The organism is Bradyrhizobium sp. Ses1 (genome assembly GCF_059512365.1).
On the sequence record NZ_JCAMOQ010000065.1, the window covers coordinates 1 to 41,788 of the forward strand.

Annotated in this window: 33 protein-coding genes; 15 read left to right on the plus strand and 18 right to left on the minus strand. The window is 61.6% G+C overall.

The window, feature by feature from the left end; genetic code table 11:
* Positions 1 to 378, plus strand: a 378-nt coding sequence (locus AC5ZG5_RS40730) for a transposase (protein WP_496165517.1), incomplete at its 5' end; no start/stop codon positions are given.
* A gap of 447 nt (positions 379 to 825) precedes the next feature.
* Here AC5ZG5_RS40730 and AC5ZG5_RS40735 read toward each other — a convergent pair.
* Complete coding sequence (locus tag AC5ZG5_RS40735; protein WP_456646301.1) at positions 826 to 3,162, minus strand: T6SS phospholipase effector Tle1-like catalytic domain-containing protein; 2,337 nt, start codon at positions 3,160 to 3,162, stop codon at positions 826 to 828.
* A gap of 563 nt (positions 3,163 to 3,725) precedes the next feature.
* On the opposite strand from AC5ZG5_RS40735, the gene AC5ZG5_RS40740 reads away from it, so the two are divergent.
* Both AC5ZG5_RS40740 and AC5ZG5_RS40745 read left to right on the plus strand, forming a co-directional pair.
* Entirely contained in the window at positions 3,726 to 5,768 is a 2,043-nt protein-coding gene (locus tag AC5ZG5_RS40740; RefSeq protein WP_456671278.1) for a PQQ-dependent sugar dehydrogenase, read from the plus strand.
* 43 nt (positions 5,769 to 5,811) lie between these two features.
* On the plus strand, positions 5,812 to 6,687 hold the full coding sequence (locus AC5ZG5_RS40745) for an SMP-30/gluconolactonase/LRE family protein (protein ID WP_456646303.1): 876 nt from the start codon (positions 5,812 to 5,814) through the stop codon (positions 6,685 to 6,687).
* 325 nt (positions 6,688 to 7,012) lie between these two features.
* Here AC5ZG5_RS40745 and AC5ZG5_RS40750 read toward each other — a convergent pair whose 3' ends face one another.
* The gene (locus AC5ZG5_RS40750; RefSeq protein ID WP_456646304.1) at positions 7,013 to 8,134 is read right to left on the minus strand and encodes a site-specific integrase; all 1,122 of its coding nucleotides are present in this window, start codon (positions 8,132 to 8,134) and stop codon (positions 7,013 to 7,015) included.
* Positions 8,135 to 8,305: 171 nt separating this feature from the next.
* On the opposite strand from AC5ZG5_RS40750, the gene dusA reads away from it, so the two are divergent.
* Positions 8,306 to 9,265, plus strand: coding sequence for a tRNA dihydrouridine(20/20a) synthase DusA (gene dusA, locus AC5ZG5_RS40755; protein ID WP_456646319.1), 960 nt, complete (start codon positions 8,306 to 8,308; stop codon positions 9,263 to 9,265).
* Here the strand turns inward: dusA and AC5ZG5_RS40760 are convergent.
* The 4 genes from AC5ZG5_RS40760 to AC5ZG5_RS40775 form a co-directional block, all read right to left on the minus strand.
* Positions 9,227 to 9,781 (minus strand): TIGR02281 family clan AA aspartic protease, encoded by a 555-nt coding sequence (locus tag AC5ZG5_RS40760; protein ID WP_028167056.1) that lies wholly within the window; start codon positions 9,779 to 9,781, stop codon positions 9,227 to 9,229. The two genes, dusA and AC5ZG5_RS40760, sit on opposite strands and share 39 nt — an antisense overlap.
* 151 nt (positions 9,782 to 9,932) lie before the next feature.
* Entirely contained in the window at positions 9,933 to 10,136 is a 204-nt protein-coding gene (locus tag AC5ZG5_RS40765; protein WP_130230239.1) for a DUF1289 domain-containing protein, read from the minus strand.
* 65 nt (positions 10,137 to 10,201) lie between these two features.
* On the minus strand, positions 10,202 to 11,803 hold the full coding sequence (locus AC5ZG5_RS40770; RefSeq protein ID WP_130230237.1) for a sensor histidine kinase: 1,602 nt from the start codon (positions 11,801 to 11,803) through the stop codon (positions 10,202 to 10,204).
* A 292-nt stretch (positions 11,804 to 12,095) separates the two neighbouring features.
* Positions 12,096 to 12,965, minus strand: coding sequence for an NAD(P)-dependent oxidoreductase (locus AC5ZG5_RS40775; protein WP_456646305.1), 870 nt, complete (start codon positions 12,963 to 12,965; stop codon positions 12,096 to 12,098).
* A gap of 292 nt (positions 12,966 to 13,257) precedes the next feature.
* On the opposite strand from AC5ZG5_RS40775, the gene AC5ZG5_RS40780 reads away from it, so the two are divergent.
* The 3 genes from AC5ZG5_RS40780 to AC5ZG5_RS40790 all read left to right on the plus strand — a co-directional run bounded on the left by AC5ZG5_RS40780 (position 13,258) and on the right by AC5ZG5_RS40790 (position 16,247).
* A complete protein-coding gene (locus tag AC5ZG5_RS40780) occupies positions 13,258 to 13,710 on the plus strand; it encodes a VOC family protein (protein ID WP_456646306.1) in 453 nt (150 codons plus the stop codon).
* A gap of 118 nt (positions 13,711 to 13,828) precedes the next feature.
* On the plus strand, positions 13,829 to 14,962 hold the full coding sequence (locus tag AC5ZG5_RS40785) for an Mrp/NBP35 family ATP-binding protein (RefSeq protein WP_456646307.1): 1,134 nt from the start codon (positions 13,829 to 13,831) through the stop codon (positions 14,960 to 14,962).
* Between the two features lie 196 nt (positions 14,963 to 15,158).
* Positions 15,159 to 16,247: a TRAP transporter substrate-binding protein gene (locus AC5ZG5_RS40790; RefSeq protein ID WP_028167047.1), complete on the plus strand. Its 1,089-nt coding sequence runs from the start codon at positions 15,159 to 15,161 to the stop codon at positions 16,245 to 16,247.
* An 82-nt stretch (positions 16,248 to 16,329) separates the two neighbouring features.
* On the opposite strand, the gene AC5ZG5_RS40795 is transcribed toward AC5ZG5_RS40790, so the two are convergent.
* A complete protein-coding gene (locus AC5ZG5_RS40795) occupies positions 16,330 to 17,568 on the minus strand; it encodes a glycosyltransferase (protein WP_456646308.1) in 1,239 nt (412 codons plus the stop codon).
* A gap of 273 nt (positions 17,569 to 17,841) precedes the next feature.
* Here AC5ZG5_RS40795 and AC5ZG5_RS40800 point away from each other — a divergent pair, with 273 nt between their 5' ends.
* Positions 17,842 to 18,930: a TRAP transporter substrate-binding protein gene (locus AC5ZG5_RS40800; protein ID WP_456646309.1), complete on the plus strand. Its 1,089-nt coding sequence runs from the start codon at positions 17,842 to 17,844 to the stop codon at positions 18,928 to 18,930.
* Positions 18,931 to 19,026: 96 nt separating this feature from the next.
* On the opposite strand, the gene AC5ZG5_RS40805 is transcribed toward AC5ZG5_RS40800, so the two are convergent.
* Complete coding sequence (locus AC5ZG5_RS40805; protein ID WP_456646320.1) at positions 19,027 to 20,280, minus strand: MFS transporter; 1,254 nt, start codon at positions 20,278 to 20,280, stop codon at positions 19,027 to 19,029.
* A gap of 256 nt (positions 20,281 to 20,536) precedes the next feature.
* Positions 20,537 to 21,499, minus strand: a complete 963-nt coding sequence (locus AC5ZG5_RS40810; protein WP_456646310.1) for a phosphotransferase family protein — start codon at positions 21,497 to 21,499, stop codon at positions 20,537 to 20,539.
* Between the two features lie 553 nt (positions 21,500 to 22,052).
* On the opposite strand from AC5ZG5_RS40810, the gene AC5ZG5_RS40815 reads away from it, so the two are divergent.
* On the plus strand, positions 22,053 to 23,234 hold the full coding sequence (locus tag AC5ZG5_RS40815; protein WP_456646311.1) for a radical SAM protein: 1,182 nt from the start codon (positions 22,053 to 22,055) through the stop codon (positions 23,232 to 23,234).
* Between the two features lie 105 nt (positions 23,235 to 23,339).
* Here AC5ZG5_RS40815 and AC5ZG5_RS40820 read toward each other — a convergent pair whose 3' ends face one another.
* Positions 23,340 to 24,515, minus strand: coding sequence for a YXWGXW repeat-containing protein (locus tag AC5ZG5_RS40820; protein WP_456646312.1), 1,176 nt, complete (start codon positions 24,513 to 24,515; stop codon positions 23,340 to 23,342).
* 603 nt (positions 24,516 to 25,118) lie between these two features.
* Between AC5ZG5_RS40820 and AC5ZG5_RS40825 the strand changes: the two genes are divergently transcribed.
* Positions 25,119 to 25,979 carry a L,D-transpeptidase gene (locus tag AC5ZG5_RS40825; protein ID WP_165435393.1) on the plus strand — a complete coding sequence of 287 codons (861 nt, stop codon included), beginning with the start codon at positions 25,119 to 25,121 and terminating at the stop codon, positions 25,977 to 25,979.
* 356 nt (positions 25,980 to 26,335) lie between these two features.
* Here the strand turns inward: AC5ZG5_RS40825 and nhaD are convergent, their stop codons facing one another.
* The 6 genes from nhaD to gph form a co-directional block, all read right to left on the minus strand.
* Complete coding sequence (nhaD, locus tag AC5ZG5_RS40830) at positions 26,336 to 27,616, minus strand: sodium:proton antiporter NhaD (protein ID WP_456646313.1); 1,281 nt, start codon at positions 27,614 to 27,616, stop codon at positions 26,336 to 26,338.
* Between the two features lie 120 nt (positions 27,617 to 27,736).
* A complete protein-coding gene (locus AC5ZG5_RS40835) occupies positions 27,737 to 29,338 on the minus strand; it encodes a TRAP transporter large permease (protein ID WP_130228072.1) in 1,602 nt (533 codons plus the stop codon).
* A complete protein-coding gene (locus AC5ZG5_RS40840) occupies positions 29,335 to 29,874 on the minus strand; it encodes a TRAP transporter small permease subunit (protein ID WP_028166533.1) in 540 nt (179 codons plus the stop codon). Before AC5ZG5_RS40840 ends, AC5ZG5_RS40835 begins: the two co-directional genes overlap by 4 nt.
* Positions 29,875 to 30,212: 338 nt before the next feature.
* A complete protein-coding gene (gene moaA / locus AC5ZG5_RS40845) occupies positions 30,213 to 31,247 on the minus strand; it encodes a GTP 3',8-cyclase MoaA (RefSeq protein WP_028166532.1) in 1,035 nt (344 codons plus the stop codon).
* Positions 31,248 to 31,517: 270 nt separating this feature from the next.
* Positions 31,518 to 31,991 (minus strand): hypothetical protein, encoded by a 474-nt coding sequence (locus tag AC5ZG5_RS40850; protein WP_456646314.1) that lies wholly within the window; start codon positions 31,989 to 31,991, stop codon positions 31,518 to 31,520.
* 151 nt (positions 31,992 to 32,142) lie between these two features.
* On the minus strand, positions 32,143 to 32,829 hold the full coding sequence (gph, locus tag AC5ZG5_RS40855) for a phosphoglycolate phosphatase (protein ID WP_130228070.1): 687 nt from the start codon (positions 32,827 to 32,829) through the stop codon (positions 32,143 to 32,145).
* A gap of 201 nt (positions 32,830 to 33,030) precedes the next feature.
* On the opposite strand from gph, the gene AC5ZG5_RS40860 reads away from it, so the two are divergent.
* The 5 genes from AC5ZG5_RS40860 to AC5ZG5_RS40880 all read left to right on the plus strand — a co-directional run bounded on the left by AC5ZG5_RS40860 (position 33,031) and on the right by AC5ZG5_RS40880 (position 37,533).
* Entirely contained in the window at positions 33,031 to 33,858 is an 828-nt protein-coding gene (locus AC5ZG5_RS40860; RefSeq protein ID WP_130228069.1) for an SDR family NAD(P)-dependent oxidoreductase, read from the plus strand.
* 245 nt (positions 33,859 to 34,103) lie between these two features.
* Positions 34,104 to 34,796 carry a ribose-5-phosphate isomerase RpiA gene (gene rpiA, locus AC5ZG5_RS40865; protein ID WP_456646321.1) on the plus strand — a complete coding sequence of 231 codons (693 nt, stop codon included), beginning with the start codon at positions 34,104 to 34,106 and terminating at the stop codon, positions 34,794 to 34,796.
* A 25-nt stretch (positions 34,797 to 34,821) separates the two neighbouring features.
* Complete coding sequence (locus AC5ZG5_RS40870) at positions 34,822 to 35,364, plus strand: DUF2059 domain-containing protein (protein ID WP_130228068.1); 543 nt, start codon at positions 34,822 to 34,824, stop codon at positions 35,362 to 35,364.
* Between the two features lie 26 nt (positions 35,365 to 35,390).
* A complete protein-coding gene (gene gor, locus AC5ZG5_RS40875; protein WP_456646315.1) occupies positions 35,391 to 36,776 on the plus strand; it encodes a glutathione-disulfide reductase in 1,386 nt (461 codons plus the stop codon).
* 352 nt (positions 36,777 to 37,128) lie between these two features.
* Entirely contained in the window at positions 37,129 to 37,533 is a 405-nt protein-coding gene (locus tag AC5ZG5_RS40880) for a four-helix bundle copper-binding protein (RefSeq protein ID WP_456646316.1), read from the plus strand.
* A gap of 437 nt (positions 37,534 to 37,970) precedes the next feature.
* Here the strand turns inward: AC5ZG5_RS40880 and AC5ZG5_RS40885 are convergent, their stop codons facing one another.
* On the minus strand, positions 37,971 to 39,929 hold the full coding sequence (locus AC5ZG5_RS40885) for a hybrid sensor histidine kinase/response regulator (protein ID WP_456646317.1): 1,959 nt from the start codon (positions 39,927 to 39,929) through the stop codon (positions 37,971 to 37,973).
* 766 nt (positions 39,930 to 40,695) lie between these two features.
* A complete protein-coding gene (locus AC5ZG5_RS40890) occupies positions 40,696 to 41,454 on the minus strand; it encodes a Crp/Fnr family transcriptional regulator (protein WP_456646318.1) in 759 nt (252 codons plus the stop codon).
* Positions 41,455 to 41,788 lie beyond the last annotated feature (334 nt).

Genomic DNA, 41,788 nt, shown 5'->3' on the forward strand with positions numbered 1-41,788 from the left:
GAATCCGAGCCAACGAAATACTGGTTCTCGACGCTGCCGGAAAACATCTCTTTCCGCGCCCTGGTCGATTTGACCAAGCTCAGATGGCGCATCGAACGCGACTACCAAGAGCTCAAGCAGGAGGTCGGCCTCGGGCATTATGAAGGGCGCGGTTGGCGCGGCTTCCATCACCACGCCACGTTGTGCATCGCCGCCTACGGGTTCCTGATCTCCGAAAGGGAGACGATTCCCCCCTCACGACCTCGTCGGCCCGCGTTCGTCAAAGAATTTGCGCTTCCCAAAAATCAAAAGCCCCGCGGCGCTCCCGCTCAGAACCGAGCGTCACATGCCGAATTCGATCGCTACCATGCGGCGGCGCCTTGCGAGTGGATTGGTTAGGCGGCTACGTAGATGTCCGTGTTGCGCAATCCAACTCGAGGTCTATCCGCCGTCATGATTTGTGACGCAGTAAGATTAGCGCTGCCGCGCAGGTATCAGTGGCTTTACAATGACAATGCTGGCTGCATCTTTTTTTCATCAAGCAAGCGAAGTGACTTATCGAAGAGTTCATCCACACGCTCACACGAAATGATCTTGCGACGGGCGGGTGCGACAACAAGTCTAGAGATCCCGGCCAGCGAGTTGCGATCTTATGGCGCGCTCGGAGGCGGTTGCATTTGTTGTGATTTCAATCGGTTACCGGGACAATTCAAAGCATAGGTGCGTTTCGCGCCTATCGGGCTGAGCATCGACCAAGGTTGGCAGAAGAGGTCCCTACTCGGCTGCACTTCAGCGGTTCCAACCTGTCCGGTGCCGCCGATGGATCAGAGCTTGCGTCAACCGCCTCTAGCCTAGGACCGCATCATTGACGTAGAAAAACAGCTCGCCGGTTACCTTGGGAGTTACGTACTCCGATATTTTCCTGACGCGCCGGTCTGGATCAGGTTCGAGAAAATCAACCTCACTGCCAAGTGAACCGTAGCGGGCGATTGGCTGAAACCACGGCTGAAAGTAATAGCGCCGCAGAGGCAAGGCGAGGATGTGAACGATGGTTTCACTCCAGGAAAGCTGGGCGTCGTCGGCATTGTTGAATGTCGAATAGCCGCGCGGGTCCGTGGTGACGCTACCGTTCCTCAACGCCGAAGACGGGTCGGGCTGGCAGGCGGCGCGCGTGGTCGAGTATCCCTGGTACTGTCTGGCAAGGGCCGCCGGGTCTGGATTGGTCCAGACGTAGTACCGCTCGAGCCTACCGACCTTGTAGCCTGTTGCGAAGCAAAGGTTGGACGGCTCAAACGAAATCAATGCGCCCGCATCCGGGACGTAGTCGAGCTTCTGCGTTGGCTTGCAAACCATGCCTGCTTGGTCCACGGCGGTGAACAGCAGCCGGTTACCGACGGTGATGGCCAGATATGAGATAACGACGGCAGAGAGCGCTGGGCCAACGTAATAGCGCCATCCTGACCTCAGTACCATCAACACAAGTTCGCGCCCGCCCGGAGTGGTACTGGGGGGCGTTGCCGGAACGGCAAGCTTGCCCGCAAACGAATCCCGCCATAGCGCCGTCATGCGATCGTCGATGGCGGCTGCGACGCGTCTTCCGCTGAAGATCAGAGCGAGAATAAGAGTGCCCAGGATCAGGAACGTCACGGGATATTGCGCATAGGACACCAGCCACTGCGACGCCCAGGAAGGCAGCAAACCGCCAAGCGCGCGGACGATGTCGGAAACCCATTTGAGCGCATTCACTCGCTCGCCGAGCGGGTCGCTGCGGCCGGTGAACGGAAAGACAAGAAAAACGGCAGTGGCGGCCAATGTGAGGAAGTAGAGCGCCGCTCGCGTATGGACGAGGGGCCAGATGCTCTGCCGCTCCGCGACAACTCGCCCCTCGGCTTGGCCCGACGTTTCAGGTGCATTGGATGTAGCTGCTGGGGGTGTGGCGGGTAGATTATCGATTTTGAAACGGACGCTGCCGTCTGGTGCGATTTCCGGTGAAACCACTTCGTAGTTGTGCGGAATGCCTATGGGCGCATAGACGTGTGCATTGTTTCTTATGCGCCGGAGCACCGTTTCATGGATTTTCGGCCTTTCGACGTAAACCTCATCGGCGGTCGTCCACGAGAAGACCTGACGGCTTAGCCGCGATATCCGTCGTGGCCCGTAACGATAGTAGCTGGTGAAGCCCGCCCGCGAGTTATACAGTCGCCCATCCTTGTCTTGAGCTTGCTTGGTTTCGGCTACGGCGGCCGGATCGGCCGTCTTGAAGGAGAGGCCGCAGGCGCGAGCCTCCTCCATGATCCAGTAGAGCGGAATATGTGCCAGCGAGTCGTCGGGATATCCGCCTCCGACGTTGGCGTGTACGCCCGCGAACCAGACCTGGGTGATCCTTTCGTTGAACGTGTAACGGGAAGTGCCGGGCGGCGGTGGCGGCTGGAGCCGCTCGTTCCAGAGCACAGGATGAAAAGTTGTGCGCTCATCGTCAATGGAGAGTGCGTGGCAAGCCCGCTTTACATCCGGATGAAGTGTGTGGCTTGGCAGCTCAAGGGGCCAGATCCACTGGCTGACGCCCTGGGTCATCTCGTCGATCGGAAGCCCGTATGCCGCGACTGTGTCCCACAGGCCCAGAAAACGAATGATGGGTTTGGACCTTCCCGTCGGTATCTCCGCCGGGGTAAGCGTGGGCGGCTTCCTGCCGAACATCTTCATCACGGCCTGGACCATCAGGTACCAGTTCGTGTGGAAATGCCTTCTGTGATAGGCGCGGTAGGCCTGCCTTGCCAAGCGGTCAAGTTCGCTGTCGGAAATGTTCTTGGCCGGAATCAGCCCTTGGTCGAGGATCAGGCCGATTGTGACGCGCATGGTGAACGCGCCACGACTGAACCCAAACCCGAAGATTTCGTCACCGTCGGCGCGGTAATTACGGCAAGCGAACTTGTAGAGATTGATGACATTGCGCCGCAGGCCGATGCCGAACGCGCCTCCGAGCATGGCAAGCGGCTTGAACGATGACGTCCCGACACCGTCATCGTAGCTGGCAACCTGCTCATCCTTGGTAAGGTCCAGCGCGCTGAACATACGCCAGACGTTGGTCCGCCATACCTTTGCTGATGAATTGCCGGTGCCGTCGGAAAGAAGCACAATGCGTCTGGGCATAGCCTTGTCGTTCGAAACGATCGCCGCGGTCAAAGCTGGGCTCTTCCTGGCGTCACCTGCCAACAAGGTCACCCACAACAAGTAGTTGCAATGCTAGCCAGTTGATCGCGGAGTGCATGCACTGTCAAGGCCGATTCAGATCTGCCAACAGCAATCCTCGGCCGTCGGCGGACGCCCAAGACCGCGACCGGAAGGTGCGGTGGTCATCAGATCATGCTGCCGATATCGTCAGCGCAGGACCACTTCCACGATGGGCTCGAGTTGGAAGGGTCGAGGTCAAATAGGCCAGCAGTCTCTAGACTCCCAGATCGCCATCGAAGGTCTTCGACCATTTCCGCGATAACTCCCGTTCTCGGAAGGCTGAGGTGGAAGAGTCGATCGGCCACTGCGTGTCGGAGGACGGTGGTCGATTTTCCCGCACTGATAAGGTTTTCGCAGAAGACTTATCAGTCTGAAGCGGGCGACGTTCTTGGGGCGGTACATTGATCGCAAGAAGCAGAAAGACATTTGGTTGCACTTCTTGAGAATGACTATCAGGGGTAATGCTATGGTAGGTTGCGTGGCGACTCGCGTCAGCGACAGATTCGGAGATTGCCATGGCTCATGCTGGATTTGCCCGTTCTCTTCGACGGGGGATTCAATCGATCGTTGCCCTTGCCACCGCCGCTCTCTGCGGTTCGTCGGCCTGGCCGGCTCAACCCGAAAAGAAAAGCGGCTACGCGATTGGCTCGGAGCAATGTGGCGGCCGGGAAATGTCCTTTCCCAAGATCAAGATCGACATGAAGAAGGGATTCTGCGCTGGGTTGGTTCTGAGCGAGGAGGACGGGCTGAGGTTTCCACGCTCCATCGTGCAAATCCCCGGTCACGAACAGTTCGTCATCTCCGATATGGGTGCGTGGAATCGTGCGGATGGCCGGCTGTTGCTACTTGATCCGCACGCGACCGAAGGCAGGCGGATCAAAGAAATCGTCACGAATCTCGAATATCCATTCGGCCTCGCGATTGGGCCAGACAGGAAGGTCTATGCGTCAACCGCGGAGACGATCTTCCGCTTTGATCCCCTCGCGGCAAATCCCAAGAGCACGATCGAGACGATCGTTCACGGCCTCCCGGGCCGCCGGATCACGCTTCCGGACGGCACTAAGATTGGGGAGAGCAGTCATTCACTCAAGCATTTCATATTCGACAGGACGGGGCGCATTTTTGTCAATGTCGGCTCACACAGCGACGATTGCATCACGAAGCCGCCGATTACCAAGCCGTGCTCGGCGGGTGAGGGTGCGTCGCCCCTTGCCGCGATCTGGATGTTTACACCGCCGTCCGGCGGCGTCTTCCCGGCTCTCAGGCCGGGCGATCCCAATCCGCCACGCGAGATTTACGCGCGCGGGCTGCGTAACTCGATGGCGCTCGCAATGCATCCCCGCTTTCCCGACGCCGGGTATGCCTTTCTTCAAGGCGAGAATGCGCGGGATCTGCCGGATATCTTCAAGCCGAATGAGGAGATCAACGCGATCCAAAAGGGAAAGCATTACGGCTGGCCGTATTGCTTCGACCTGTCGTCGCCAAGCCCCGAATTCAAGGTCGTGCTTCAGTCGGGGCCGTACAAGAACTTTTGCAACAATACGGCTGCTTACAAGCCACCTTACTCGCTGCTGCCACCGCACGGCGCGCCGTTGGGCATGCTGTATTATCATGGCAGCAAGTTTCCAGAGCTCGACGGCAAACTCCTCGTGGGCCTTCACGGCTACCGCCCAACGGGAAGCCGGCTCCTCATCTACGATGTAGACAGCTACGGCTTCCCGAAGGTGAGCCAGCCGCCCGTCCGTTACCAGGTGAGCTGCGGCGCGGAGCCAAGCCGCGCCTTCCAGACCGACGCCGGCAACGCTCCGGCCGCGGCCTATGAGGAGCTAATATCCGGCTGGTATCGCGTGAACGGCGCGCGGCCGCAGGGCGCGCCGGTCGGGATGACCGTAGCAGCCGATGGCGCGATTTGGATCGCCGAGGACAAGAACAAGTCCGTCATCCGTATCGACCGCGTCTCCGGCAATCCGCCCGATCCGCTGCCGTGCGGCGTGCGGACGCCTGAGCAAATCGATGATCTCGCTCGCTTCGTTGCAAACGATCCTAAGAACAAGGGACGCCTGACGGCCGTCCGGACCAATCTCGTCGAAAAGCATTGTCTCGGCTGTCACTCCGATTTTGGTCTTCAGAAGGGACAGCCCGAGGCAGAGAAGGACCAGACTGTCCTGCGTTTCATGCTCGCGCAGGATGGGTGGATTTATCCGGGCGATCCCGATTCCGGAAAACTACGGATTAGACTCCGCGGCTTCGGTGTGGAGAAGCTGATGCCACCCGGCGGCGAAAAGCTGCCGCGGACGGAGCCGGGCTACGCGCAGGTTCTGAATCTTGCCGATTATCTCGCCGGTACGATGGTCCCCGGAACCAGGATGAGGATCAAGCCTGGCACCGTCCAAAGACCGTTCTTTAGCAAGTCCGGCAAAGAATGCGGCAAAATCCCGACATCGAAGGTCGTCGTAGTGACACAAAGAAACGCCGTAGGTAAACCCGGCTTCAGTCGGTTTTATCGACCGGCCGATATCTTCCTCAACGGCGAGTGCACCGATGCAGAGGGCTATTAAATCCGGCAAGACCTTCTGGTGCCTTTGTAGCGCGGCTCTGATCATGGCCGCAGCATCTGCGCACGCCGAACAGAGACTGTTCGAAAGCGTCCAGCTCACGCCCGCGGGCGAATACACGTTCGGCATCGAAGGGCCTGCCGTCGACCTCGACGGCAATCTCTTCGTCGTCAATTCCGGCAGGCAGGGTACGATCGGCAAGCTCGCACCGGGAAGTGCGGCGTCCGAAAAGTTTATCGACCTTCCCGAAGGCAGTGTCGGCAATTCGATCCGCTTCGCACGCGACGGGACAATGTTTATCGCGAACTACAAGAAGCACAGCATCTTTGTGGTGAGGAAGGGGAATACGACGCCTGAGGTGTGGTTTCATTCCGACCAGATGAACCAACCCAACGACATGACCATCGCGCGCGACGGAACGATCTATGCGAGCGATCCGAACTGGAAGGGCCGCAGCGGCCAGATTTGGCGGATCGCGGACGGGTCGGTGCAGGGGCAAGTCATGGCTGCGCCCCGCGCCATGGGAACAACAAACGGCATCGATCTCAGCCCGGATGGGAAGACTCTCTATGTCGGCGAGTCTGGGAGCGGCCAAATTTGGGCTTATGACGTTTCCGGCAACGAACTGACCAATGCAAGGCTCGTTAAGACGTTCGATCGCGACACAATCGATGGGGTACGTACCGATGTCGAGGGCAAACTGCTCATCACCCGTATCCTGAAGGGTTCAATTGCAATCCTGACCCCAGAAGGCAAAGTCCAAAAAGAGATTGTGCTCAAAGGCAAAGAGCCATCAAACCTCGCCTTCGGCGGGAAGGACGGCAGGACGATTTTTGTCACGCAGCGACAGGGTGGCTTCATCGAATCCTTCCGCACAGACAGGGAAGGGCGCGAGCACTGCCTGCAAAGAATCGATTGCTAGAACTAGCCGACAAGGTTTCGCGCAAATGGTTATCAGTTGGCGTTGCTTCACGAAGCGAGTTGGCCGAGGCGAATAACTTCACGCGCTCAGATCGCATTTTCAATCTTGCAAATCAGCAACGTGGCGAGTGACTTTCGCGTCCCCTAGGAAGCGCTGTCGCTAGGCGAAAGCTGAGACTCTTTGGGCTTACTCTTCCGAGCTGCCTTAGGTTTGGCGGCCGTGGCGATCTCTCCGAGGGTTGGCGACTCGATGCTCATCAGCAACTGCCACGCATACGTGCGAGCCGCTTGCCAGTTTTCTTTGGCTCGGGCGATATCTAGACGGGCTATTGCCGCACAGTTCTCATCGTGAGTTCGTTGCTGGTGAGCGTCTGGATAAACTCTTCGAGAGAGGGCTGTGGTGTTGTTTGGAGCTTATGGAGTTCTTCAGGCTTCAATTTGGTGTAGCGCCTCAACGTTCGCCAATCCTTATGGCCAGTAACTAAAGCGACCTTTTCGATAGACAGCCCAGCTTCAAAGAGGCGACTCGTACCCTCGTGTCGCAAGTCGTGAAAGTGCAGATCCTCGATCTTCAACGTGTCGCAGGCTCGCGTAAATGCCGCGCTCACTGAACGGTGGTTGAACGGGAATATCCGACCCTGACCTCGGGTGATGATCCGCTGCTGAAGCACGATCTCCCACGCATCGTAACCAGTCAGGTTGAGAAGCGGGACCTTCTGGTCGTTGCCTTCTTTCTCCCGCGGATCCTTGCGGTCGCGGATCACCAGGATCCGCTTCTTCATGTCGACGTCCGGCCAGTCGGGCCGGCAAATCTCCTCCTGCCGCATAGTTGTCGCAACGGCGTAGCGAACGATGCGGCCCATCGGAATGATTTGTCGACGACTGCTTTCGAAGTATTCAATGAGCTCATCAAGCTCATCTTGGGTTGGCCGGCGATCTCGTTCCTGGCCTTTGCCGACGAGACCTAAATGCTTCAATGCAAAACGCGCTAAGCGAACTTCCTCAGCCGAAACTTCAATACCGTGAACTGCGGCGGCATGGGTTGCGATGGTTCTGATGAACGACATGTCGATTGCCAGGGTGGCCGGCCCAGCGCCTTCCTTCGCTCGCTTTCTCCCAAATTCGATCAACCGCTCGCGATTAAGTTGGGGAATTTTCACAGTCCCCAAGGAGAGCTTAAGCGCTTCCATGACCGCTGCCTTGGATCGGCGAGGAGGGCGACCGACTTCATGCATGTCTTCAACGTGCAGATCGATCAGATCGCCGAACGTGCGGACCTTTTGCGTTGCTCGCGGCTTGGGCGATCCGCTGCGATCGATGTTGCACTCGATATCGAGCGCCCATTCCTCGCCGTCCTTGCGGCGGCGGAAGGTCTCTGCCACGTAGCGGTTCTTCCGGCGGACCTGGACGCGCCAGTTCCCTGAGGGCAACTGAGTGAAGCTGGCCATGGCCGTGTGCACTCCCCAATTCGTGTGCGCTACGTGTGCACTGAGAGGTCAAAACGGGTACAAACGTGTGCAATTTCGGCTAGTTTGGAGTGCACATGTTCGTGTTTCATCCTATTGAGAGCATAGGGTAAATCATTGAAATCGCAAGACTATCGCTTTTCTGTGGCTCCGATGATGGACTGGACCGACCGGCAGTGTCGCGTCTTCCATCGCCAGCTTTCGCGGCGGGCGCGGCTTTATACGGAGATGCTGACCACCGGCGCCGTCATTCATGGCGATCGCGCGCGGCTGCTCGGGTTCGATACGAGCGAGCATCCGGTGGCGTTGCAGCTTGGCGGATCCGATCCGCGTGAGCTCGCCGCTGCAGCCAAGATCGGCGAGGATTTCGGCTATGACGAGATCAACCTCAATGTCGGCTGCCCGTCCGATCGGGTCAAGGATGGCCGGTTCGGCGCCTGCCTGATGGCGGAGCCGGTGCTCGTTGCCGAGGGTGTCACGGCGATGAAGCGCGCGGTGAAGGTTCCGGTGACGGTGAAGTGCCGTATCGGGATCGACGACCAGGATCCGGAACTGGCGCTCGATACGCTCGCGCGCGGCGTGATCGAAGCGGGCGCGGATGCGCTGATCGTGCACGCGCGAAAAGCCTGGCTGAACGGCCTCTCGCCGAAGGAGAACCGCGACATCCCGCCGCTCGACTATGATCGCGTCTATCGGCTGAAAGCCGCCATGCCCCATGTTCCCATCATCATCAATGGCGGCATCGCGAGTCTCGACGAGGCGAAGCGGCACCTGGCGCATGTCGATGGCGTGATGCTGGGCCGCGCCGCCTATCAGGAGCCGTGGCGGTTGTTGTCGGTCGACCCCGACCTGTTCGGCGAGGCGGCGCCGCACGCCACGATGCAGGACGCGTTCGAGGCGATGATCCCCTATATCGAAGGCGAACTCGCGCGCGGCGCGCGGCTGCATGCGATCACGCGGCATTTCGTCGGCGCGTTCTTCGGCGTGCCGGGAGCGCGCGCCTTCCGCCGCCATCTCGCCGAGCATGGCACGCGGCCGGGTGCGGGGGTGAATGTACTACGCGAGGCGATCGCGCTAGTTGGAAGCCGTGCGGCCGCGTCGATGGCGGCCTAGCACGTCGGGATAGCCGGTCAGCATCAGCTTGTCGGCGCGCACGCCCCAGCTTTCCAGCCGATCCAGGAAGCTCATGCCGAGCAGATTGGTCTTCATCTGCCCGCGCGGCACCACCAGCGCCGGGATAGACTTTTCGACCAGGTGACCGACGGCGAGGCGATCGAGCGTCAGCCGTGCTGCCTTGGTGTGGCCGCCGGCGGTTTCGAGATCGACATTGTATTCGAGCATTTCGATCGGTAGCCCGATTGCCTTTGCGGTCTCCCAGGTCAACACCACCGAGGTCGCGCCGGTGTCGATCACCATCGGCGCGCTGACGCCGTTGATCTTGGCGCGCAGCGCGAACTCGCCGCCCTGTCCGCGCGGGATCTGCACGGCGGGGCCGGGGGTCACAACGTTCCCGCGCAGCATGTGCGAAACCTGATGGCCGGCGCGCGCGATTTGTTCGGGATCGCCATAGGCGACGACCGCGCCCGCGGTCGCAACCAGCAATAGGAGCACGAGGAGGATGCGGCTCATGACACCGCCTCCCGCGTCCAATGCACCAGAGCATGATCCGGAAAAGTGGGCACCGGTTTTCCCTCGCGACAAACGCGAAGCGTTTGCGCGGAGATCATGCTCAAACAAAGAGCTAGAGCGGGATGACGATTCGAAGAAAAGTCATCACGCTCTAGGCGCGCTTCGGGCGCGGCTCTATCCGCTCGAGGCCCGCTTCCGCCATGCGCGCGGGCAATAGCGTCATTACGGCGAGGCGCTCGGCGCTGTCCATCTTGTGCCAGCGCGCGATCTCCGGCAGCGTCCGCCCACAGCCGAAGCAGAGCTTGGTCCTGGGGTCGATCATACAGACTGCGATACACGGCGTTTCTGTGCTCATCCATCGATAGTGAAACGATTTCGATCGCGGGTGCAAGCGCGTAGCGGGATGACACTTCGTAGTGTCTATAGCCCGGTGCCTGCACTCATGATCGGCTTGTGGCGCCCCCTTTGCTTGTCGTCGGTCATAGGAATCGAGGGTTGCGGCTGTAACGGCGGCGCTTCCTCGGCCATCGGCGCCAACGCCGACATCACGCGCTCCGGCGGGAAGGTCACGATCACCTCGGTGCCGATGCGCAGCTTCGACTTCAGCGTGAAGGTGCCGCCATGCAGGTCGATCAGGCTCTTGGCGATCGGCAAGCCAAGGCCCGCGCCCTGTTCCGCGGATTTAATCGAGTTGGAGCCCTGGCCGAACGATGCCAGCACGATCGGGATCTCGTCCTCGGCAATGCCGGAGCCGGTGTCCTTCACGCTGAGATACTGGCCGCCGGAGGCGGTCCAGCCGACCTTCAGCCAGATCTCGCCGCCTTGCGGGGTGAACTTGATCGAGTTGGACAACAGATTGAGCACGATCTGCCGGGTGGCGCGCTCGTCGACCCAGATCCGCGGCATGCCCTGCTCAAATACTTCGTGGATGGTGATGCCGCGGCTGGTCGCGCGCAGTTTCAAGAGATGGTGGCAGTCGGCGACGACATGCAGCAGCGAGACCGCTTCCTCGTTGAGCTCGTAGCGGCCGGCCTCGATCCGCGACAGATCGAGGATCTCGTTGATGAGATTGAGCAGGTGGACGCCGGAATTGTGGATGTCGGCAGAATATTCCTTGTACACCGGCACCGCATGCGCGCCGAAGATCTCGCTCTTCATCACCTCGGAGAAGCCGAGGATGGCGTTCAGCGGCGTGCGCAGTTCGTGGCTCATCTGCGCCAGGAAGCGCGATTTGGCGACGTTGGCGGCTTCGGCGCGATGCCGAGCTTCGTCGGAGATCGCCTTGGACTGTTCGAGCTCGGCGATCAGCACGTCTTTCTCGGCGCGCGCCTGCAGCGTGGCGAGCGTCGTCGAATGCAGCCGGTGGGCAAGCAGCGCGAAATAGCCCTCGGCGCCGAGCGCGAGCAGCGCGAACACGTAATTATCGAAGGAACCGCTCAGCACGAAACTGACGGCGATCGCGATCGTCACCGGCGCGGTGGCCGCCAGTGCCGCCATCGGAAGGCTCGCCGCGAGCATGCTGGAGACCGCGATCACCAGCAGCATCAGGAACATCATCATTGCATTGGAGGCGGCATCCGTGCCCGCGGGATGGGCCAGGATCACCGTCCAGAACAAGCCGTAGAGCAGGTCGAGCAGCACGAAGCGCGCCCGCCATTTGCGCGTCGCGGCAGGCGAGGGGGATTCCTTCAGGAACTTGGTGCAGCTCTTCACGGTCGCGGCATGGATGCCGAGCACGCCGATGGTCCAGGCCGCCGCCACGAGCGGCTCTCGCCACAGGCCGAACAGCACGCCGGTGGCGATCACCAGCAGCATCACGACGTAGGATGCCGATATCCTGGTCTGGGCATATTGGCGGAGCAGTTCGGTGTCGAATGCGGGGCGCGTCCCGCTGGTTGACGTTAACCGATCCCGCGCCTCCCGCACCCGCTGCGCTGCGGCGCGGCGACTGTTGACCGGCGCGGCAGCCTGGGGCTCGGCCGGCAGCTGGACAACTTCAGGCTTTTCCGCGGGATCACTCATTAACAACACAAAATCCTGCCCGCAAACCGCACGGGCTTTTGCATTGTCTATCTCTCGCGCCAAATCATTAAGCGATGACTTAGAAAGCTAAAGATTCTCGTTAACGAGAAGTTAAATTAACCGTTGGCGTTTGGGCGGGAGCGCCTCAACCTCCCCATGAAAAGGGGAGGTCGCGTTGCCCGGAACGCGCAACGCGGGTGGGGATCATCTCTCTCCACGAACGCCGGTGCCCGTGGCTGACCCCGATCCCAGCCTTCCCCTTTCAGGGGGAAGGAGCGCAGCATGCGCGCCGTTAGCGTTCCAGCCGCGCGAGCAGGCTCGAGGTGTCCCAGCGCTTGCCGCCCATCTTCTCGACTTCGGCGTAGAACTGATCGACCAGCGCGCTCACCGGCAGGTTGGCGCCGTTGCGTCGCGCTTCCGCGATGCAGATCGAGAGATCCTTGCGCATCCATTCGACCGCGAAGCCGAAATCGTACTTGCCATCGTTCATGGTCTTGTAGCGGTTCTCCATCTGCCAGGATTGCGCCGCGCCCTTCGAGATCACCTCGATCACGCTGGCCACATCAAGCCCCGACTTCTTGGCGAAATGGATGCCTTCGGAAAGGCCCTGTACCAGGCCTGCGATGCAGATCTGGTTGACCATCTTGGTGAGCTGGCCGGAACCTGCCGGTCCGAGCAGCTTGCACATCCGCGCATAGGCCGCGATGACCGGCTCGGCGCCGGCATAGGCGTCTTCCTTGCCGCCGCACATCACCGTCAGCACGCCGCTCTCGGCGCCGGCCTGTCCGCCGGAGACCGGAGCATCGACGAATTTGAATCCTGCCTTCTCGGCGGCGGCATTGAGCTCGCGCGCGACTTCGGCGGAAGCGGTGGTGTGGTCGACGAAGGTCGCGCCCTTCTTCATGCCGGCGAATGCGCCGTCCGGGCCGATCGTGACTGCGCGCAGGTCGTTGTCATTGCCGACGCAGCACATCACGAAATCCTGGCCTTCGGCCGCGGCTTTCGGCGTCGGCGCCGCGCGGCCGCCGAATTTCTCGACCCAGGCCTGCGCCTTCGCCGGCGTCCGATTGTACACCGTCACCTCGTGGCCCCCCTTTTTCACGAGATGTCCTGCCATGGGGAAACCCATCACGCCGAGACCGAGAAAAGCGACTTTAGCCATGTCTGCTACCTTGTTTCTTCTAGTGACCTTGGGATTTGCCGGCGACATTGCACGGGCCGGACGGTGTTTTTCGGGCGGGAGGGCCGCACCATAAACGCTGCGCCGCAGAGGGCAACGGCTCGTTTGGCCGGCATTAGAGCATGATCCGGAAAAGTGGAAACCGGTTTTCCGAAAAGATCATGCTCCAACAAAGAGATGAGATCATGATCCGATTCTGTCCAATCGGATCATGATCTAGCGGTTTTATGTTATCATAACCCACCAACGAACCTCACAAAAATGGGAGTGAGACATGAATGGAAGAGAGGCGGGCGCAAGCGTAGGCGTGCTCGATCATTTCAACATCCGCACCCGGAAACTCGCCGAGACCGTCAAGTTCTATGAAGAGGTTTTGGGCCTGGAGAAGGGCGCCCGGCCGAATTTCGCCTTTCCCGGCGCCTGGATGTACAGCGAGGGCAAACCGGTGGTTCACCTCGTGGACATTTCCCCGACCGACGAGCCGCAAAAGCCCGACTCTGGCGTGGTCCATCATGTCGCCTTCGTCAGCCGCGGTTTCACGGCGATGCAGCAGCGCCTGCAGTCCAAGGGCATGAAATTCGATTCCCGGCAGGTTCCGGGCGGCGACCTCTGGCAGATCTTTGTGCACGATCCTAACGGCGTGATGATCGAGCTGAATTACGAGGTCGCCAAGGAACAGGGCGCCGCAGCGCCGGCCGAGCGCGCTGACGACGTCGGCGGCAGGTAGGAACCGTTCGGACGCGCGGTGTGAACCGCGGAATCTATTGTGCTGGCGCAACTACCCTTTCTTGCCGATCCGTCATATCTGTGACTTCACCATGTGGATATTCGGCAGGAGAGCGGCTGTGAGCGTGACGCAGCAACAGGTTCTGGAGAAATTGGCCGGGGTGACATCGCCGCGCGGCGTCGCCCTGACCAATGCCAACGTGCTGTCGCCGATCACGGTCAGCGACGGCAAGGTGTTCTTTTCGATCAATGTCGATGCCGCGGAGGCGCGCGCCTGGGAAAGCGTGCGCGCGCAGGCCGAGAGCGCCGTGCGCGCCATCCCCGGGGTCACCGCGGCCATGATCGCGCTGACCGCCGAGCGCAAGCCTGGCTCGGCGGCTCCGCCGCAGCCGCACCGCCATGGCGGCGGCGGCATCGCGCCGGCCTCGACGCATCGGCCGCCGCAAGGCGCGCCGTCGCCGATGTCGCGGCAGGCCGAAATCCCCGGGATCGCCGCCGTTATCGCAGTGGCCTCAGGCAAGGGCGGTGTCGGCAAGTCGACCACCGCGCTCAACCTCGCGCTCGGCCTGCGCGATCTCGGTTTGCGCGTCGGCCTGCTCGATGCCGATATCTATGGCCCCTCGGTGCCGCGGCTGACCGGGATCCGCGAGAAGCCCGCGCTCAACGACGACAAGAAGATGATCCCGATCTCCCGCTTCGGGCTCTCGATCATGTCGATCGGATTCCTGGTCGAGGAAGACACCGCGATGATCTGGCGCGGGCCGATGGTGATGTCGGCGATCACGCAGATGCTGCGCGATGTCGCCTGGGGCACGCTGGATGTGCTGGTGGTCGATATGCCGCCCGGCACCGGTGACGCGCAGCTCACGCTGGCGCAGAATGTGCCCCTCAAAGGCGCCATCATCATCTCGACCCCGCAGGACCTGTCCCTGATCGATGCGCGGCGCGGGCTCGCCATGTTCAAAAAGGTTAACGTGCCCGTGCTCGGCATTGTCGAGAACATGAGCTATTTCCAGTGCCCGCATTGCGGCACGCGGTCGGACATTTTCGGCCATGGCGGCGCCCGGCATGAGGCCGAGCGGCTGGGGGTGCCGTTCCTGGGCGAAATTCCCCTCCATATGGCGATCCGCACCACCTCGGATTCCGGCAATCCGGTGGTGGATAGCGAGCCGGACGGGCCGCACGCGGCGATTTACCGCGCAATCGGGACCAAGGTCCGCGACCAGCTCCGGGGCGTGATCGCCGCGGCTTGACAGTCCTTTCCGCCCGATATTTCGCCTCGCGTCTTGCGACTTTCGTCCAGTCCCGTCATGCCAATGTCGCGTTTCCGCGGGCGGCCATCCGTGTTAAACGGCCCCGCCAGAGCGCCCCCGGAGCCTGAGGATTCGCCCGCCCGGAGGAGATGTTTTGGGGACAAAAGGGAAACGCCCCGCAAGGAGATGACTTAAGATGAAGCGTCGTGACTTTTTGAAAGTTTCTGCGGCCGGTGCGGCCGCGACTGCGGTTGCCGCGCCGGCGATTGCGCAGTCTTCTCCCGAAATCAAGTGGCGCTTGACCTCGAGCTTCCCGAAGTCGCTGGACACGATCTATGGCGGCGCTGAGCAGTTGTCGAAATACGTCGCCGAGATGACCGACAACAAATTCCAGATCCAGGTGTTCGCGGCGGGCGAGATCGCGCCGGGCCTGCAGGCGCTGGACTCGACGTCAACAGGTACCGTCGAGATGTCGCATACGGTGGCCTATTATTATGTCGGCAAGGACCCGACCTTCGCGATCTACGCCTCGGTCCCGTTCGGCCTCAATGCGCGGCAGCAGAACTCCTGGTGGTACCAGGGCGGCGGCGAGCAGCTCGGCAATGAGTTCTTCAAGAAGTTCAACGTCATCGGTTTGCCCTGCGGCAACACCGGCACTCAGATGGGCGGCTGGTTCCGCAAGGAGATCAAGACGGTCGCCGACCTCTCCGGCCTCAAATTCCGCATCGGCGGCATCGCCGGCCAGGTCCTGCAGAAGGTCGGTGTGGTGCCGCAGCAGCTCGCCGGCGGCGACATCTATCCGGCGTTGGAGAAGGGCACCATCGACGCCGCCGAATGGGTCGGCCCCTATGACGACGAGAAGCTCGGCTTCCAGAAGGTCGCAAAGTACTACTACTATCCGGGCTTCTGGGAAGGCGGCCCGACCGTCCACGCATTCGTCAACCTCGAGAAGTGGAATGCGCTGCCGAAGAACTATCAGGCAATCCTCACCAACGGGGCCGCGAATGCCAATAGCTGGATGGCCGCGCGGTATGACCTGCAAAACCCGACGGCGCTGAAGCGGCTGGTTGCCGGCGGCACGCAGCTCCGTCCGTTCACCAACGAGGTGCTGGAAGCCTGCCTGAAGGCGACCAACGAGCTGTGGAGCGAAATCTCCGCCAAGAACCCCGACTTCAAGAAGTCGATCGACGCAATGCAGGCCTACCGCTCCGACGAATATCTGTGGTGGCAGGTCGCCGAATACACCTACGACAGCTTCATGATCCGCTCGCGCACCCGCGGTTGATCGGGCTTTAAATAGTAGATGCACGGCCCGGTCCCCTCGTGGGGCCGGGCTTTTTTGCGGTGTGTATGCGGATGTCCCGGATTCAGGCGTTCGCTGCAGCTCGAACGATTTCTTCCAGTTCTCCAACAAGCGGAGCTGCGCTGACTTCGGCAGCAATGATGTCCTTGAACCGTCGGGCAGCGATCAGGAATTGCGGCTCCCGGATCAGGCGCGTCATGGCGGCGGCAATTTCTGCTTCCGTAGCGGTCGGCGGCAAGACCAACCCCACGCCGCAGGCTTCCACACGCGCGGCAATGTCGCCCTGATCGCGGCCGAACGGCATGACCAGCAGCGGCAGGCCATGCGCGAGTGCACGGCTCGTCGTGCCGTGGCCACCGTGGCTCACGACCAGCGAGGCTTCCTTCATGGCCGCATCATGCGGGGCGCTCGGCAGCAGCGTGACATTGTCCGGCGCCTGCAGGGTGACGTCTTCCAGGGCAGGTCCGAGCGTTGCAACCGCATCCACATCGACGCGTCCTGCCGCGTTGATCGTGCGTTGCAGCGCTTCGGTCTGATCCTGATTGGTCGTGCTGAAAGAGATCAGCACGCGCGGACGATCCCCGCGGGACCAGGGAGAGATCCATGGCTTCGACCAATTCGAGGAATCCAGGAGCGGCCCGATATACCTGACATTGCTGGGGAGGAAGTCGGGGGCAAAGTCAAACGCCGCGCTTACCGCTATCAGGAGCCGCGCCGGTCGGTCGAACAACTCCATCACATCAGCCCAAGGAGCAAGCTGCAGGCTCGCCCGCGCCTCGTTCAGCATCGGCAGCCATTCGTTCATGAGAGCAGCGAACCGGTTGCTTGCTGCCTCGACGGCGACGCGCTCTTCCGGCGTGCGAGGCGCCGACAGACCGCTGCCGATCGGCGGCTGCCCTGGGAGAGGTCGTAGGCTGATGGTGGGCGAGAGCAGGGCACAGGGAATATGTTCGGCCTCCGCGGCGAGCACGGCGCCGAACAGAGGCATATCGGTCAACACAGCGTCAGTGGTGGCGCGCCGGATTTCGTCGCGGACATCCGCACCTTGCGCGGCGGCTGGCCCAAACAGCAGGTGATCGCAGGCGTACTGAAGGGGGTCGGTGGCCTGCCCAATAGGCGAAACGTGGGGCGTCCGTTGCCAGGTCGCGAAGCCGAATCCCGCCATCTCGACTGACGCGCGCGCGTCCGCACGCGCGATGAAACGAACGACATGACCCCTTGCACGCAATTGCTGCGCCGCTGTCAGGGTCGGTCCGAGATGGCCGTGGTCTCCCCAGGTGGCCACCAGGAAATTGTAGGACATGGCTTGTTTCCCATCGATCGGAAGCGGCGATGGCGAGCCTGTCGACGGCAGGCCGCCGATTGCGTCGGATGGGAGAGATTTGGATACCCGCGCTACCAGACGATTGCAGCAGATCGGATCTTTCGTTGCATCGGTAATCTGCACCCTGCCTGACCGCGGCTTTTTGCGCGCTGCGGCGAACGTTGGCCATGGCAATCGGGAAGGGGATGTTCCATGCTGCCCTCAGGCCTCGGTACGAAGGCCGATGACACATATTCAAAGGGAGGAAACAACATGAAACGACGGGACTTCATCAAAGTCGCCGGCATTGGTGCCGCCGGTGCCGCCACGCTCGCCGCGCCGGCCATCGCGCAGTCGATGCCGGAGCTGAAATGGCGGATGACGACGAGCTGGCCGAAATCGCTCGATACGCTGCATGGCGCAGCCGAGATCATGGCCAAGGTCGTCGGCGAGGCCACCGACAACAAATTCCAGATTCAGACTTTTGCCGCCGGCGAGATCGTGCCGGGCCTGCAGGTGCTGGATGCCGTGCAGAGCGGCACGGTCGAGATGGGCCACACCGCCTCCTACTACTATTTCGGCAAGGACCCGACCTTCACCTTCGGCTCATCGGTGCCGTTCGGGCCGAACGCGAGGCTCAATCAGGCCTGGTACATGATGGGCGGCGGCAAGGAGCTCCTGAACGAGTTCTATAAGGGCTACAACGTCACCTCGCTGCTTGCCGGCAACACGACGTGCCAGATGGGCGGCTGGTTCCGCAAGGAGATCAACACCGTCGATGATCTGAAAGGCTTGAAATTCCGCATCGGCGGCTTCGCCGGCCGCGTCATGGAGAAGCTCGGTTGCGTGCCGCAGCAGATCGCCGGCGGCGACATCTACCCGGCGCTTGAGAAAGGCACGATCGACGCAGCCGAATGGGTCGGCCCTTACGATGACGAGAAGCTCGGCCTGCAGAAGGTCGCGCCGCATTACTACTATCCGGGATGGTGGGAGGGCGGCCCGATGCTGCTGGCGATGGTCAATCTCGAGAAGTGGAAGAACTTGCCGAAAAACTACCAGGCCATCCTCGAACAGGCCGGCCATCAAGCCAACAACTGGATGATGGCGAAGTACGACACCGTGAACCCGACCGCGTTGAAGAAGCTGCTGGCGGGCGGCGCCAAGCTGCATGCCTTCTCGCCGCAGATCATGCAAGCAAGCTTCAAGGCGGCAAAGGAGCTGCACGCCGAAGTCGCGGCCAGCAACGCCAATTTCAAGAAGGTCTATGAATCGCTGACAGCCTATACCAGCAACGGCTATCAATGGTTCCAGGTCGCCGAAGTCGGCTACGACAACTTCATGGCGCGCCACTCGCAGAGCTGATCCGTCGATCAATCAAAGGGGTGGCCTGCTCCGTAGCCCGGGTGAAGCGCAGCGCAACCCGGGACCGCCCGTAGTCGCGGATGCCGACGTCCCGGGTTACGCATTCGCTCCACCCGGGCTACGGGCAGGTGCACCAGCCTGCACTTTCACCGGTGCCGTCTCGGGCATCAGGCTCATCGCGATCAGTCCGACGACGGCCGCAAGCAACAGGTACCAGGCGGGCGCCAGCGGATCTCCTGAAATATGCAGCAGCCACGTGACCACGAGCTGCGCGGTGCCGCCGAAGCTTGCGATTGCAACCGCGTAGACGGTGGCGAACACGCCGCCGCGGATCTGTTGGGGGAGCGCCTCGGTGAAGGTCGCATAGAAAGCCGTGAACGGCAGCGATCCGATCAGCGATAGCGCGCCGAAGCCGAACAACAGCGACCACGCGCCGGGTGCACCGGCGATCCACAGGAAGATCGGATAGGTCAGCGCGAGCGTGACGAGCTGCGGATAGATCATGACCGGCTTGCGACCCAGCAAGTCGGCCAGCCAGCCTCCCAGCAACGCGCCCGCGATCCCAAGACCATTGCTGACAAGCGACGTCGCAAAGGCCAGAGACGGCGCCACATGGAGCGTGTTCTGCGCATAGGTCGTCATGTATTGCGTCACATAGGTCGAAATCGTGCCGCTCGCCAAGATCATCAGCGCCAGCGCGATCAGGCGAATGTGCCGGCGCGCCAGCGCGAGATGGCTCGAGCTCTCGATGCGCCGGGCGCCGCTTTCGCCTTGCGGGATCGTCTCCGGCAGCGTCCGGCGCATCCAGAGCCCGAACGGCAGGCAGATGGCGCCGATCAGGAACGCCACGCGCCAGCCGTAGGAATCCAGCGCCTCTGGCGTCATCGTCCTGCTCAAGAGGAAGCCGACCAGCGCGCCGGTGGTGGCGGCGATCTGCTGGCTTGTCGGCTGCCACGAGACCACCAGCGCCCGACGTTCCGGCGGGGCGATCTCCAGGAGATAGGCCGTGGTCGGCCCGACCTCGCCGCCGAGCGCAAATCCCTGCACCAAGCGCGCCAGGATCACAATGATCGGCGCCGCAAGGCCGATGGCGTTGTAGGATGGGGTGATCGAGATCGCCAGGATCGCGCTCCCCATCAACGCAAAGCTGAGCAGCATTGCCGGTCGCCGGCCGACACGGTCGGAATAGATGCCAAGCACGATCCCGCCGATCGGGCGCGTGATGAAACCCGCGCCGAAGGTCGCAAGCGACAGCATCAGGCTGCCATACTCGCCTTGCACAGGGAAGAAGGTGTGGCCGATCTGTATCGCGAAGAAGCTGTAGGTGATGAAATCATAGAATTCGAGCATGTTGCCGATCGTGGCGGCAAATGCTGCGCGCTTCACGCCGAACTGTTTGGTCTCCTCAACGACACGCGACAATTGTACCTTCCCTGAAGCGATTCAGTGACACGGATTATTCGTGCTCGCGCCACTACTTACAACGTTTTGGCAGCGCCCTTCTGCCATGCGTGCATCGCAGTTGGGATAGAATATGTCACTCTTCCGTGTCCGGAACTGCGCAACCGCTATCCGAGGTTTGATGTTTGTGCGGACCTTCGGCCGATCACGTGGCGCTATAGCGGTCCAGGTCCAAAGCCAGCTGGTCGAGCGGCTGCCTGTTTCCAATTTGGGCCATCCAGCACCAAAGTTCGAGAACGAAGTATAGGTGGTAGAGATCGAGCGTCAAAAGCCAGTGCTTTCGGTCCATGACGCCGTATCCGTCAAGGAGCGCGCTCCTTGCCTCTGCGTCGAGATAATAGAGTGCTTTGGCGACGTCCATCAGCGGATCTCCGGCCAGCGCACCTTCAAAATCCAAAACACCAGTGAGCCGTAGGCGGCCATTTGAGACGGTGGCAAGCAGGTTGCCCGCGTGCAGATCATTGTGACATAGCACCGCTTGCGTGCAGTCGCTGAGCAGTTCGGCGCGGTCGGCGAAATGCCTGGCAACCCGCTTGGCAAGGTCTGCATTTCCGCCGCGTTCGGCAAATTCCTTGAGCTTTCGTTGGAATTGATGCGTCAGGTACTGGTGGTTTGTCGAATGCGCCGTCCAGATTCCGTTCGCGCCGATGTAGCCGAACGCCTCCATGGCGATGCAATGAAACTCGCGAAGCAGCCGGCCGATTTGTGCGTAAGCGGCGAGCCGTTGCGCCGCGTCCAGAGTCGCTTCCAGTTGGCCCAGTATCGAACCCTCGAGCTTGGTCATCAATGTCAAGTTTAGACCGAGCAATCTCTTTGAGTCGTCCGCAAGCAGAATCCGTGGAATAGACACGCTGAGGCGATCTGCAATGAGGCCAATGACGGTCAACTCCTTTTGCATCTTCCAATGCAATTCGTCGGGATAGACTTTCAATACGAGCGGTGGATGCGCGTGATCCGCGAAAGCGATCTCGTAAACTGCTGAGATCTCGCCGCCATGAAGCCTGGAAATCGTCGCAACAGCTCCCTTCGAAACGGTCCGATCAACGATCGCCTGCGCCGTCGCGACGGACAGTTCTAGATCGGGCTTGAGGCTCATCGTGCTGTCCATTCGAAACTTGACTCCCTCGGACGTCGGGGTATCCGCGGCGCCTGGTGTAAAAGTGGCGAGACCTCGGCATCACCACATTTACGCTGCAATAGGAAAGGTATACTATCGGCTGCTCGTTCGGTTGAGATAAACATCCGGCCTTTCGCTCGTTCGTTGAACTGCATCGCGAAGAGGAGCACGACCATGGCGGTTACCACGCTGAAGGTTTTGGCGAGCCTCCTGCAATTGCACGGGCCAGGCGCAACAATTCAGAGCGACCATCCAGGCATCGACGCGCTGCTTAACGAACTGCGCGAGCAGAGTTCGACGGAAGGACTTAGCTTCGACCAACCCGCCGTCATTCCTGACCAAGCCGTTGTAAATCAAGTTTATTTCAGGCGAGGCTTTGGCCGAGGGCCGCATGCGGGCGTCTTTCGCAGGGCCGGATACGCTCCAGGGGCAGGTGCCTTCCGCAGAGGCGCGTACGCTCCGGGAGCGGGCGCGTTCCGCAGAGGGGGCTTTGTTCGGGGATACTAGCTAATCGCAATTTTTTCAGGCGCGTACCGGCATCGGCATGTTGTTTGACGATTCAAATCCTGTCGCCTTCCAGGATCAGCCGATCACGCAGTTGCTGGTCAAGGTGGCAGCGCGATGCAACATCGACTGCTCCTATTGCTACTGGTTTCGCGACGCGGCCGTCTACGACAAGCCCAAGCTGATGAGCACCGGCGTGCTACATCAATTGTTGCAGCGCATCGAAGAACACGTCGCGCGATACTCCCTCGTCGATTTTCCCATCGTTCTGCACGGCGGCGAGCCCTTGCTCTGGGGTGTCGAGAATTTCCACCGTTTTGCCGAGGGCTGCGAGCGCATTTCATCGCGAACCGGCTGCGACATTCCCATCGCGGTCACGACCAATGGCGTGTTGATCGATGATCAATGGCTGGACTGCTTCGAGACGCGCAACATTTCGGTTGCGATCAGTCTCGATGGACCGGCACATATTCACGACCTTCACCGTCGGACATTTCAGGGGACGGGCACCCACGCTACGGTGGAGCGCGCCGCCCGCATGCTGGTCTCGCGCGACATTTGCGTAAGCGCCCTGGCTGTCTGCAATCCCGCGTACCCGCCGGAGCAGTATGTCGCGTTTTTCGCCGCGTGCGGAATTGCGAACTACGACATCATGATCCCCGATGCGACGGTGGACGAGAAGCCGCCATCCATTGCGTCGTTCTACAACGGACTGTTCGACTTGTGGCTGACGGCAAATCGCACGGCGCCGACCGCCAATATCCGCATCGTTTCCGACATGATCACTGCCCTGCTGGGCAACAATTCGCCGACCGAAGGCGTCGGCCACAAGCCGATCGAGCTTTGCACCGTGATGACCGATGGCACCGTGGAGGCCCACGATGTGCTCCGCATCGCGGGCGACGGCTTCACGCGGACCAGGTTCAACATCTTCGATCATGCGATCGACGAGGTCAGGAACGAGCCGCGCTGGAAAGCGGCGCGCGGCGCCTCAATCAATCTTTGCGAGAAATGCCGGCAGTGCAAGTTCATGAACGCCTGCGGAGGGGGCTATCTTCCGCATCGTTTTTCCAACGCAAATGGTTACGACAATCCGTCGGTATATTGCGACGATCTCTATTCGATGTTCGAGAACATGCAATCCGTCCTGGAGAGTCATCTTTATGTCACCAAGCCAGGCGGGGAACGTGTCAACGTGCGCGAAGCGTTGACACGCGCTTAGCGGCTGGATGGCGAAAGGCGACCGGGAATTCGAGTCTCGAGCGCTAGATCATGCTCAAACGAAGAGATGAGAACATGATCCGAATCCGCCTAATCGGGTCATGGTCTAATGCGCCTCGTTACGCGGCGAGACATTTCGCTTTGCAGCCGGCGGGTGGGGCGCGGGGCGCGACGCTGGATGCGACGCGGCGGCAACTCGATGTGGCGCTGGAGCAGCGGGCGGGTGCTGGGGCGGCTTCGGGGCCGCGGCAACGGCGCCGGGTTTTGGTGCCGGTGGGGCGGCGACCGGTTTCGCTGCGACATTTGCCGGCTTCGCTGCGGCATTCAGAGGCTTTGCTTCCGGTCTGACCGCCGCATTCGGCGGCTTGGGCAGCGCTCCGTTGGTCGGCGCAGCATGCTCCGAGGCAACAGATGCCTTGTTTTCAAGTGACTTGTTCGCGCCGGGAGGATCGTTCGCAACAGGCTTATTGCCGGGTGGGGTGGCCGCAAGAGGCTTGCTCTCGAGGGGCTTGTTGGCGACCGCATTGTTCGCAGGCGCTTTGGGAGCGACCGGCTGCGGCAGCGGCGCGGGTCCCGGCTTGGCTTCCCGTGCGGCGACAATACCCTTGCCGGTGAACTCGCCGGGCTTGGCTGTCGCTGCGATTGCCGGGCGACCGTGGTTCTCGGAGGCGAGCAGCGCTCTGTTCGTGCTCGCCAGGTGCTGCTGCTGGATCTGCGCGGGCGCAGGAGCAACGTGGTGATCCTGCGCAGCCACTTGCTCTTGCGCCGTCGGCTGAGACGTGATGCCACGACTGCCGCCGTTGAAACTGACACGCGTGATGTTGTTGTTGATCACGGTCTTACTATAGACGTTGGTGACGTTGACACTGCCGAAATTATTGATGGTGCGGTTGTAGGCCAACACGCCATTGTCCCAGTGGCCGCCTTCATAGCCGACGCCGCCATAGCCGAAACCATAGTTGACGCCACCGTAGAAGCCGACACGCGGCCCCCAATAACCGGTGTTCCACGCGTAAACACCGTCACGCCATGCCCAGTAACCGGGTGTCCACAACAGGCCGACGGCCGGCGGCTCCACCCAGGTGCCCGGAACCCAGTAATAACCGTCCGTGCTGTAAGCCCAATAGCCGGGCGTCCAAATGTACCCAGGGGCTGGAAGCGGCGGTTGCTCATAGACCGGAAGCTCCGGTGGGGCGATCGTAATGCTTATGATTTGGGCTTGGGTGACGGGGGAAATGATCAGCGCGGCAAGGAGCCCGATGATGAATAGAAAGCGTCGCATGCTTGTTCCTTCCACATGAGCAGCTCCCCGCGAGTCGGAACGATGTTGAGCGAATGACGCAATATTATGGCGCACTGGTCTAGTGCAGCAGGCGCTGCTGGATGATGTAGGCGGCGGCGCTGAGCAATCCCAGCGCAATGACGATGATATCCTGGCGCCCGATCTCGCAGGTCCGCTCTCACGTCCGGAAACTCGCTCGCGCGAGTCTACCGCCGCTTGTGACCCATAGCGATCAAAGGAAGTCGGCGATAAAGATGTTTGCGTGAAACTAGAGCGTCGAAGTGAGGCCTATGGTTTTCTGACAGGCTAAGTAGACCGACCCATACGGATTGGGGGACGTCGCGCTTTGACCCGAAGCCGCTGTTAACCAAAGAGCGGAGCGTGTCCGCTCGGCCCGGCAATTCAGACTTCGACTCGTTCCGCAATGTGACGTGCGTCGTCCACGTCGCCAAATTGATATCGAGCGTCACTCCCAATTTTTATGTTGCCGAACAAGAGTTCGGCGTTAACCACCGCTAACGGTTGCAGCCTGAGCGAAATCGCTTCGAAGTTTCTTAAATTTTGCTGGGTACCTCTTCCGGGCATGGTGACCGGGGGAAAGATATGAGTAAGCGGGCCAAACGTGGAAAGGCAGAAGCGCTCGCACTACCAATGGCCGCGAGAGTTGCAGTTGGCGCCGTGGCCGTCGCTGCATTGGGATACAGCTTGCTGTCTCGCCCGACGAGCGTGCAACCGATACGGAAGCCGTCCGCTCCCCAAGCCCTGGCATCGTCAACTCCGGTTCACGTGTCAACTCCAGTTCATGCATCAGCGCCAGCTCCGGCTCCGATTTCGGTCCCGGCGCCTCTGGTCGAACCACCAAAAGCTGCTGACGGTCCCGGAGCATTTGTTCGGCAGGTAGTTGACTACGCGAGCCACCAGACGCCGGGCACCGTGATCATCGATACCAAGAACACATTCCTGTATTTCGTTCTGAGCGACACGCAAGCGTTGCGCTACGGCATCGGTGTTGGCCGCGAAGGCTTCACATGGTCAGGCGAGCAGACTGTGGCCCGTAAGACGGAATGGCCGGATTGGCGTCCGCCGGCAGAGATGCTTGTGCGTCAGCCTTATCTGCCGCGGTTTATGGCAGGCGGTCCCGGCAACCCGCTCGGCGCTCGGGCGATGTATCTGGGCGAGACCGAATATAGAATTCACGGCACCAACAAGCCCGATACGATCGGGAAGCGGGTTTCGTCCGGCTGTATCCGGCTGACCAATGAGGACGTCGTGGACCTTTATGAGCGGGTGAAAGTCGGAGCGAAAGTGATCGTGCTTCCGGCAACCGCTGCCCGTCGACCATCCCAGGGAGCGCCGCCCGACGCCGCTTTCCGATCGCCGGACCCGGCATCGCCGTCGAACCGGCCCTCGGTAACCAACGCGCAGATGCTGTCATCTGAACCGAAGATCGCCGAGGTCCAGTAACTCAGTCCTCCGTCCTCGGTCTGCAACTGAGGACAAGGAGGCAATTCAAGTCGTCGCTTTTAAGTGAGTGTCTGGTCCTGAGCGGCAGTTCTGGAATGTCTGCTATCACGCCGCTATGGGCGGTTGAGCAGACGTAAACCAAGCCAAGCGACTTATGAATCCAAGTGTCGTAGCCCGGGTGAAGCGTTAGCGTAACCCGGGACTGGCCGCAGATGTTGATGCAGATGTCCCGGGTTGCGCTTCGCTCCACCCCGGCTACGGGTTTGAGCGTTTTCGAGCGAAGTAGAAACCGGTTCGCACGCGTCACAACAAGACTCTAGAGCTTCGGTTCTGATTCAATCAGGACCGAAAATGCTCTAGTGCAGCAGGCGGTACTGGATGATGTAGGCGGCGGCGCCGGCGAAATAGCCGAGCAAGGCAAGGCCGCTGATGCGGCGGACGTACCAGAAGAAGTGGATCTTCTCGAAGCCCATCGCGGCGACGCCTGCCGCCGAGCCGATGATCAGGATCGATCCGCCGGTGCCGGCGCAGTAAGCGATGAACTCCCACAGGAAGCTGTCGGCGGGATGCTGCGTCAGGCTGTACATGCCCATCGTCGCCGCCACCAGCGGCACGTTGTCGATGACGGCGCTGAGAAGCCCGAGCGCGATGACGATGATGTCCTGGCGCCCGATGGTCGCATCCAGCCACCTGGCCAGTATTTCCAGAACATGGGTGTGCTCGAGCGCTGCGACCGACAGCAAGATCCCGACGAAGAAGACGATCGAGCCCATGTCGATCCGCGTCAGCGCGTGGAGGAGGGTGAGATGCTCCTTTTCGTCTTGCTCCTTGTGTCGATGGATCAGTTCGCCAACCGTCCAGAGGATGCCCAGTCCAAAAAGGATTCCCATGAACGGCGGCAGGTGCGTCACGGCCTTGAAGGCGGGCACCGCGATCAGGATGCCGAGGCCGAGGTAGAACATCACGTTGCGCTCGAAGACGCTGGTCTCGGGCGTCTCACGCTCCACCTCTGCGAGCGCTGGAATTTCCTTGCCCCGCAAGAAATAGCAGACGACGAGGAGAGGGACGATCAAGTTGATCAGCGAAGCGAGGAAGACCCCCTTGATGATCGCGAGCGGCGTGATCTGTCCGCCGATCCACAGCATCGTGGTCGTCACGTCGCCGATCGGCGACCATGCGCCGCCTGCGTTGGCCGCGATCACGATCATGGAGGCGAAGAACAGGCGATCGTCTGCATCGTCGAGCAGCTTCCGCATCAGCGATATCATCACGATCGTGGTCGTCAGATTGTCCAGGATCGCACTCAGGAAAAAGGTTACGAAGCCGACCAGCCACATCAGGGTGACTTGCTTCCTGGTGCGGATCAGCGAGGTAATGACTTCAAAGCCGTTATGGGCATCGATCACCTCGACGATCGTCATGGCGCCGAGCAGGAAGAAGACGATCTGCGCGGTCGTGGAGACGGATTCGTTGAGCTGCTTGTCGATCAGGGCCGCGTCGCCGCTCGCCACGGCGTACACCGTCCAGAGCAGTCCGGCGCCCAGCAATGCGGAGGCTGACTTGTTGATCCCGATCGGGTGTTCCAGCGCGATCGCGGCGTAGGCGACGACAAAGATCGCGACGATTGCGGCCAACAAGACCTGATCCTCCCAAGCCCGTCCATACCGATCCCGATCGGCAGCCGTCCAGCAGCTTCGCCGCGGCTATTTGCCCGCGCACCCTCCGGAGGAAGGGCACGGCCAGATCAGTTCGCCAGTTCAATTCTTGGGCTGACCAAAATCGAGCGGCGGCAGGTCGATCTGCGGCACCTCGATTTTCACCTTGGTCAGGTCGACGTCGAGCGGCTTGTCGAGCAGGGCCGTCACCGTGATCGGGAAGGCGATCACCAGCGCGACCATGATCGCCTGCAGTCCGATCCAGGGCATCGCGCCCCAATAGATGTCGGAGCTCTTCACTTCCTTCGGCGCCACGCCGCGCAGATAGAACAGCGCGAAGCCGAACGGCGGATGCAGGAACGACGTCTGCATGTTGACGCAGAGCATGACGCCGAACCAGATCAGGGCGGCATCGGGGCCGACGACCGGCGCCAGGATCTTCTGCGCGATCGGCGCGATCATCGGCAGGATGATGAAGGCGATCTCGAAGAAGTCGAGGAAGAAGGCCAGGAAGAAGATGAAGAGGTTGATGAAGATCAGGAAGCCCCAGACGCCGCCGGGCAGCGATGTCAGATGGTGCTCGAGCCAGACGCCTCCGGAGACGCCGAGGAATACGACCGAGAAACAGGTCGAGCCGATCAGGATGAAGGTGACCATGCAGGTGATGCGCATGGTGGTCTCATAGCCCTGCTTGATCAGGTCGCGCAGGTCGGGAATGCGCACCGCCTCGAGGCAGATCCAGACCACCGCAAGGTAGGTGATGGCGAACATGATCTTGAAGATCAGGTTCTCGCTGTAGAGGATCGCGACGATGGTGCCGATGCCTGCGGCGATGACGCCGGCGATCATTACCTTGTGCCCGGTCGAGCTGAAATCCTTGTGGTGGATCGCGGCGAGCACGATGGCGCCGACCGCGCCCATGGCGCCGGCTTCGGTCGGGGTCGCAAGGCCCATCATCATGGTGCCGAGCACGACGAAGATCAGCACCGCGGATGGGATGATGCCGAGCAGGCATTTCTTCCATAGCGCCCAGCCGGTCAGCGTGCGCGCTTCCTTTGGCACCGCCGGCACGTGGCTCGGCTTGATGATGCCCAGCACGAAGGTGTAGCCGGCGAACAGGAGGATCTGGAAGATCGACGGCCCCCAGGCGCCGAGATACATGTCGCCGACCGATTTGCCGAGCTGGTCGGCGAGCACGATCAGGACCAGCGACGGCGGCACCAGTTGGGTGATGGTGCCCGAGGCCGCCAGCACGCCGGTGATGTAGCGTATGTTGTAGCCATAGCGGATCATCACCGGCATCGAGATCAGCGCCATCGCGATCACCTGCGCCGCCACCGTGCCGGTGATCGCGCCCAGGATGAAGCCGACGATGATGACGGAATAGCCGAGGCCGCCGCGGATCGGGCCGAACAACTGGCCCATCGAATCCAGCATGTCCTCCGCAAGCCCGCACCGTTCCAGGATCGCGCCCATGAAGGTGAAGAAGGGGATTGCGAGCAGCAGCTCATTGGACAGCACGCTGCCGAAGATGCGGCCGGGGATCGCCTGCAGGAAGTTGAGGTCGAAGAAGCCGAGATAGATCGAGAGGAATCCGAACGAAAGCCCGACTGCGGCCAGCGTGAATGCCACGGGGTAGCCGATCAGCATGGCTATGATCATGCCACCGAACATCAGTGGCGGCATCATCTCCAGCGTAATCATTGGGTCGGCCTCTCGTACTTCGCGTCGATCGTCACATAGCCCTGCAGCGCCGCGATGCGCTTGATCACCTCCGAGACGCCTTGCAACGCCAGCATCACGAAACCCGCCGGAATGACGAACTTAATTGGCCAGCGGACCAGGCCGCCGGCATTGCTTGAGATCTCGCCGACCGCATAGGACTGGTAGAAGAATGGCCAGGACAAATAGGCGAGCAGCAGGCAGGCCGGGATCAGGAAGAACAGCGTGCCGATCAGGTCGAGCCAGAGCTGGCCGCGCTCGGAGAGCATGAGATAGAAGATCTCGACCCGGACATGCTCGTTGCGCTTGAAGGTGTAGGACGCGCCGAACATCACGAGGACGGCGAACATGTACCACTGCGCTTCGAGCCAGCCGTTCGAGCTATAGGAAAAGGCGTAGCGGATCATCGCATTGCCGGCGCTGACGAGACAGGCAATCAGCACCAGGAGGTTGCAGATATAGCCGATCTTCTCATTGAGCCGGTCGATGGCTGTACTCAATCCCATCAAAGGGCGCATTATGGTCTCCGCGGCTGCGCCAAACGCGCGCCGTTTGTGTCAACGAGCATCGCTACGCCACTGCGCCAACGCGCGTGATGCCAAAGCTCACCTCTACGAGCGATTGCAATGCCAGTCCTCCCCATCGGTGTGCTTCTGCCGTCTTGGCTGCACCGGGTAGGGCAGCGGCCTGTCCGGCCGAGCTGGCGTGAAAGCTGCCGCACCATTTCAGCGTGGGGTGATAAGGTCAATTGGAAAATGGGCAAATTGACGCGGCCCCAAGCCGCTGCATGGGCTTGGTGAATCCCGGTCCGATCGGCCGTTTTCGAGAGGGCTGGCTGGGCCGAGGCGGGCGGCCCTCAGCCGCCGGTGACGCTCATATGCCGGCTGACGCTGGGGCGGTTGTGGCGGCGATCAATGATGAAATCGTGCCCCTTCGGCTTCAACCCGATGGCGCGGTCGATCGTGGCCGACAGTAGCTCGTTGTCTGCCGACGCGCGCAGCGGTTTGCGCAAATCGGAGGCATCCTCGTGGCCCAGGCAGGTGTGCAGCGTGCCGGTGCAGGTGATGCGCACGCGGTTGCAGGATTCGCAGAAATTGTGGGTCATCGGCGTGATGAAGCCGAGCTTGCCGCCGGTCTCGCTGACCCGGACATAGCGGGCAGGGCCGCCGGTGCTCTCTTCGAGATCGGTCAGCGTGAATTGCTTTTCCAGCCGGGCGCGGAGAAGCGACAGCGGCACATACTGATCGATACGGCCGGCGCCGATATCGCCCATCGGCATCACCTCGATCAAGGTCAGCGCCATGCCCTTGCCGTGCGCCCACTCCATCAGCGAGGGGATCTCGTCCTCGTTCATGTTCTTGAGCGCCACCGCGTTGATCTTGACCGCAAGCCCCGCGGCCCGCGCCGCCTCGATCCCGGCCAGGACCTTGTCGATGTCGCCCCAGCGCGTGATCGCGCGGAACTTGTCGGCATCGAGCGTGTCGAGGGAGACGTTGATACGGCGCACGCCGCAATCGGCGAGTTCGCCGGCGAAGCGCGCGAGCTGTGAGCCGTTGGTGGTCAGCGTCAATTCATCGAGCGCGCCGCTGGCAAGATGCCGCGACAGCGAGCGCACCAGCGTCATCACGTTGCGCCGCACCAGGGGCTCCCCGCCGGTGAGGCGGAGCTTGCGCACGCCCTTGGCGATGAAGGCCGAGCACAGCCGGTCGAGCTCTTCCAGCGTCAGGAGATCGGCTTTCGGAAGAAAGGTCATGTCTTCCGACATGCAGTAGAAGCAGCGCAGGTCACAGCGGTCGGTGACGGAGACGCGCAGGTAGCGGATCGTCCGGCCGAACGGATCGGTCATCGGACGGAACAGGGATTCGGAGGGGGGAAGCGAAATCGCGCTCATTCACACGCCTTGCCAACGCCTTGCTCGACGGAGCCGGACGAAAGGGAAGTGGCTCCGCGAGCACAATCTAGGCAGCTTGTTACCGTCCGACAATGCGCTCCGTCAAATAGTGCAGTGCGAACGTGTAATTTAGAGCGTTTTCGAGCGAAGTGGACGCCGGTTCGCGTAGCAATCAAGTTTACGCAGATTGCGTAGACTTATCTGCGCAGAAAACGCGTCAAAACAAGAATCTGGAGCTTCGGTTCTGATTCAATCAGAACCGAATATACTCTAGCGCTGCACCGGCGCGTTCGGATCCGGGAAAGGCGTACCGGCAGCGGTGGCCGACTCGGCTGCGGGGGCTGCCGCAGCGGCGGCCGGCTTCGGCCGCTTCGGCCGCAGCTTGCGCGCCTTGGGCGGCGGAGCCGTGGGCTTCAGTTCCGCAACCACGGGATTTGGATCGACGACGGTCGATGCCGCAGTGGTGAGGTCGCCGGGGTTGCGGACCACCGTGACCGGAACCGTGGCCGATTCATACTTCGGCAGGTTGAAGGTGACGGAGAAGCCACTGTCGGGCGCTGCCACCGAGACGGTGCAGGGCGTTTTGCAGCCCGGTCCGACCGAGGTCACCGCGTCCGCGCCCGGAGGCGTCGATTCGAGCTGAACCTGGACCGGCGCAGGCGCCGACTTGAACGAATCCCAAGAAAAAGACGAACAGCCCGCCAGGCTTGCCCCGGCGACGGCAATCGCGATGACACGACGCATGATTGATCCACCTAACTGTGGCTGAGAGCCACAATCCCCGGCCGGACCATAGGAGGGTGGGCACTGCGGCGCAACGGCGCAGGGCGAATTCGCTAAGCGATGGTTAATAAGGATGCGTGGCGTTGCAGAAAAGCAACGTTATCTCAGTAGGTTAAGAGATATTCACAGCCCTGGCGAGGCTGTCGACGGCCGCCGGCAGCTCCCGCATATGGCCGATCAGCCGATCCGGCTTCAATTCGGCGATAGGTATCTCGGTATAGCCGAATTCGACTCCGATCACCGGGATACCTGCCCGTCGGGCGACCCCGACATCCGGCCCGCCATCGCCGACCATGATTGCGGAGGATAGCTGTCCCTCCGCCCGCGCCACCGTTTGCCGGAGGATCGCGGGATCCGGTTTCGAGATTCCGAAGGTGTCCGCGCCGCAGATTGCAGCAAACCGGCCGCTCAGGCCGAGCTGATCGAGCAGGAGCTTTGACAGGAACTCGAGCTTGTTGGTGCAGACCGCAAAGCGGAACCCCTGCGCGGCGAGTTCGTCCAGGGCGTTTTCCAGGCCTTCGAACGGGCGCGATTCGTTGGCGATATGGGCGGCGTAATAGTCGATGAAATCCTTGGTCAGCCGGCTGACGTCGTCCGTGCTGATCTGGCGGCCCTCGACCTCGAGCGCGCGCTCGATCAATCTGCGTGCTCCGCCGCCGATCATGGTCCGCGCCGATTGCAGCGGCATCGGGGCCAAGCCCTCGCGGTCCAGCACGTAATTGAGCGCGCTGATCAGGTCGGGCGCGGTATCGACGAGGGTACCGTCGAGATCGAAAACGACAATGCCGGGAGAGTTCATCCTCCTTTGGCTATCGTTTCCGGCGCCGTCATGCAAGAGAAGAGGGCGGACTTCGCTGCGCATAGAGCATGATCCGGAAAAGTGGAGACCGGTTTTTCCCTCGCGACAAACGCGAAGCGTTGCGCGGGAAGATCATGCTCAAACAAAAAGATGAGATCATGATCCGATTACGTCGGATCATGATCGATGGGAGGGCGTTCCATGCGTGAACTTGCCGGCAGAACAGCCTTTGTCACCGGCGGGGCCAGCGGCATCGGCCTCGCGCTTGGTCGTGCGTTCGCGGAGGCCGGCATGAAGGTGATGCTCGCCGACATCGAGGCGGACGCGCTCGAACGCGCCGTCAAAAGTCTGGCTGAGTTTGGCTCGAGCGTCAGAGGCACGCTCTGCGATGTCGCCGATCCCGCAAGCGTCGAGGACGCCGCCGGTGCCGCGTTCGATGCCTTCGGCAATGTCCACATTCTCTGCAACAATGCCGGCGTCGCCGCCGGCGGCGGCATTGACGCGATCTCGCTCGAGAGCTGGCGCTGGGTGATCGATGTCAACCTGATGGGCGTCGTGCATGGCATCGCAAGCTTCCTGCCGCACATGCGCAAGCACGGCGAGGGCGGGCACATCGTCAACACCGCCTCGATGGCGGGGATAAACGGCGGCCTCGGCTTCAGCCCTTACTCAGCGACGAAGTTCGCGGTCGTCAGCATGTCCGAGGGGCTGGCCCTGCGGCTCAAGCCGCTTGGCATCGGCGTCAGCGTGCTGTGCCCGAGCTTCGTGCGGACCCGGATCGGCGAGAGCGGACGCAACCGCCCTCCGCGCTACGGTCCGACGCCTGCACTCGATCCTGAGAGCCCGGCGGCCGCCATGGTCGCGGAGATCGCGCGGCAGCTTGAGGCCGGCATCGATCCGGCCGACGTCGCCGCACGCGTCCTTGCCGCCATACGGGAGGATCGCCTCTATGTATTTACCCATCCCGGCATGCGGGCCGAGGTCGAGACTCGGTTTGGCGCGATCCTGGCCGCGATGGACGAGGTCTGAAAGTTAATCTTTCGGTAGAGGACGAAGCATCGCGTCGCCGGAAGAAAGCGTGGAAAAACAGCGCGCTGGCGCCGGGTTCTGATCGAATATTAAAACTGCATTCCGCGGCCGTATAAGGCGCTGTTGGCGCTGTCCCTGCGCGCAAAAGGCGGCTAGATATGCGCCGCCGGAGCGGGGATGGGGCCGCTCCCAAGCCTTGACAACTGGTCCCGCGAACAAGTTCTGGGAAATCGTCGCACGTGGACATGGACGGATTGAAACGACAGGCCGCCGCGCGCGCCCTGCAAGAGGTGCGCGACGGCATGAAGCTCGGGCTCGGCACCGGGTCGACCGCCAAGCATTTCGTCGACCTGCTCGGCGAGAAGGTGCGCGGTGGCATGAAAGTCGTGGGCGTGCCGACCTCGGAGGCGACCCGCGCACAGGCCGAAGCCTGCGGCATTGCGCTCGCGACGCTGGACGAGATCGACCATCTCGATCTCACGGTCGATGGCGCCGACGAGGTCGATCCCGCGCTCAACCTGATCAAGGGCGGCGGTGGCGCGCTGCTCCGCGAGAAGATCGTGGCGGCCGCATCCGATCGCATGGTCGTGATCGCCGATGAGAGCAAATGGGTCGATCCGCTCGGCCGCTTCCCGCTGCCGATCGAGGTGATCCCGTTCGGGCTCGCGGCGACCAAGGCGGCGATCGCCAAGGCCTTTGCGGACGCCGGCGTTGCCGGCCAGATGGGGCTGCGGACGGCCAAGGATGGCCACGTTTTTGTCACCGATGGCGGCCACTGGATTGTCGATGCCCATCTGGGACGGATAGGGGATGCGCCGCGTCTGGCGGGACTGCTGAGCGTGATCCCGGGCGTTGTCGAGCACGGGTTGTTCATCGGTCTCGCCGGCACGGTCGTGCTGGCGGGCGCGCAGGGAATTCGCGTTGTTGAACGGCGCTGACGCCGTAAATTCTGGGAGAATTAGAATGACGAGCTTTGTACGGATTTTGTCGGCCACAGGCCTCGGATTGGCTGTGGCCCTGACCGCCGTATCGGTGAGCGCGCAGCAGAAGGCGCCGGCTCCCGCGGCGGCGCCCGCGCTGAAGGAAGGCTCGCCGGCGGCGATCGCAGCGGCCAAGGAAATCCTCAAGATGAAGAACGCGAGCGCGATGTACGCCAACGCGGTTCCCAACATCGTGCTGCAGACCAAGGAAAGCCTGCTGCAGTCCAACCTCAACTACCAGAAGGACCTCAACGAGGTCGCCACCATCGTCGCCAAGAACCTGGCCGGCCGCGAGCAGGAGATCGGCGATGGCATGGCCAAGGTCTATGCCAACGAATTCACCGAGCAGGAACTGAAGGACCTCGTCACCTTCTACAAGTCGCCGCTGGGCCAGAAGCTGCTCGCCAGCGAGCCCCGGGCAATCCAGTTCTCGATGTCCTATATGAACCAGTGGGCGCAGCAGTTCGCCGAGACTGTGAACGCCCAGTTCCGGGCCGAGATGCGCAAGCGCGGCAAGGAGATCTAATTCTCTGAAGTAGGACATAGAGCGCCATGGCTCAATACGACGTCGATCTGTTCGTCATCGGGGGCGGTTCGGGCGGGGTTCGCGCCGCCCGTATCGCCGCCGGCCATGGTGCCAAGGTCATGGTCGCCGAAGAGTACCGGATGGGCGGTACCTGCGTGATCCGCGGCTGCGTGCCGAAAAAGCTGTTCGTGATCGGCTCGCACGTCCAGCAGGAGATCGAGGATGCCGCCGGCTTCGGCTGGACCATCCCGCAAGCCTCGTTCGACTGGCCGACGCTCGTCGCCAACAAGGACAAGGAAATTGCGCGGCTGGAGGCGGCCTATACCACCAATGTCGAAAAATCCGGCGCGCATATCGTCAAGACGCGGGCCATCTTCAAGGACGCGCACACGCTGCGTCTTGCGACCGGCGAGACGGTCAAGGCCAAGTACGTGCTGATCGCGACCGGCGGCGCGCCCAACCATGGGCCCGTGATTCCCGGTATCGAGCACGTGATCTCGTCCAACGAGGCGTTTCACTTGCCCGAGTTGCCGCGGCGCATCGTGATTCAGGGCGGCGGCTACATCGCGCTGGAATTCGCCGGCATCTTCGCCGGCTTCGGCTCGGACGTCACCGTGATCTACCGCGGCGACAACATCCTGCGCGGCTTCGACGAGGACGTCCGAGAGCATGTGCGCGCCGAGATGGAGAAGCGCGGCATCACCATCCTGACCGGCTGCACCGTTACCAAGGTCGATCGTCACGGCAAGGAATTCACCACGCATCTGTCCAACGGCTCGAGCCTCGCCTCCGAGAAGGTGATGTTCGCGATCGGCAGGCATCCGAACGTCGCCAATCTCGGCCTGGAGAAGGCGGGCGTCGCCATCAATCCGGACAATGGCGGCATCGCGGTCGATGCCTGGTCGAAAAGCTCGGTGCCGAACATCTACGCCATCGGCGACGTCACCCATCGCCACAACCTGACGCCGGTCGCGATCCGCGAGGGCCACGCCTTCGCCGACACCGTGTTCGGCAAGCGCCCGGTCCAGGTCGACCACGCCAGCATTCCGACCGCGGTGTTCTCGCAGCCGGAGGTCGGCACCGTGGGTCTGACGGAGGCCGAGGCGCGCGCGCAGTTCAGCCATGTCGACGTCTACAAGACCAGTTTCCGCCCCATCAAGGCGACGATGTCAGGCCGCGACACCCGCGTGCTGATGAAACTCGTGGTCGACGGCGTAAGCGACCGTGTGCTCGGCTGTCACATCGTCGGCGATTGCGCCGCCGAGACCATCCAGGTGGTCGCGATCGCGGTGAAGATGAAAGCGACCAAGGCCGACTTCGACGCGACCATCGCGCTACACCCCACCGCCGCCGAAGAACTCGTGACCATGCGCACGCCAAGCGCGCGGTACGTCAGGCAGGCCGCGGAGTAGTACCCCCGCTCGTCATTCCGGGGCGCGCGAAGCGCGAGCCCGGAATCCGTCTTGCCATTCGCGTCCGCGGTCCGATGGATTCCGGGCCTGCGTGCTGCGCACGCATCCCGGAATGACGAGGGCGGAGGGGCAACGCTCCCGTCTCACTGCACAAGGCTGCGCACCGCCCACAGCCCTGCGAACACGGTGCGCAGCGGGGGCGATCCGGCCATGACGCCGGAAACTTGAATGCCCATGCAACGCATTTTGCTTCCTCGGCGGCGCCTCCGCGCCAGCGAGCGCTCAAAAGAACCTTTCCGGAGTTCGGCGATTAGGCGAACGAGGAAGCCCCTCAAAACCTGCGGAGAGTTCCATGCAAGTCCAGGAAATGATCAGTCGGCACCCACGGGCCCATGGCGAGGGCGATGGCCTGCTCGTCCGCTGCATCGAGGAATGCTATTCCTGCGCCCAGATCTGCACGTCTTGCGCCGACGCCTGCCTCGCCGAGGACATGGTCAAGTCGCTGACGCAATGCATCCGCCTCAATCTCGACTGCGCAGACGTCTGCAATATCACCGGCAGGATGGCCACCCGTCAGACCGGCTGGGACGACGAAATGATCCGCCGCATGCTGCACACTTGCGCCGCTGCCTGCCGGCTCTGCGCCGACGAATGCCAGAAGCACGCAGGCGAGCACGAGCATTGCCGCATCTGCGCCGACGCCTGCCGCCGCTGCATGCAGGCCTGTGACGAGGCCGGACGCAGCATGGCGCATTGACGGAACTGACCCGACAGCCATCTGTCGACGCGGCTATTCCGCGCCTTGCCGCCGGAACGAAGCGGCCGCTCTTGGCTTATGAGAACAGGAGTTTTGGTTTCGAGCAGAGCGGCGAGGAGCACATGCTCGCCCTGGCCATCATATGGAGCTGTCCAAACTGTCATCTGCCGCTGACGCACGTGGAGACAGTTTGGGACATGGAGAAAAGAGAGCGTATTCGGATATTCGAGTGTGGTCGCTGCACCGAATTGATCTGGGAGGATTCGTCGTGCGCGGTGGCCGCTTCACGCGCGAAGCGCTCGACTGTCCGTCAGCCTCACCACGTTACGCGAAAGGCCACCTTGCGCCCATAGCGGGGAGAAATCTCACCTGCCAGGAGCATCGGCGGCGCTGCGGGGCTCCCGCCGGCCGCCATCCGAGGGCCTGTCCGTATCCGGCTAACCGGGGCGGTCGAGTATCTCGCGGACGCGCAAAGCAAGCTTTGCTTGCGATACGGGCTTTTCCAGGAGATCGACCCCTTGATCCAGCCGGCCTTGGTGCACAATGGCGTTGCGCGAATAGCCGGTCATATAAAGGATTTTGAGTTCCGGCCGGATTTGGATCGCTCGTTTGCCCAGTTCCCTGCCGTTCATGCCGGGCATCACCACGTCCGTCAGCATGAGATTGATGTGCGGCTGATCCTGCAGCAGCAGCGTGAGCGCCGCTTGCGCGCTTGGAGCGGTGAGCACGCGATAGTTCAGGTCGCGCAGCAGCTCACCTACATAGGCGCGGAGATCTTCGTCGTCCTCAACGACAAGGATTGTCTCAACCTTGTCGCCTTCGGCGAAAGGCTCGCTGATCTCTTCCGCTTCCATGACCGCGCCATGGTGGCGCGGGAAATACATCTTGATGGTTGTTCCCTGTCCCACCTCGCTGTAGATCTTGACGTGTCCGCCCGACTGCTTGACGAACCCGTAGACTTGGCTGAGACCGAGGCCCGTGCCGTGGCCGGCTTCCTTTGTCGTGAAGAAGGGCTCGAAGGCGTGATGCAGCACGTCCTGGTTCATGCCCACGCCGTTGTCGGTGACGCATACGACCACATACTGGCCCGGCGTCAGCTCGGGATTGCGTGAGCAATATTCCTCGTCGGCGGCGACGTTCACCGCTTCGATCGTGAGCTTGCCGCCCTCCGGCATGGCATCGCGCGCGTTGATCGCGAGGTTGACGAGCGCCGATTCCAGGTGGTTGGGATCGACCTCCACCTGCCAGAGGCCGGCGCTGCCGACGGTCTGCACTTCGATCCGCTCACCAAGGGTCCGCTGCAGGAAGTCCTGCAGGCCGGCCAGGAAGTTGTTGAGGTTGATCGACCTGGGGTCAAGCGCCTGGCGGCGCGAGAAAGCGAGCAGCCTGCTGGTCAGCGCGGCCGCACGTTGGGCGCCGCGCTTGGCGTGAGCGAGCGCGCGTTGGATGCTGCTGTTGGCCGGAACCTGCTTGAGATGGCGTTCGGCGGTTTCGAGATTGCCCATCACGATCATCAAGAGGTTGTTGAAATCGTGCGCGATGCCGCCGCTGAGCTGTCCGACCGCTTCGAGCTTCTGCGAGGCGACCAGCTGGTTTTGAATTTCCGCCAGCTTATCCTGGGCCTCCTTGCGCTCGCTGATGTCCCGCGTGACCTTGGCAAATCCGATCAATTCGCCGTTCTCGTCGGTGATCCTGTCGATCACGACGGAGGCCCAGAACTTCGAGCCATCCTTGCGGATTCGCCAGCCCTCGGCCTCGAACCGGCCCTGGCGCGCGGCCTGCTCCAGCGCCTTCCTCGGAATCTCGAGGGCGCGATCCTCTTCGCTGTAGAAGCGTGAGAAATGCTGGCCGATGATCTCGTCCGGCTCGTAGCCCTTGATCCGCTGCGCACCGGGGTTCCAGGTAACGATGTTGCCAGCAGCATCGAGCTGGAAGATCGCATAATCGACGACCGCTTCGATCAACCGCCGATAGCGCTGCTCGCTCTCCAGCAGCCTCTGGTGGGCCTCCTGCCGCTCGGTGATGTCGCGGGTCAACTTGGCGAAGCCAAGCAGCCTTCCTTGTTCATCCTTGATGGCGTCGAGCACGACCATTGCCCAGAACCGGCTGCCGTCCTTGCGCACCCGCCAGCCTTCGGCGGTGAACCGTCCTTTCTCGCGGGCAGTGGCGAGCGCCCGGTCTGGCAGCCCAGCGTCGCGATCCTCGGGTGGGTAGAACATCGAGAACGATTTTCCGATGATTTCATCGGCGCGGTAGCCCTTCAGGCGCGCGGCGCCGGAATTCCAGCTCGCGATCGTGCCATCCGGCTCGACCATGTAGATGGCGTAGTCGACAATGGCGTCGATGAGGAGTTGAAGGCGTTCAGCGTCCGCTATCTGGTTTACGGGGTGTTCCATGCTTGGGAAGGCTGCTCGCGTGTCGAGGCATACTCGGTCGGAGTGATTGGGGCCGTGCAGGTTGTGCGCTACACGATTGGCGGTGTTGCTGACAATAATAGCAGTAGCTCCAGCTAGTTCCGCTATCGGCCAAACGGCTTACCGTGACCGGTAGGCAGTGATGATCGACGGGTCCGGTTCACCCCTAGGGATAGATATAGGTTGTGGCGCGAGTCGGCGGCGGCTGTGAGCATGACGTGCCGGACTATTGACACCCCTTGTGAGTCCGGCAGGCCTCCGGTCCCCAGCTCATGCGGAGCTGGGGATTTTTATTCCTGCAGCCGCGGGCTGCGATGGATCGTTGCGGCCGCAGCCTTTTCTGGTTTGTTTGGAAATCCGGCTTGCGTTGGCGCGGATGGAAAGCGAGGAAATCTGGTTCCGGAATTAACCTGAATCCGCAGCATCAAGCTTAATTCCGGTATTGTGCTGCGGCCGGGAAATGTTGGCACTAGGTTGCGGTATGCCAAACCGCAACCGCCGCAATGAGCCGCCATCAGCGCCCTGGATCAGAAACGATCTGCGCGCCCAGTACGAAGAGATTCTTCGCCTGCGGGCCAAGTTGAAGCGCTTGCTCGCGAAGAAGAAGCGCGGCCAATCGAAGCGACGGTCCAGCCACCATTAAAGCGAAGGACGAGCTATGATGTGCTCTTGCACATCCGAGAATCCATTAGGCCACAAGCGTGAACGGCGAAATGGACTCAATGCCGGACTTGGGCAAAATGCGATCTCACTCTCGTGGAATTTGTGCACCCGGCGCAGCGTGACTGTGAGGCCTCCTTTCCGGCGGCGACACAATGCAATCGATTCTACGGCACATAGCCTTGTAGCAATCGCATGCCGCTGCTTCGAGCCGCGGTCTGTCAATCTCAATCAGACCCCGCCGATTGGACCGGATGGCGCGCGACACCCGAAGCTTGTGCACGACCTGCGTCACGGTCGTTCGCCGCACGCCGAGCAACGTCGAAAGTTCCTCCTGCGTCACCGGCAGGATGTCACCATGAATTCTATCGTGGATGTGGAGCAGCCACCGCGCCAAGCGGGCGTCGACCGAGTGCAGCGCATTGCAGGCGCCCACGTACTGGAATTGCGTCATCAGGACCCCGGTGTGGGCCCAAACCAAATCCCTGATCGCGCCACTGTGGCTGAAGGCCGCATGAAATCTTGCAGGAGAAATCTGCAACGATGTCCCAGCGACGAGCACGATCGCGGTCGCCTCAGAGCGGGTGGGGCCCAGCGCCGACATCAGCCCCGCGGCTGCCTCATTCCCGATGACAGCGGTTGCCACCGTTTGTCCGTTGGGCATGTCCAGCATGAACGAAATCGTCGCGCTGCATGGGAAATAGATCTGCTCAATTCGCTCCGTCGATCGTATCAGAACCTCGTCGCGTTCAAGCGATACGTTTCGGAGGTAGGGAGCGAGCAAATTAAAATCTGCCGGCGGCAGTGCAGCTAACAGTCGATTACCAACCCTGGTAGGGTGCTCCATCACGGGAAAGCTCCTTCCCTCGACGGACGTGCGGCTCTCTGCAGAGAATTTCGGGGGCCAGGCTGCGGTGCCGCGCCTGATGGTCTTTCATTTCGCTAAGGTGTCCTGCTTGAAACGCAGTGATGGTAGCTTGGCAGCCTCTTCGCGAAGCGCCTTAGCGTCCGCAGCCGGCGGGAGCACAACCGATCTCTCGGTTACCGACGCCCGCGAATAAACGCCACCAGCAACGCTAAAATTATGCGCCTAAATCCAAAATCGCGCTAGGTCGCGTGGACAGTTATCTTAGCCAGAGCAGAGTTGCGGCGATAGCGACGACAGCGAAGTAATTTCGTGC

Bases quoted from the DNA above. Each gene is read 5' to 3' on its own strand.
- AC5ZG5_RS40740 (WP_456671278.1), top strand. From the start codon at position 3,726: ATGGCTCATGCTGGATTTGCCCGTTCTCTTCGACGGGGGATTCAATCG.
- AC5ZG5_RS40745 (WP_456646303.1), top strand. From the start codon at position 5,812: ATGGCCGCAGCATCTGCGCACGCCGAACAGAGACTGTTCGAAAGCGTC.
- AC5ZG5_RS40750 (WP_456646304.1), bottom strand. From the start codon at position 8,134: ATGGCCAGCTTCACTCAGTTGCCCTCAGGGAACTGGCGCGTCCAGGTC.
- dusA (WP_456646319.1), top strand. From the start codon at position 8,306: ATGATGGACTGGACCGACCGGCAGTGTCGCGTCTTCCATCGCCAGCTT.
- AC5ZG5_RS40760 (WP_028167056.1), bottom strand. From the start codon at position 9,781: ATGAGCCGCATCCTCCTCGTGCTCCTATTGCTGGTTGCGACCGCGGGC.
- AC5ZG5_RS40765 (WP_130230239.1), bottom strand. From the start codon at position 10,136: ATGAGCACAGAAACGCCGTGTATCGCAGTCTGTATGATCGACCCCAGG.
- AC5ZG5_RS40770 (WP_130230237.1), bottom strand. From the start codon at position 11,803: ATGAGTGATCCCGCGGAAAAGCCTGAAGTTGTCCAGCTGCCGGCCGAG.
- AC5ZG5_RS40775 (WP_456646305.1), bottom strand. From the start codon at position 12,965: ATGGCTAAAGTCGCTTTTCTCGGTCTCGGCGTGATGGGTTTCCCCATG.
- AC5ZG5_RS40780 (WP_456646306.1), top strand. From the start codon at position 13,258: ATGAATGGAAGAGAGGCGGGCGCAAGCGTAGGCGTGCTCGATCATTTC.
- AC5ZG5_RS40790 (WP_028167047.1), top strand. From the start codon at position 15,159: ATGAAGCGTCGTGACTTTTTGAAAGTTTCTGCGGCCGGTGCGGCCGCG.
- AC5ZG5_RS40795 (WP_456646308.1), bottom strand. From the start codon at position 17,568: ATGTCCTACAATTTCCTGGTGGCCACCTGGGGAGACCACGGCCATCTC.
- AC5ZG5_RS40800 (WP_456646309.1), top strand. From the start codon at position 17,842: ATGAAACGACGGGACTTCATCAAAGTCGCCGGCATTGGTGCCGCCGGT.
- AC5ZG5_RS40805 (WP_456646320.1), bottom strand. From the start codon at position 20,280: ATGCTCGAATTCTATGATTTCATCACCTACAGCTTCTTCGCGATACAG.
- AC5ZG5_RS40810 (WP_456646310.1), bottom strand. From the start codon at position 21,499: ATGGACAGCACGATGAGCCTCAAGCCCGATCTAGAACTGTCCGTCGCG.
- AC5ZG5_RS40815 (WP_456646311.1), top strand. From the start codon at position 22,053: ATGTTGTTTGACGATTCAAATCCTGTCGCCTTCCAGGATCAGCCGATC.
- AC5ZG5_RS40820 (WP_456646312.1), bottom strand. From the start codon at position 24,515: ATGCGACGCTTTCTATTCATCATCGGGCTCCTTGCCGCGCTGATCATT.
- AC5ZG5_RS40825 (WP_165435393.1), top strand. From the start codon at position 25,119: ATGAGTAAGCGGGCCAAACGTGGAAAGGCAGAAGCGCTCGCACTACCA.
- AC5ZG5_RS40835 (WP_130228072.1), bottom strand. From the start codon at position 29,338: ATGATTACGCTGGAGATGATGCCGCCACTGATGTTCGGTGGCATGATC.
- AC5ZG5_RS40840 (WP_028166533.1), bottom strand. From the start codon at position 29,874: ATGCGCCCTTTGATGGGATTGAGTACAGCCATCGACCGGCTCAATGAG.
- moaA (WP_028166532.1), bottom strand. From the start codon at position 31,247: ATGAGCGCGATTTCGCTTCCCCCCTCCGAATCCCTGTTCCGTCCGATG.
- AC5ZG5_RS40850 (WP_456646314.1), bottom strand. From the start codon at position 31,991: ATGCGTCGTGTCATCGCGATTGCCGTCGCCGGGGCAAGCCTGGCGGGC.
- gph (WP_130228070.1), bottom strand. From the start codon at position 32,829: ATGAACTCTCCCGGCATTGTCGTTTTCGATCTCGACGGTACCCTCGTC.
- AC5ZG5_RS40860 (WP_130228069.1), top strand. From the start codon at position 33,031: ATGCGTGAACTTGCCGGCAGAACAGCCTTTGTCACCGGCGGGGCCAGC.
- rpiA (WP_456646321.1), top strand. From the start codon at position 34,104: ATGGACGGATTGAAACGACAGGCCGCCGCGCGCGCCCTGCAAGAGGTG.
- AC5ZG5_RS40870 (WP_130228068.1), top strand. From the start codon at position 34,822: ATGACGAGCTTTGTACGGATTTTGTCGGCCACAGGCCTCGGATTGGCT.
- gor (WP_456646315.1), top strand. From the start codon at position 35,391: ATGGCTCAATACGACGTCGATCTGTTCGTCATCGGGGGCGGTTCGGGC.
- AC5ZG5_RS40880 (WP_456646316.1), top strand. From the start codon at position 37,129: ATGCAAGTCCAGGAAATGATCAGTCGGCACCCACGGGCCCATGGCGAG.
- AC5ZG5_RS40885 (WP_456646317.1), bottom strand. From the start codon at position 39,929: ATGGAACACCCCGTAAACCAGATAGCGGACGCTGAACGCCTTCAACTC.
- AC5ZG5_RS40890 (WP_456646318.1), bottom strand. From the start codon at position 41,454: ATGGAGCACCCTACCAGGGTTGGTAATCGACTGTTAGCTGCACTGCCG.